The following is a 57671-nucleotide window of genomic DNA, read 5'->3' on the forward strand; positions in this document are numbered from 1 at the left end:
TCGTCCGGCACCTGGCCGCGCAGTGGCTCAAGAATCGCCAGTTCCTCTGGGGTCGGCGGTTGGCTTGCAGCCAGCGGGCTGTTGGAGAAGAAGCTCTGCTGGCGGATGTACATATTGCGCATCATCTGCCGGTTGGCCCATTCGAAGTCCCACAGCATCGCCAGCGCCTGGCGCACGCGGCGGTCCTTGAACATCGGTTTTTGCACGTTGAACACGTAGCCCTGGGCCGGTTGCGGCATCTCCTTGGCCAAGTGCGCACGTTGCAGGCGGCCATCGTCGAGGGCCGGGCCGTTGTAGCCGATGGAGTAGCCCGTAGCGGAGAACTCGCGGTTGAAGTCATAGGCGCCGCCACGCAGCACCTGGCGGGCCACCTCGGTGTCGCCGAAGTACTCCAGGCTCAAGTGGTCGAAGTTGTACAGGCCCCGGCTGACGGGCAAGTCCTTGCCCCACCAGTCGGGGTCGCGGGTGAAAGTGATGGTGCTGCCGGAGTCGATTTTGCTGATTTTGTACGGGCCGCTGCCCAGCGGCGCTTCGTAGCCGCCACCGTTGGCGAAGTCGCGGGTTTTCCACCAATGCTCGGGGAATACCGGCAGGGTGGCGATATCCAGAGGCAGGGTGCGGTTTTCATTGCTGGAAAAGTCGAAGCGCACCTGGCGCTCGCCTTCGACTTCGACGTGTTTGACGTCGGCGAACAGGGTGCGAAAGCGCAGGCTGCCTTGGGTCATCAGCAGGTCGAAGCTGTAGCGTACATCTTCGGCGGTGATCGGCGTGCCATCGGCAAAGCGTGCCTTGGGGTTGAGGTAGAAGCGCAGCGACAGGCCGTCGTCGGCGCGTTCCATTTTTTCAGCGACCAGGCCGTAAACGGTGTAGGGCTCATCCAGGGAGCGCTGGGCCAGCGGGGCGTAGAGCCAGCCGTCGACCTGGGAGACGCCGATGCCTTTGTCTATGTACGGCAATACATGGTCGAAGCGCCCGATTTCGATGGCTGAGCGTCGCAGGCTGCCGCCTTTGGGCGCGTTGGGGTTGGCGTAGTCGAAATGGGTGAAGCCGGTGGGGTACTTGGCCGGTTCGCCGTAGACCGTGAGGTAGGTTTGCGGGGCCGCGATCACGGCGGTGCTGGCCAGTAGCAGGGCCAGGGTGGAGCTGAAGAGTTTTGTGGAAAAAACCAATCGCATTATCAGCCTTGAGCGCCGGGTGAACAGTAATAGGGATTTGTACGTTAACGGCTTATGGGTTGCCAGTCACTTGATGCACAACGGCCCACCAAAAGGCGGGCCGTTGTTTATAGCATCAGCGCGTACGGGATCAGTCCTGGCGGCTGGTGACTTCCAGCAGGTGGTAGCCGAACTGGGTTTTTACCGGGCCTTGCACGGTGTTGACGGGGGCGCTGAAGACAACGGTGTCGAATTCCTTGACCATCTGGCCTGGGCCGAACGAACCCAGGTTGCCACCGTCGCGGCTGGATGGGCAGCTGGAGTTGGCTTTGGCGATTTCTGCGAAATCGGCGCCGCCTTCGATCTGGGCCTTGAGTTCGTTGCACTTGTCTTCGGTGGAAACGAGGATGTGGCGGGCGGTGGCTTTGGCCATGGGGGTAACTCCTTGAAGTAAAAAGGGTGAGCCTACCGGATTCAGGTGGTTTTTTGTTGGCAAAGTTCCATCTTGTGGTGGGTTGGGTTGATTGAGTACATATCCGTTGCTGCGGTAACGGCCACTTAGGGTTCCGCCCTTACGGCGGGTCACTTTTGGCACGCCCTGCAAAAGTGACCCGCTGTAAGAGCGGAACCATAGGCCGCCGTTACCTAAATAACGGATATGTACACGATCAAACCACAACAGCAGGCACCAAAAACGCAGCTTCCAACAACTGCCGCGTATAAGCATGCTGCGGATCCGCAAAGATCCCCGCCGCGTCCCCCTGTTCCACCACCTGCCCATGCTTGACCACCATCAACTGGTGACTCAAGGCCTTCACCACCGCCAAATCATGGCTGATAAACAGGTACGTCAGGTTGTACTTGGCCTGCAGCCCCCGCAATAATTCCACCACTTGCCGCTGCACCGTGCGGTCCAGCGCGGACGTCGGTTCATCGAGCAGTATCAAGCGGGGCTTGAGCACCAAGGCACGGGCGATGGCGATGCGTTGACGCTGCCCACCGGAAAACTCATGGGGGTAACGATGTCGCGACTCCGGGTCCAGGCCCACTTCCTTGAGCGCTGCAACAATCGCCAGTTCCTGCTCGGCCGGCGTGCCCATTTTGTGGATACGCAAGCCTTCGCCAACGATCTCGCTCACACACATTCGCGGGCTCAAGCTGCCGAACGGGTCTTGAAACACCACCTGCATCTCCCGCCGTAGCGGGCGCACCTGTTGCTGAGTCAAGCGGTCAAGCTGCTGGCCTTCAAAGCGAATCCCGCCTTTGCTGGCAATCAAGCGCAAAATCGCCAGGCCCAGGGTGGACTTGCCCGAGCCGCTTTCACCGACGATGCCCAGCGTCTGGCCCTGGGGCAGGCTGAAGTTGATGCCGTCCACCGCCTTGACGTAATCGACGGTGTTGCGCAAAAAGCCCTTTTTGATCGGGAACCAGACCTTCAGGTCGTCGACTTCCAGGAGTGGCGGCCCGACCTCGTTACTGGCTGGCCCACCGCTGGGCTCCGCCGCCAGCAGTTCCTGGGTGTAAGGGTGCTGGGGCGACTGAAACAGCGTCTCGCAATCAGCCTGTTCAACGATGCAACCCTGCTGCATCACACACACACGATGGGCGATGCGCCGCACCAGGTTCAAGTCATGGCTGATCAGCAGCAATGCCATGCCCAGCCGGGCCTGCAGCTCTTTGAGCAGTTCCAGGATCTTCAATTGCACGGTGACGTCGAGGGCCGTGGTCGGTTCGTCGGCGATCAGCAGTTCGGGCTCGTTGGCCAACGCCATGGCGATCATCACCCGCTGGCGCTGGCCGCCGGACAGTTCGTGGGGCAGGGCTTTGAGGCGCTTGTGCGGCTCGGGGATGCCCACCAGCTCAAGCAGTTCCAGGGTGCGCCGGGTCGCGACTTTACCGGTCAGGCCTTTGTGCAGGCCGAGCACTTCGTTGATCTGCTTCTCGATCGAATGCAGCGGGTTCAACGAGGTCATTGGCTCCTGGAAGATCATCGCAATGCGGTTGCCGCGAATATGCCGGATGGTTTTCTCTTTGAGGGTCAGCAGATCATGCCCGGAATAGCTGATGGTGCCGGCCGGGTGACGCGCCAGCGGGTAGGGCAATAGGCGCAGGATCGAATGGGCGGTCACCGATTTGCCTGAGCCGCTTTCGCCGACCAGTGCCAGGGTTTCGCCGCGCTTGATATCGAAGCTGACATTGTTGACCACGCGATGGTGATGCTCGCCGGTGACGAACTCGACGCAGAGGTCGCGGACTTCGATCAGATTGTCCTGATTCATCTCATTTCCTCGGGTCGAAGGCATCGCGAGCGGACTCGCCGATAAACACCAGCAAACTCAACATGATCGCCAACACGGCAAACGCACTCATGCCCAGCCACGGCGCTTGCAGGTTGGATTTGCCCTGGGCCACCAGTTCGCCCAGGGACGGCGAACCGGCCGGCAGGCCGAAACCGAGAAAATCCAGGGCGGTGAGGGTGCCAATGGCACCGGTGAGGATGAACGGCATGAACGTCATGGTCGAGACCATGGCATTGGGCAGGATATGCCGGAACATGATCGCGCCGTTCTGCATGCCCAGCGCTCGGGCGGCACGTACATATTCCAGGTTGCGCCCGCGCAGGAACTCGGCGCGCACCACGTCCACCAGGCTCATCCACGAAAACAGCAACATGATGCCCAGCAGCCACCAGAAGTTGGGCTGCACAAAGCTGGCGAGGATGATCAGCAGGTACAGCACCGGCAAACCCGACCAGATCTCCAGGAAACGCTGGCCGGCCAGGTCGACCCAGCCGCCATAGAAACCCTGCAAGGCGCCAGCGATGACGCCGATGATCGAGCTGAGCACGGTCAGCGTCAGGGCAAACAGCACCGACACACGAAAGCCGTAGATCACTCGCGCCAGCACATCGCGGCCCTGGTCGTCGGTGCCCAGCAGGTTCACCGAAGACGGCGGCGCTGGCGCGGGGACTTTCAGGTCGTAGTTGATGCTCTGGTAGCTGAACGGGATGGGCGCCCACAGCGTCCAGGCGTCCTTGGCCTTGAGCAGTTCCTGGATATACGGGCTTTTGTAGTTGGCCTCCAGCGGGAATTCGCCGCCAAACGTGGTCTCCGGGTAGCGTTTAAGCGCCGGGAAATACCAGCCACCGTCGTAATGGACTGCCAGCGGTTTATCGTTGGCGATCAACTCGGCGCCCAGGCTGAGCACGAACAGAATCAGGAACAGCCACAGCGACCACCAGCCACGTTTGTTGGCTTTGAAACGCTCGAACCGGCGGCGATTGAGGGGGGACAGGTTCATCTCAATGCTCCCGGCTGGCAAAGTCGATACGCGGATCGACCAGGGTGTAGGTGAGGTCGCCGATCAGCTTCACGATCAGCCCCAGCAAGGTGAAGATAAACAGCGTGCCGAACACCACCGGATAATCGCGGTTGATCGCCGCTTCAAAGCTCATCAGGCCCAGGCCATCGAGGGAAAAGATCACCTCGACCAACAGCGAACCGGTGAAGAAAATCCCGATAAATGCCGAGGGGAAACCGGCAATCACCAGCAGCATGGCATTACGAAACACATGGCCGTAGAGCACGCGGTGGTTGGTCAGGCCTTTGGCTTTGGCGGTGACCACGTACTGTTTGTTGATTTCGTCGAGGAAGCTGTTTTTGGTCAGCAGGGTCATGGTCGCGAAGTTGCCGATGACCAGCGCGGTGACGGGCAGGGCCAGGTGCCAGAAATAGTCGAGAATCTTGCCGCCTAAGCTTAGTTCTTCGAAGTTGTTGGAGGTCAGCCCGCGCAAGGGGAACCAGTCCAGGTAACTGCCGCCGGCAAACACCACGATCAGCAAAATCGCGAACAAAAACGCCGGGATGGCATAGCCGACGATGATTGCCGAGCTGGTCCACACGTCAAAGTGGCTGCCGTGCCGGGTAGCCTTGGCGATGCCGAGCGGGATCGACACCAGGTACATGATCAGCGTGCTCCATAACCCGAGGGAGATGGACACCGGCATCTTTTCCTTGATCAGGTCGATGACCTTGGCGTCGCGAAAGAAGCTGTCGCCAAAATCCAGCCGTGCGTAGTTCTTGACCATGATCCACAAGCGTTCCGGCGCCGACTTGTCGAAGCCGTACATCTTTTCGATTTCCTTGATCAGCGCCGGGTCCAGGCCCTGGGCGCCGCGGTAGCTGGAACCGGCCACCGAGACCTCGGCGCCGCCACCGGCAATGCGGCTGGTGGCGCCGTCGAACCCTTCGAGCTTGGCGATCATCTGCTCCACCGGGCCACCGGGGGCGGCCTGGATGATGATGAAGTTGATCAGCAGGATCCCGAACAGTGTGGGGATGATCAGCAACAGGCGGCGAACAATATAGGCCAGCATTTAATCGCCTCCGCTCGCCGGGTCGGCGTTCTGGACAGTGTCGACGGCAGGTTTGACTTCAGGTTTGGCCCACCAGGTGGCCGTGCCGACGTCGTAACGTGGCGGGACTTTGGGGTGGCCCAAGTGATCCCAGTACGCCACGCGGTAAGTCTTGATGTGCCAGTTGGGAATCACGTAGTAGCCAAACTGCAAGACCCGATCCAGCGCCTTGGCATGGTCGACCAGGCTTTGGCGCGAGTCGGCGTTGATCAGTTCTTCGACGAGTTGGTCGACCACCGGGTCCTTGAGGCCCATGTAGTTGCGGCTGCCGGATTTGTCGGCGGCGGCGGACGACCAGAATTCGCGCTGCTCGTTACCCGGCGAGGTGGACTGCGGGAAGCTGCCTACCAGCATGTCGAAGTCCCGCGAGCGCAGGCGGTTGATGTATTGCGAAACGTCAACGCGGCGGATTACCAGGTTGATCCCAAGGTCTGCCAGGTTGCGCTTGAAGGGCAGCAGCACCCGTTCGAAATCGGTCTGGGTCAACAGAAACTCGATGTTTACCGGCTTGCCGGTGGCGTCGACCATCTTGTCGTCGACGATCTTCCAGCCAGCCTCCTGCAACAGCTGGTAAGCCTCACGCTGCTGGGTACGGATCATGCCGCTGCCGTCGGTTTTGGCCGGCTCGAAGGCTTGGGTGAAGACTTCGGCGGGGAGCTTGTCGCGAAACGGCGCCAGGATGGCGGTTTCCGCCGGGCCGGGCAGGCCGGTGGCGGCCATCTCCGAGTTTTCGAAGTAGCTGCGGGTGCGGGTGTAGGCGCCATTGAACAGCTGTTTGTTGCTCCACTCGAAATCCAGCAGCAGGCTGATGGCCTTGCGCACCCGCACATCCTGGAACATCGGTTTGCGCGTATTGAACACAAACCCCTGCATGCCGGTGGGGTTGCCGTTGGGAATTTCTTCCTTGATCAACCGGCCCTGGGCCACGGCCGGAATGTTGTAGGCGTTGGCCCAGTTCTTGGCGCTGAATTCCAGCCAATAGTCGAACTGCCCGGCTTTCAAGGCTTCCAGCGCCACGGTGCTGTCACGGTAGTAGTCGGTGATGCGGTTATCGAAGTTGTAGAAGCCCTGGGTCACCGGCAGGTCTTTGGCCCAGTAATCCTTGACCCGCTCATAGCGCACCATGCGTCCCGGTTTGACCTCGGCGACCTTGTACGGCCCGCTGCCCAGCGGTATTTCCAGGTTGCCCTTGGCAAAGTCGCGCGTTGCCCACCAATGCTTGGGCAATACCGGCAGTTGGCCGAGGATCAGCGGTAATTCACGGTTATTGGTGCGTTTGAACTTGAACAGCACACGCAGCGGGTCTTCGGCGACCACTTCGTCGACGTCGGCGTAATAGTTGCGGTAGAGCGGCGAACCGTCCTTGATCAGCGCCTGGAAGGTGAATACCACGTCTTCGGCCCGGATCGGGTGGCCATCATGGAAGCGCGCTTCGGGGCGCAGGTAGAAGCGCACCCAACTGTTATCCGGAGCCTTTTCGATCTTGCCGGCCACCAGGCCGTACTCGGTGACGGGCTCGTCCAGACTTTGCATGGCCAAGGTGTCGTAGATCAGCGGCAGGTTGTCTGCGGGCACGCCCTTGCTGATGTAAGGGTTGAGGCTGTCGAAGCCGCCTATGCTCGATTCACGGAAGGTGCCGCCCTTGGGCGCGTCGGGGTTTACATAGTCGAAATGCTTGAAGTCGGCGGGGTACTTGGGTGGCTCGCTGTACAGGGTCAGCGCATGTTGCGGCGCGGCATTGGCTGCGCCGCACGCTAACAAGGCGCCAAACAGGGCGGTGCGCAAGGTCATCATTGGGCTTTCTCCGAAGCTTTCAGCCACCACGCGCTCAAACCCAGGCTATAGGGCGGCGTGGTGACAAAGGCGAACCGGTTGCGGTACGCCAAGCGATGATAGTTGAGGTACCAGTTGGGAATACTGTAGTGCTGCCACAGCAGCACCCGGTCGAGGGCGCGGCCGGCGGCCAATTGTTCTTCGCGGGTCTGCGCCGCCAGCAGTTGGTCGAGCAGGTGGTCGACCACCGGGTTGGCGATGCCGGCGTAGTTTTTGCTGCCCTTGATGGCCGCCTGGCTGGAGTGGAAGTACTGCCACTGCTCAAGGCCCGGGCTCAAGGTCTGGTTGAGGGTGATCAGGATCATGTCGTAGTCGAACTGATCCAGGCGCTGCTTGTATTGCGCCCGGTCAACCGTGCGCAGGCGCGCGTCGATGCCGATACTTTTGAGGTTTTCGACGTAGGGCTGCAGGATGCGTTCAAGGTTCGGGTTGACCAGCAGAATCTCGAAGCGCAGCGGTTGGCCCTTGCTGTCGAGCAGCCGCTGGTCTGAGAGTTTCCAGCCCGCTTCGCCGAGCAAGGCCAGGGCGCGGCGCAACGTCTCGCGCGGGATGCCGCGGCCGTCGGTCTGCGGCAGGCTGAAGGCTTGAGTGAACAGGTTGGGCGGCAACTGGTCGCGGTAGGGCGAGAGCATCAGCCATTCATGCCCCACTGGCACGCCGGTCGCAGAAAACTCACTGTTGGGGTAGTAACTGAGCGTGCGTTTATAGGCGCTGCTGAACAGGGTGCGGTTGGTCCATTCAAAATCGAACATCAACCCCAGGGCTTCACGCACTTTGGTCTGGCTGAAGATCGGCCGCCGCGTGTTCATGAACAAGCCCTGGCTCTGGGTCGGGATCTGGTGGGCGATCTGCGCCTTGATCACGTCGCCGCGGTTGACCGCGGGGAAGTTGTAGCCGGTGGCCCAGTTCTTGGCCTGGTGTTCGATATAGAGGTCGAATTCACCGGCCTTGAAGGCTTCGAAGGCCACGTCGCTGTCGCGGTAGAACTCCACTTCGACCTTGTCGTAGTTGTAGAACCCCTGGTTGACCGGCAGGTCTTTGCCCCAGTAATCCTTGACCCGCTCGAACACCAGCTGGCGGCCCGGGGTGACCTTGGTGATGCGATACGGCCCGCTGCCCAAAGGCGGCTCGAAGGTGGTGGCCTTGAAGTCGCGGTTCTTCCAGTAATGCTGGGGCAGAACCGGCAGTTCGCCCAGGCGCAGGATCAGCAGTGGGTTGCCGGCGCGTTTGAACACAAAACGGATGCGATGGCGGTTGAGAATGTCGACCCGCGCCACTTCCTGCAGGTTGGTGCGGTACTGCGGGTGGCCTTCGGTGAGCAGGGTGCGATAGGAAAATGCCACGTCATAAGCGGTGATCGGCTTGCCATCATGGAAGCGCGCTTCCGGGCGCAGGTTAAACACCACCCAACTGCGGTCCTCGCTGTACTCCACCGATTGGGCAATCAGCCCGTAGCTGGAGGTGGGCTCGTCACCGGACGGCGCGTACTGGCCGGTGCCGACCATCAGCGGCTCGTTCAGCTCGTTGACGCCGTATTGCAGGAAATTGGGCGTGGAAACCGGGCTGGTGCCCTTGAAGGTGTAGGGGTTGAGGGTGTCGAAGGTGCCAAATGCCATGACCCGCAATGTCCCGCCTTTGGGCGCTGCAGGGTTTACCCAGTCGAAGTGGGTGAATTTGGCCGGGTACTTGAGTGTGCCGAACTGCGTGTAACCGTGGCTCTCGGTAATCGTCGCGTTCGCAGCAAAGCTCAAGGCCAGACTTATTAGTAGAAGGAGGGGACGCTTCAAGTCAGAGATCCGATCCAGGCGGCTTGGGCTTTATGATCGGTACAGTAACAGCTTGTTCCGGTTGGAAAAAGGTCGCTGAAAACACTGGGGTCAGGGTTGGGAAGGTATCGGATTGGGTGAAGATCAAATGTGGGAGTTGGCTTGCCTGCGATAGTATCAACTCGGTGTGCCTGACACACCGAGGTGTTTGCATCGCAGGCAAGCCAGCTCCCACACAAGCCAGTCCCCACGGGACTTTATCTAGGCCCGGAAACCACCAGCATCTGGCCTGGCTTGAGTGCCTGGCCAGTACGCGGGTTCCAACGCTTGAGATGTTGCATCTCGACGTTGAAGCGCTTGGCGACGATGTACAGCGAGTCACCTTTCTTGACCTTGTACTGCACCGGTTTCTTGCTGCTGGCCACCAGTTTGCGGGTGTCCTGCATCACCAGGGTCTGGCCGACCTTTAGGGCCTGGCCATTGAGTTTGTTCCAGCGCTGCAGGTCATGTACATCGACCTTGTTCGCCTTGGCGATCAGCGTGAGGTTGTCGCCACTGCGGACCTTGTAGTTGCGGGTACGCCCGGCCACCCGTGTGCTCTCAACTTCGTCGAACACCTGCTTTTTCGGGCGCATCGCCAGCAATTCTTCGGGCTTCATCGTCGAAAGGGTGCTGGTGAGCAACTGCGCCTTGGAGCTTGGCACGAGCAAATGCTGCGGGCCGTCCAGGGTGGTGCGTTGTTTCAGGGCCGGGTTGAGCTGGAACAGTTCGTCTTCGTCGATCTCGGCCAGCGCGGCAACCCGGGACAGGTCCATGCTTTGCTTGACTTCAACCACTTCGAAGTACGGCGTGTTGGCAATCGGGCTCAGGTTGACGCCATAGGCCTCGGGGGCCAGCACCACTTGGGACAGCGCCAGGAACTTGGGCACGTAGTCCTTGGTTTCCTGAGGCAGGGGCAGGTTCCAGTAGTCGGTGGGCAGGCCGAGCTTTTCGTTGCGCTCGATGGCCCGGCTGACCGTGCCTTCGCCGGCATTGTAGGCCGCCAGGGCCAACAGCCAGTCGCCGTTGAACATGTCATGCAGGCGCGTCAGATAGTCCAGGGCGGCGGTGGTGGAGGCGGTGATATCGCGGCGGCCGTCGTAGGCGCGGGTCTGGCGCAGGTTGAAGTAGCGCCCGGTGGAGGGGATGAACTGCCACAGGCCGACCGCATCGCTGCGCGAATAGGCCATCGGGTTGTAGGCACTTTCGATCACTGGCAGCAGCGCCAGCTCCAGGGGCATGTTGCGTTCTTCAAGGCGTTCGACGATGTAATGAATGTAGAGGCTGCCGCGTTCTCCGGCGTTCTCTAAAAAGGACGGGTTGCTGGCGAACCACAAGCGTTGTTGCTCGATGCGCGGGTTCACACCCAGGCCGTCCTGCAATTGAAAGCCCCGGCGCATGCGTTCCCAGACATCCTGGGGCACTTCGGGGCTAGGCTTCTCTGAGAGCCAAATAGGTTTTTGCTTGATCTTGGCAGCAAGATTGGGTTTGGGTTGCACGGTGGATTGTGCAGCGAAATTGGTCGATTGGCAGCCCGCCAGAGTCGCGGAAACGGCCACCGCCACGGCTTGAGCCAGGCGGGTCAATGCGTCTGAAGAAATGGATTTACGAATAGATGACGACATTGGCTGGAAGTAAGTTCCGGGCAAAAATGTCGGGCGATTCTAGAAAGCGCTTTGGTTCCGGTCAACCATTCAGAAATTCCGTATCAGATTGCATCCGCTTAGAACTTATCTTTCCAAGCCCTCAAGCTAGCAAACACCTCGGCCCCAGTGCGGTTGTCGCGACCGTTCCGTTCGTCCGCTTTTTGTTTAACGGATGTTTCGGCGGTACGCAGGAAAGGGTTAGTACGTTTTTCCAGGGCCAGGTTGGAGGGAAGTGTCATTTCACCACGGGCGCGCAATTGCTTGACGGTCTCGACGCGTTCGGCGATATCGGCATTGTCCGGTTCCACGGCGTGGGCAAATTTGAGGTTACTTTGCGTGTACTCATGGGTGCAGTACACCAGCGTGTCGGCGGGCAGGGCGGCCAGGCGCGCTAGCGAGGCGTGCATTTGTTCCGGGGTGCCTTCGAACAGGCGCCCGCAGCCGGCGGCAAACAGGGTATCGCCACAAAACAGCACGCCCTGGTGGTAATAGGCGATATGGCCGAGGGTGTGGCCGGGCACGCTATAAACGTCGAAGTCCCAGCCGAGCGCGTTGATGCGCGCGTTATCGTGCAGGGCCACGTCCCGCGCCGGGATCTTTTCGTTCGCCGGGCCGTAAACCTTGGCGCCGGTTTCATGTTTGAGCTGTTCGACGCCGCCGACATGATCATGGTGGTGGTGGGTGATCAGGATGTCGCTGAGCCTGTACCCAGGGTTTTGCTTGAGCCAGGCCAGCACCGGCGCGGCATCGCCGGGGTCGACCACGGCGCAGCGTAGGGTATCAGGGTCTTGTAACAACCAGATGTAGTTATCGGTGAAGGCGGGCAGGGCACTGATCTGTATCATTCTTCGATTCGCCAAGCTGAACACTTTGGTGCATCTTAGAACGTCTAGGCGAATTGGAGAATGCAATGACTGATAAAGCGTTCGCCCAGGCCGATCCTGAATGGCTGGCCCTGATCAGCGCAGCCCGTGATTGGCTGTCCGGGCCGATCGGGCAATTTTTGCTGGACGAAGAGCGGCGCATGCTCGAAGACGAGCTGGGCCGGTTCTTTGGTGGCTACCTGGTGCACTACGGCCCGTCGGCCCAGACGCCGCCCGCTGCGCCGCAGGTGCAACGCAATGTGCGCCTGGGCGCGCCGTTGCCTGGGGTCGAGATTGTGTGCGAGGAACAGGCCTGGCCGCTGAGCGAACATGCCGCCGATGTAGTGGTGCTGCAGCACGGCCTGGATTTCTGCCTGTCGCCCCACGGTTTGCTGCGCGAGGCCGCCAGCAGCGTGCGCCCAGGTGGCCATTTGCTGATCATCGGCATCAACCCCTGGAGCAGTTGGGGCCTGCGCCATGTGTTCGCCCATGACGGCTTGCGCCAGGCGCGTTGCATCGCGCCGTCGCGGGTGGGCGACTGGTTGAACCTGCTGGGCTTCGCGCTGGAGAAACGCCGCTTCGGGTGCTATCGTCCGCCGCTTGCGTCTGCCAAGTGGCAAGGGCGGCTGGCCGGCTGGGAGCGCCGGGCGGGTGCCTGGCAACTGTCGGGCGGTGGCTTCTATTTATTGGTCGCGCGCAAGATCGTGGTCGGGCTGCGGCCGGTGCGTCAGGTGGCGCGTCAGCCCATGGGCAAGCTGGTGCCGATGCCGATGGCCAAGGTCAACCGCAAGCAGAGCGAACCGTAACCCCTCTTTTTGATTGAAGACCGAGCAACTGATGACCGATACCGTAGAACTCTTCACCGATGGCGCCTGCAAGGGCAACCCTGGCCCCGGCGGCTGGGGCGCGTTGCTGGTGTGCAAAGGTGTGGAGAAGGAACTGTGGGGCGGCGAAGCCAACACCACCAACAACCGCATGGAGCTGATGGGCGCCATTCGCGGCCTGGAAGAACTCAAGCGTCGCTGTGACGTGCTGTTGGTGACCGACTCGCAATACGTGATGAAGGGCATCAACGAGTGGATGGTCAACTGGAAGAAGCGCGGCTGGAAAACCGCGGCCAAAGAGCCGGTAAAGAATGCCGACCTGTGGCAACTCCTCGATGAGCAATGCAACCGCCATGACATCACCTGGAAATGGGTACGCGGGCACATCGGCCACCCGGGCAACGAGCGCGCCGATCAATTGGCCAACCGTGGCGTGGATGAAGTTCGGGGCTACAAACAGAGCTGAGCCGGCTGACGTGTTAACATCGCGCCCCTTGATTCACATCACACTGCACACCACCGTTGAGAGCTGAACCCTGATGGCCATCCGATCTGTTGTACTCGATACCGAAACCACCGGCATGCCGGTGACCGATGGTCACCGGATCATTGAAATCGGCTGTGTCGAATTGATGGGTCGCCGCCTCACCGGGCGTCACTTTCACGTCTACCTGCAACCGGATCGTGACAGTGACGAGGGCGCAATTGGCGTCCACGGTATTACGGATGAATTCCTCAAGGGCAAGCCGCGCTTTGCTGAAGTGGCGGACGAGTTTTTCGAGTTCATCAACGGCGCTCAACTGATCATCCATAACGCGGCGTTCGACGTCGGGTTCATCAATAACGAGTTTGCCCTGATGGGGCAGACCGAGCGTGCGGATATCTCCCAGCACTGCTCGATTCTCGATACCTTGATGATGGCCCGTGAGCGTCACCCCGGCCAGCGCAACAGCCTGGATGCGTTGTGCAAACGTTATGGGGTTGATAACTCTGGCCGTGAATTGCACGGCGCCTTGCTCGACTCCGAGATTCTCGCCGACGTTTACCTGACCATGACCGGCGGGCAGACCAGCCTGTCCCTGGCCGGTAATGCTTCCGATGGCAGCGGCTCGGCGGAAGGTTCGGGCAACCGTCCTTCGGAAATCCGCCGTTTGGCGGCGGATCGCAAGCCGACCACCATCATCCGTGCCAGCGAGCAGGATCTGGCTGAGCATGCGGCGCGCCTGGAAGCGATTGCCAAGTCGGCGGGCGCGCCGGCGTTGTGGTCGCAACTGACTCAGCAATAATCACGGCTGAACACGATTAAAAAATGTGGGAGCTGGCTTGCCTGCGTTGGCATCAACTCGGTGTGCCTGAAGTACCGAGGTGCCTGCATCGCAGGCAAGCCAGCTCCCACAGTAGATTTGCGTCGTCTGTAAAATCTTCATTCGCCACATCCCCTCCCAGCTTCTACCCTGAGTGCATAGCCCTCAGGACTCAAAGCACTCATGTACAAAGACCTGAAGTTCCCTGTTCTTATCGTGCACCGTGACATCAAGGCCGACACCGTTGCCGGTGATAGGGTCAGAGGCATCGCCAGGGAGTTGGAACAAGAGGGCTTCAGTATTTTTTCTGCGGTGGATTACGCCGAAGGCCGATTGGTGGCTTCTACCCATCATGGCCTGGCGTGCATGTTGATTGCCGCCGAGGGCGCTGGCGAAAATACCCACCTGCTGCAAAACATGGTCGAGCTGATTCGCCTGGCGCGGGTGAGGGCGCCCAACCTGCCGATCTTTGCCCTGGGCGAGCAGGTCACCCTGGAAAACGCGCCGGCCGATGCCATGAGCGAGCTCAACCAACTGCGCGGCATTCTGTACCTGTTCGAAGACACCGTGCCGTTTCTGGCCCGCCAAGTGGCTCGCGCTGCACGCGCCTACCTTGATGGCTTGTTGCCGCCGTTCTTCAAAGCGCTGGTGCAGCATACGGCCGACTCCAACTATTCCTGGCACACCCCCGGCCATGGCGGCGGTGTGGCTTATCGCAAAAGCCCGGTGGGGCAGGCGTTTCATCAATTCTTTGGCGAAAACACCCTGCGTTCGGACTTGTCCGTGTCGGTGCCGGAGCTGGGTTCATTGCTCGATCACACCGGGCCCTTGGCCGAAGCCGAAGCCCGCGCGGCGCGTAACTTTGGCGCCGATCACACGTTCTTTGTGATCAACGGCACCTCGACGGCCAACAAGATCGTCTGGCATTCCATGGTCGGGCGCGATGACTTGGTGTTGGTGGATCGAAACTGCCACAAGTCGGTGCTGCATTCGATCATCATGACCGGCGCGATCCCGCTGTACCTGTGCCCGGAGCGCAACGAGCTGGGGATTATCGGCCCGATCCCCTTAAGCGAATTCAGCCCCGAGTCGATCCGCGCCAAAATTGAAGCCAGCCCCTTGACCCGTGGTCGGCCGGCGAAAGTGAAACTGGCGGTGGTCACCAACTCCACCTATGACGGCCTGTGCTACAACGCCGAACTGATCAAACAGCAACTGGGCAACAGTGTCGAGGTGTTGCATTTCGACGAGGCCTGGTACGCCTACGCGGCCTTTCATGAGTTTTTCGCCGGCCGCTATGGCATGGGTACTTCGCGCACTGCCGACAGCCCGCTGGTATTCACTACCCACTCGACCCACAAATTGCTCGCGGCCTTCAGCCAGGCGTCGATGATCCACGTGCAGGACGGTGGCGCGCGCCAGCTGGACCGCGACCGCTTCAACGAAGCCTTCATGATGCACATCTCCACTTCGCCGCAATACAGCATCATCGCCTCGCTGGATGTGGCTTCGGCGATGATGGAAGGCCCGGCCGGGCGCTCGCTGTTGCAGGAGATGTTCGACGAAGCCCTGAGCTTTCGCCGTGCCCTGGCCAACCTGCGCCAGCATATTGCTGCCGAAGACTGGTGGTTCTCCATCTGGCAACCACCGTCGGTGGCCGGCATCGACCGGGTCGCCACCGCGGATTGGCTGTTGCACCCGCAGGATGACTGGCATGGCTTTGGCGATGTGGCCGAAGACTATGTGTTGCTGGACCCGATCAAAGTCACCTTGGTGATGCCCGGCCTCAACGCCGGTGGCGCCTTGAGCGACTGCGGAATTCCCGCCGCAGTGGTCAGCAAATTCCTCTGGGAACGGGGGCTGGTGGTGGAAAAGACCGGTTTGTATTCCTTCCTGGTGTTGTTCTCCATGGGCATTACCAAAGGCAAATGGAGTACCTTGCTCACCGAATTGCTGGAGTTCAAGCGCAACTACGACGCCAATGCCAGCCTGGCCAGTTGTTTACCCTCGGTGTTCAAAGAAGGCCCGGCACGTTATCAAGGCCTGGGTTTGCGTGACCTGTGCGACCAATTGCATAGTTGTTACCGCAGCAACGCCACCGCCAAGCACCTCAAGCGGATGTACACCGTGTTGCCGGAAATTGCGATGAAACCGGCCGATGCCTACGACCAACTGGTCAGGGGTGAAGTCGAAGCCGTTTCCATTGACGCCTTGCCAGGACGCATCGCAGCCGTGATGCTGGTGCCTTATCCGCCGGGCATCCCGTTGATCATGCCGGGCGAGCGCTTTACCGAGTCGACACGCTCGATCATCGACTATCTGGCATTTGCCCGTACGTTCGATAGCAGTTTCCCCGGTTTTGTCGCCGATGTTCATGGGTTGCAACACGAAGATGACGGCAGTGGCCGTTGTTACACCGTCGATTGCATCAAGGGTTAAGGATGTTTATGCAAGCTGTAATGAACCCGAAGTATCCGGGGCTCAGCGTTCGGGTCGCCGACGAAGGCTTTGACGCCTACGTGTGGGGCAATGATTTCAGCTTTGAGGTCAGCGCCTATGGCGTACCGGAGATGGGCAAGCGCGTCGACCAATGGGCGCTGGAGCGCATTCTGCCGTACCGCAAGTGTTACGGCATCGACCCGGAAGAGTTCGCCAGTTTCCGCGATGCTCCCGACAGTGCGATTTTTATGGCGTACCTGGATGATCGCGCGGTGGGGCACATTGTGGTCAGCACCAACTGGAATGGTTTTGCCCATGTCGACGAGCTGGCGGTGGCCATGCCTGCACGGCGCCATGGTGTAGCCAAGGCATTGCTGGATGTGGCGCAGTTCTGGAGCCGCAAGAAGAACTTGCCGGGCATGATGCTCGAAACCCAGAACAATAACCTCGGCGCTTGCCGTTTGTATGAGCGCTGCGGGTATGTGATGGGTGGGATCGATCAATTGCGCTATCGCGGGATTGACCCGCAAACCCGCGAAGTGGCAATTTTCTGGTATCGGTTGTTCACGTCTGAGCGGCAGACGGCCTGAATGCCCTTGCCCCTGGCGTTCAGGCCGCGTTGAGGTGCGGCAGGCTAAGTCATGAATCGATCCACGAATGTTCGGCACCAATGGTAACCTGCAACTGGTCACGGAGTGAGCGGTAGTGCTTCTTGGCTTGCTCCAGACTCTGTTTTAGCCCATCCGGCTCACTCAGGCCTTTATTGGCGTAGTACTGGTGAATGTCGTCTTCCAGGCTGAACGGTATACCGGGCACCGCGCCATGTTTGACCTGCTGCATTTTTTCTTTGCTCATTCCATCGAATCCCGCATCGTAAATGTCCGGTCGCTTGGACCTCAGTACATCGTCAAGCAGGTTCGGGCCGACGGTCTCAAAGATCTTGCCTTCGTACTCCAGAAAATCTGAAGTGTAGGTGAACCCGCCGTTGACCTCTCTGGAAAGTGTCGGGCGGTTGGCCGCAAAATACGCTTTGTTTTCAGTGAAGCGCCGGTTCATCTCGGCGATCATTTCGGTGACCACCGGGTTATCCGGTTGCGTGGCGAAGTTACTGGTGTTGTAGAAGGGTTTGTAGTCAGTGATTTTGTGAGCGACTGGTTTGCTGAGCAGCATATCCGAGTCACCCGCGTTCAAACCGGCGGATCCCACCGCGCCTTTGATGGTGTCGTCGGTGTCGAGATAAATGCCACCATATTTATTCATCAACGGATAGCGAGCTACATCGGAAGTGGCGGCAAGGTTTTTTCCTTGGCCTCTGCGGAAGTAGGCATACAGTTCGGTGTTCTTCAAGGGTTGGAAAAAGTCTTCTTCATGCAAATTCATGACGGTGACGCCGGGCGCATCCTTTTCCAGCTTGAGTTTGATGGTCTGCAGCAACTCTGGCGTGTCGGCGTCGACGTGCACAATGGATTTGAAACCGGGCATTTTTTCGGCGTTGGTCGCGATATTCTTGATCAGCTTGTCGGGTATTTCGCCGCCGGCCCAGAAGTAGTGAATGTTGGTTGGGATGGGCCTGATATTGCTGGACTTCTGCAAGATGGCCGGTGGGGTTGCATCGATAAACCTGAAGTTGTGCTCGGGGATCTTCTGGGCATTTTTATATTCCTCCAAGGGGCCCATCTGCCACTTGTTCTTTGCGCTTCTCCAGAAGTACTCGGTGGTGACGCCGTTGGCGTTACCCGAACCGGCCATCCAGGCACCCACCTTGGTATCAAAGGTGGTGACATAGTTCATGCCTCGGTAATTGATGGTGAAGGGGTATGAGGAACCCGTGGTTATTTTTACGTCGTCTACCGGTACGACGTAGGTGTTTTCATCGAGTTTCCAGGGTGACGGGGAGTTACCACCCAATAAGCGATTGGCAGTGGCGCGAGGCTCCCAGCCGGCGCTGCCCAGGTCCCGGACCACAATGTTGTCTCGGGCGGCACTGGGGTGTTGGATAACCCGCTGGCCATCCTTGATGGTGGACTGATAAAGCTTGCCGTTGACTTTTATATATTCTTTGTTGTTCGGGCCGACGTAGATATTCGCCTGCAAGCCTTTAACCTGCAGCAGGTCCGGGGAAACGATGGCCTCATATTCAAGCAGCGAGGTTCTATCAAAGACTTTGACGCTCTCACCGGCCGCCGCCGCCGCAGGCTGGAAATCTTTCAACGGTGAACCGTAGGGACGCCCCTTGGCTGCATCGAAGGCATACCATTTACCGCCCTGGAACAACGCATCACCTTCCAGCATTTCACCAGCAACCCTGGAGGAGCCTATGGCAACCAAGCCATGCTGTGTGCTGGCGGCTTTGAGCACGTCGTAGCTGCCGCTGGCGCCCTTGAGGGTATTGAATACGCTCTTTCCCTTGGACCAGGTCCAGCGGCTGATACCTTTGAGCAAATCGCCCGCACCACCCAACGGGTTGAGCGCGTCGATTGCGACGGTACCCAGAAACCGGGCGGTTCTTGCTGCACCCTTGAGGCCGGCCACGCCTTTGGCGAGGGCTTTACTCGCATGTGCTGCCTTGCCGGCGCCCAGAGTCACCAGACCGATCACGTCCATGCCAAGGTCAAGCAAACCCTCACCGATATTGCCCTGCGTGAAGTTAACAATCGCAGACCTGAACGGAATCATATTCAGGAAAAACTCCCCGATGGCCTTGTTGGCGGCACTGGTTTTGTCGTAAGACGTTGTTCCTCGGGCATGTTGCAGTAGCTCATCGCCCTGCAAGTCCATGCGTTTGGTGAGTATTTTGGCGATGTAGCGGGTGCGGTCTGAATCGAAGACCTGTGGTGTTACTGTGGTCGCCGGCTTTTCCTTGGCCTGCTCGGCATGCTCGTCTTCGAACGGGTTGAATCGTACGGTTCTATGCAGTGTGTTGGCGTCTCGATTATCGAGCCGGGTGTAGGGTGGCGAGTAAATGTGAGCCAGGTAATTGTGTTTGGAAATGGTCCCGGCGCGTGTATCGATGCGGTAAATATTGACCTGTCCCCCACGGGTGATTTTCACATCCAGCGTATGGCCTTTTTGGATCAGGCTTTTGGTCGAGAAATCGAGGCCGATGAGGTAGCTGTCGGTATGAAAAAACTCGAGTTTTCCATCATCGAAGTTTTCTTTATCTTCGGGTGTCACCGTCGAAATCAGGTATTGGGTCATCCCCGAGTGGCCTTTTTCCAACTCTGCTATGGCCGATGTGTAGCGTTGGGTAAAGGTGTCTGCGACGGAAAGTTCGCCGCTATCGGAAAGCGCGCAAAATTGCTTGATGGGGATACGCTTGTCATTGGTGACCCAATGTTCGCTGTCATCATTATTGACTTTGTCGCCGTGCATGACGACATCGAGCATTGAATATGTTCCGGGGAAGCGACCGGGGCGTCCTTCGATCAGTCGGGCTTTCGTGAGGTTTTTCGCCTTGAAGACCTCATCGGATATGCCTGGAAATTTCTCCCTGAGCAGATCCATTCCCAGGTCTTCACGCATCGGGATGGGGGTTGCGAGTGCCCGGCTGATGTCTTGCAAGGTTTGCTGCTGGGCGCTAAAGGTACTTTGCACAGTGTGCATCTGCGTGTCGTCGGGCGTCGTGCCTGCATTCAAGTAGCCTTTGACTTCACCCCAATTGTGCAACGCTTCGCGATGGATATGCTGCGAGAGCGGTGTGCCGATGTCGATGCCCTCTGCGGCGGCGAGCACTTCGCTGTAGGTCATTGTGAGTGTGCGCCCCGGCGATTCAGCTTCCAGCTTGGCGGCGGCGATCGTCAACTGTGTCCAGGGAATGCTGCCGTAGGTCACGCTCGCCGGAATGTCCTTGACCAGGTATTCAGGGGCGCAGTGGGCCAACAACATGCGGGCCGCCAGTTGAGCCGATGCCGCAGAGGCTCGGCCTGTTGCCACCAGATGACGGCTCAAACCCTCGATGACGACCGTGGCCGGTCGGTACCAATGCTGGCGTTGCCCAAGATCAAAGCCGGCAACGCGGTTACGCGCCGGAGTGCCCACGGATTGGGGATTCAGCCCCAGATGAATCGCAGCCAACAAATAGTCATTGACGCTGGTGTTCGTTGCAATGCCGCCCAACCGGGTTTGAATGGCCTGGCCCAGCGCTTGCGCCTTGGCCGATCCCAGCAGCGTTTCTACTGCGCTGCTGGTGAATTTGAAATCATTGCTGGACAACTCGCACGCGGACAACAGATAGCCCAGCACGCCTTTTGGATCAGTCAGTGGCAGTTCCGGCAGCGTTGAGTCAGGAGCGTTCAGCAGGTCGATGATGGCTTGTTTGTCTTGCGCCGAGAGCGGGATCGGCCAGGACAGCGCGCCGCTGAAGTTGCCCAGGGGCGGGGTCTGAACGTGCTTTGTCGCTAGCTGATAAAGGGCCTGCAACGCGTTCAGGGTTTTGGGCAGGGGCAAGTCGCTGCCGCTGAGGTATGTGCCCAATTTGACGATGCTGGTCGGCGCCAGATTGTGCTTTTGATAGTAGCTGGAGCCTTCACAGACCGGTATTGAGGCGCTGTTCCAGTGCGACGTCAGCCGGCCTTCGAGCAGGTTTTGTTGCTCACTGGAAAGGGGGGGCGGGAAGGCGGCGTGCAGTTCTTCCAGGCTTGTGCGCAGCTTTGCCGCCAGGGTTTCCCAGTTACACCGATCGGCAAAAGCTTTTTTAAGCGCTGCCGGGTTGTCCAGGGTGCCAGGGGTTGCATCGTTGGCTGAGGCTTCAATCGAATTCGGTTGAGCGCTAGTTAACGCACCGGCGTCCTGCGGTGGGTTGAGACTGGCAGGGTTTTGAAGGGCTCGATCAGTAAGGACAGAATGGAGGGTAGTCATAGAAAACGCTTCCTTGTTTAGAGTATGTCGTCCAGTGGAAAGCACTCGGCTGTGCTTTCTGCTTCTGTGAGTGCGACGCTTCTAGAACAAGGTTCCAGCGGGAGTTTTTAGAATTTATGTCGGTGAAAGCGCACTAGATGGTGCGCAGGGCGGGGTCAGGTGGATGCAGTAACGGTCAGCAAGGTTTCGGCCTTGTCGGCGACGATTTCCAACAGTGCATTCAACGCCGGAGCAGGTTCAGATTCCTTCAACGTCAATGCGTAAAGGACCACAGGCATCGGCGGCGATAACGGGCACGCATCCAGCCCAGCTTCCCGCGCGCCGAAGGCGGTAAACGGATCGACAATCGCCAGACCCGCTCCGGCCTCCACCATGCTGCGCATCATCTGGTAGGTCTGCACCCGTGTCTGCACCAACGGCAGTGGGCGCAGGGCTTGCAGTTTTGCGTCCAGCAGACGACTTAGCGGGTCGTGACCTTCCAGCCCGATCATTGACTGCCCGGCCAGGTCCTGCAGTGCAATGTACTTTTGCTTGGGTTTGAGCCAGCCATGGGGCGCGAGCAGTTGCAGCTTGCCTTGGGCCAGTACGGTGCTTTGGATTTGTGGGTGCTGCGGATCATGCAGGCTCAGGCCCACGTCGGCTTCGCGCAGCAGCAGGCTCCTGACGATCTCCCGGGTCGGTTGGCTCGACAGGGTGCACGGTGTGTCCTGAAAGCGCCGGCGCAGCATAGCCAGGCTTTGCGGCAACAATTGGTTAGCCAAGGGCTGCGTGCACAAGGCGCGCAAGGGCGGGGCGTGATGATGTTTGAGGCGCCCGGCCAGGCGTTGCAACGGCTCCAGCGCTTCATAGAGGTGGGCGATTTCAGCCTGCAGCTCAAGGGTTTCGCGCGTCGCTTGCAAGCGCCCGCGCACACTGGCGAACAGCATGAAGCCCAATTGCTGCTCAGCGTCCTTGAGGGTTGCGTCCACATCGCCCACGGGGAGTTGCAACCATTCGGCGGCGGTGCCGAGATGTCCGGTCTGCAAGATGGCCTGAATCACTTCGATATGACGTAAACGCATCGCCGGAGTCTATGTTCAGTGCGATGGGGTTTCAATGCCTGGGTAAAAAAGAGCACAGGCATGGGTGAGTGTTGGCTACCGTTAGTGGGTATGTCACTGTCACGGGCAGGGTATACAACGAGTGTATCAATCGAGGGAAAGGGGGAGCCTCAACATGCCATCAAGTCGCTTAAGCGGAAAAATACTCACCCAGCGCGGCTTCACGCGCTGGGCGGTGCTGGTGGTGCTGGTCATTATTGGCTTGTTGGCCTTGGCGCTGGGGCCGCGCTTGTTTGGGGATGTAACGCTGACGGAAATCGCCACTGCCAAGGCGCAGGTGGCTGAGCTGGGCAAGGCTGTCGAGCAGTTCCATCAGGATACCGGCCGCTATCCTACGGATGAGGAGGGCCTGGAGGTGCTGACCGTGCAACCTGCGGCATCAGCCAATGGGAAAGGACCCTACGTCAAGGATGAGTTATTGACCGACCCTTGGGGCATTGCCTATCAGTACCACTACCCGGCGACCCAGCCCAACACCCCCTTCGACCTGTTTTCATTCGGCAAGGACCGAACCCTGGGCGGCGTCGGCGATAACAAGGATATTACCTACGGCGACCACTGAATCACCTGGCATTCCCCATCGACCTGATTAGAATGACGCATCTGATCATCAACGACCAATGCCGCTCACCCGGCACTTAAAACAACAACAGGTCTGGTCTCACATGCCTCTACCCTCGACGTTTTTCGGGGTAAGGGCCAAACAGCTGCTGGTCTTGGTGACCATTGGCTGCGTGGCTGCTTATCTCCTCAATAATCAAGACGAACGCACCCCGGAAAACCACGCCCTTGAGGCGTTTATCCGTTCCCAGGAACAGGTGAGCGAGCAGGTGGGGGCTGTGCTGGAGATTGCGCTGGTCAGGCAGGTGGTGGCGTATCCCGCTTACGGCACGCCGGGCTACAAGCGTTCGCTGTATGCCGTTGAAGGGGAGCGGGGGCGGTTGCTGGTAACGCTCAAGCAGCTGGACGGTGAGCAGGACGTGGAGGTAACGCAGATGCGCCGGCCGTGATCCCCCGGCCCAGTCAACGCCAGTAATGGCCAGGACTGAGCAGGTCGATAAGGCGGGATCTTATGACGCGAGGGTGGTTTGCGATTCGCGGACGATGATAGTCCCCGACTGGATCAATTTGAATTCATCGCCTTCCAATTTTTCTACACGGTCGCCAATGGCCAGCTTGTAGGTGGTGGTAGGCGTCGAGCCAGCCTGGCTGTCCTGCGCCGGGTTGGATTCCTGGAACTCATGCACCGAATACACGCGTCCTTCCGCGTCTCTGGCATGGAACTGTCCGACAAGTACTGCAGCCATCTGTTTAGAACCTCTGGAGATAAACACTCGATTTGCGGTTCTGTAGACCGTCATGGAGCGGGGTAGTTTACCTATGGGAAAAAAATACTATTCGTTGATGTTTTCAGACGCTTCCTACGCTGGTGAGTGCGTGGCAAACAGCTTCGGGATTATCAAAACCCGCTGGTTAACGCGTCACGAAGGCTCTATAACTAAAGGCTCCTTTAGTCAGATGTCGGGAAAACCTCAATGAGCAAGGTCTATACGATTGCCGTCCTGGTTGGCAGCCTTAGAAAAGAGTCGATCAACCGTAAGGTCGCGTTGGCATTGGCCGAACTGGCCCCTGCCAACCTCAAGTTGAACATTGTGGAAATTGGCGATTTGCCGCTCTACAACGAAGACATCGACGGTACTGCGCCGCCCGCAGCCTACAGTACTTTCCGTCAGCAAGTACGCTCATCCGACGCGGTGTTGTTTGTGACACCGGAATACAACCGCTCCGTGCCGGCCCCGTTGAAGAATGCCATTGACGTTGGGTCTCGTCCTTATGGGCAAAGTGTCTATGGGGGTAAGCCTGGGGCGATCATCAGTGTGTCGCCGGGGGCCATTGGTGGGTTTGGGGCGAACCATCATTTGCGTCAGTCGCTGGTGTTTCTGGATGTACCTTGCATGCAGCAGCCCGAAGCGTACCTGGGCGGGGCGGGGAGCGTGTTTGATGAGGCGGGTAAGGTGTCGGAGAAGACCCGGCCGTTTTTGCAGGCTTTTATTGATGGGTATGGTAAGTGGGTTGGGAAGCAGTTGGGCTGATATCGATGGGTGAGTGGGGTGTTTGGCGGTGTACATATCCGTTGCTGCGGTAACGGCGGCTATTGGTTCCGCCCTTACGGCGGGTCACTTTTGGCAAACGCCCGGAATGCCGGCCCAGCCAAAAGTAACCAAAAGGTCTTCGCCCCACCACTCTGTGCCTCGCCTAGGCTCGGCATGCCAGAACGAAGGCTTGAATCCGTGGGCCGCCGCGATGGGCCATCCTTGGCAGAGCACGGCGGCCTGAAAGCCGACCTGAGTGGTTAGATCAAAAGCGAAAGCGGATGTGCATCCACTGGAGGTCTGCTTTTCTGTGGGAGCTGGCTTGCCTGCGATGCAGACGCCTCGGAGTGTCGGGTACACCCGGTTGATGCCATCGCAGGCAAGCCAGCTCCCACCCTTGACCGAGTATGGCTCTGCAGGCCCTAACCCCCAGCCGACCCCAATCGATCAGCAAGCTTCAGCGCCATCCCCGCACTTTCAAGGCGCGACACCTGATCCACCTCCGCCCCCAAAATAGTCTTTTCCACATAAAGCGAGTGCACATCGGTCACCCCGATAAACCCCAGCCACGCCTCCATATAGGGCTTCTGAAAGTCCATCCCCTGCGCGCCAGGTGCCGAAAAATCCATCCCCCGTGCATACACATTCACCGCGATCTTGTCATGCAACAACCCCCGCACTCCATGCTCCGGGCTGAACTCAAACAGCACGTCCTTCTGTGATACCACGTCGATAAAGTGCTTGAGCTTGTAGGGAATCGCGAAATTCCACAGCGGCACCGAAAACACCAGCACATCAGCTTGATGCAGGTGAGCCGCCAGCGCTGTGAGTGTCGTCCAGGCAGCGCTTTGTTCTGCGCTTAACGGCGTACCCGCGATGCCCGCGTATTTGGCGTCCATCACCGGTCCGGCAAACTCCGGCAATTCCAGCGCCCATAAATCCAGGGTCACCACCTGGGTGTCCGGGGCGTTCTGCTGATAGCGAGCGATAAACTGACGAGCGATCTCCAGGGACGCGGAGCGTTGTTTGCGCGGCGAGCATTCGATGTGCAGGAGTGTGGTCATGGTGGCCTCGGGAAAGTTGACCAGGGCATTGCAACATAGCGAGCATTGAAATATAAATCGTATTTAAATCATCTATTGATCACCAATCAGAATATGTTCGATGCCTTGTTGCTCAAAACCTTCGTCGCAGTGGTCGATGAGGGCGGTTTCAGCCGCGCCGCAGAGCGCCTGCACCTGACCCAGTCGGCCGTCAGTGGGCATTTGCGCCGCCTGGAGGAGCAGGTGGGCAAACCTTTGCTCACCCGCACCACCCGGTCCCAGCAATTGACGCCCGATGGTGAACGGCTGATGGCCTATGCCCGTGGCATCCTCGCGTTGAACCGGGACGCCTGGGCCGAGCTGACGCGCTCGGCGTTTGAAGGCAACCTGCGCGTAGGCGTATCGGAGGAGTTCGCGGATGCGCGCCTGTTACGTGAACTGCAAAACGTCGCGGCGCAATACCCTGGTATGTACATCAGCGTGCAAGTGGGCATTCCCGGTTCGTTGTTGAGTTTGATGAAGCAGGGTGAGCTGGAGGTGGTGGTGGGTTCGTTGTGCGAATCCAGTGAGCCAGGTTTGGCACTATGGCGTGAGCCGTTAGTGTGGGCCTGGTCCGGGCAGCCGCTCGTAGCCTTGCCGAACCCGTTGCCCCTGGCCTTGTTTCCCGAGCCTTGCCCGTATCGCGAGGCGGCGCTGACGCGTCTTGCCCAAGCGGGCATCGCCCAGCGCAGCGCCATGCAGTGCAGCAGTTACGCGGCGCTGCATGCCGCCGCAGCGGCCGGGTTTGCGATTGCACCGATGGCGCAGAGCCAGGTCGGGCCGGGCTTGGCGATACTCGGCGCCGAACACGGCTTGCCCGCGTTGCCCGATGCCGAGTTCCGCCTGTTCAGCGCCCCGGAGGCGGACCCGCGCCTGGTCGAGGTCATCACCCAGGTGGTGGTCCGCTACGGCGCTGTTCGCCGGCACTGAGGCTCAGCGCAACCAGTTGGTGCGCGCCAGTTCGATCACTTCATCGCCACGCCCGCTCATCACCGCCTTGAGCATATACAGGCTGAACCCCTTGGCCTGTTCAAGCTTGATGGTCGGCGGCATCACCAGTTCCTGGGTAGCGGTAACCACGTCCACCAGCACCGGGCCGTCATGGGCCAGGGCGCGGCGCAAGGCCGGTTCCAGGTCTTCGGACTGCTCCACGCGAATGCCGAGGATGCCCATGGCGTTGGACATGGCGGCAAAGTCCGGGTTTTTCAGCTCGGTGCCGGTGTCCAGGTAACCGGCGGCTTTCATCTCCATGGCGACAAACCCGAGTGACGAGTTATCAAACACAATGACCTTCACCGGCAATTTCAACTGCGCCAGCGAGATGAAGTCGCCCATCAACATGGCAAAGCCACCGTCGCCGGACATCGAGATCACCTGCCGTCCAGGAAACGCTGCCTGTGCACCAATGGCCTGTGGCATGGCATTGGCCATCGAGCCGTGGTTGAACGAGCCGATCAGGCGGCGTTTGCCGTTCATCTTCAAATACCGCGCAGCCCAGACGGTGGGCGAGCCGACGTCGGCGGTGAAGATCGCATCGTCGTCGGCCAGCTCGCTGAGCAAGCGCGCCACGTACTGCGGGTGAATCGGCCGGTCGGCCTTCGATGGCTGCGCCAGGTCATCCAGGCCTTGGCGGGCTTTTTCATAGTGCTTGAGCGAGGTGTCGAGGAAGCTGCGGTCGGCCTTGCGCGTCAGGCGTGGCAACAGCGCATCGATGGTCTCGCTCACATCGGCGGCGATGCCCAGGTCCAGGGTGGCGCGACGGCCCAGCGCCTGCGGGTTGCGGTCGACCTGGATGATCCTGGCGTCGGTCGGGTAGAACTGGCGATAGGGGAAGTCGGTGCCGAGCATGATCAGCGTGTCGCAGTTGAGCATTGCGTGGTAACCGGAGCTGAAGCCGATCAGGCCGGTCATGCCCACATCAAACGGGTTGTCCCACTCCACATGCTCCTTGCCGCGCAAGGCGTGCACCACTGGCGCGCCCAAAGCATCGGCCAGGGCTACCACCTGGTCGTGAGCGCCGGCGCAGCCGCTGCCGCACAGCAGGGTGACTTTCTCGCTGCTGTGCAGGATCTCGCTGAGGCGCTGCAGGTCTTGTTCCGCCGGCAAAGTGCGCGGTGCGTGCAGGGCCGGCCAGGGCTTGAGTTTGTCTTCGACTTCCAGCAGCGAGATATCGCCTGGGATCACCACCACCGCCACGCCGCGGTTGAGGATCGCTGAACGCATGGCGCGGTGCAGCACCTGGGGCATCTGCGCAGGGTTGGTGACCAGCTCGATAAAGTGGCTGCACTCTTTGAACAGTTCCTGCGGGTGGGTTTCCTGAAAGTAGTTCAAGCCGATCTCGGAGGAGGGGATTTGCGCCGCGATAGCCAGCACCGGCACATGGTTGCGATGGCAGTCGAACAGGCCATTGATCAAGTGCAGGTTGCCTGGCCCGCAGCTGCCGGCGCATACCGTCAGCTCGCCGGTGGCGGCTGCTTCGGCGCCGGCGGCGAAGGCGGCCACTTCTTCGTGGCGCACGTGCATCCACTCGATGCTGTCCATGGTGCGCAGGGCGTCGGTGAGGCCATTGAGGCTGTCGCCGGTCAGGCCCCAGATGCGCTTGATGCCCGCCTGTTCAAGGGTGGTCGCCAACTGCTGGGCCAGGTTGATTTTCGCCATGAAGAACTCCAATCGTCAGTGAGGTTAAAGGCTGCTGATCAGTAGAGGACAGTTCGAACACCGCGGATGTTCACCCTAAAATGTGAAGATTGCGTCACGGGGCCGACTAAACGCCGCCCATAAAAAAACCCTGGCAAGCCAGGGTTTTTCACAGCAGCAGGCTCAGCGGCGACGGAACAGCGGCAACGGTTCATCCGTGGCAGCCTGGTACGTGACCGAGAAGTCCTTGAGGCTTTCCAGCGCTTCATACGGGTCTTTGTCGGCGCGCAGGGCGAAGGCATCGAACCCGCAACGGCGCAGGTAGAACAGCTGGTCGCGCAGCACATCCCCAATCGCACGCAGTTCGCCCTTGTAACCATAACGGTCACGCAGCAGGCGCGCGTTGGAATAGTTGCGCCCGTCGGTGAAGGCCGGGAAGTTCAGGGCGATGACCTGGAAGTGCTGCACGTCGTCGCCGATCTCTTCGGCTTCCTCGTCGGCGTCCAGCCACACACCCAGGCCGCCGTCGCGGGCCTTGAGGGCGTGCCCGTGTTCACGCCACAGGGCCAGCGGCACGATCAGGTCGTCACAGTTGGAGATGCCGTCGAAGCTCGCGTCCTTGGGCAGCAGGTGCCAGGTTTCGTCGAGGACTTCGTTGTTCTTAATGATTCGCTGCATAGACGCGCTCCTTGAACAGGTCGATGCCAATGCGCTGGTAGGTGTCGATGAAACGCTCATCTTCGGTACGCTGTTCGATGTACACGTCGATCAGCTTGCCGATCACCTCAGGCATGGCTTCCTGGGCGAAGGACGGGCCGAGGATCTTGCCCAGGCTCGCATCGCGGCTGGCGCTGCCACCCAGGGACACTTGGTAGAATTCTTCGCCTTTCTTGTCCACGCCCAGGATGCCGATGTGGCCGACGTGGTGGTGACCACAGGCGTTCATGCAACCGGAGATGTTCAGGTCCAGCTCGCCGATGTCGAACAGGTAGTCCAGGTCGTCGAAACGGCGCTGGATCGATTCGGCAATCGGGATCGACTTGGCGTTGGCCAGGGAGCAGAAGTCGCCACCCGGGCAGCAGATGATGTCGGTCAGCAGGCCGATGTTCGGCGTGGCAAAACCGCCTTCGCGCAGTTCGCCCCACAGGGTGAACAGTTGGCTCTGCTCGACGTCCGCGAGAATGATGTTCTGCTCGTGGGAGGTGCGCAGTTGGCCATAGCTGTAGCGCTCGGCCAGATCGGCGACGGCGTCCAGCTGTTTGTCGGTGATATCGCCCGGGGCAACACCGGTTGGCTTGAGCGACAGGGTCACGGCCACATAGCCCGGCTTTTTGTGCGCCAGGGTGTTGCGCGTGCGCCAGCGGGCGAAACCTGGGTGTTGCTGGTCGAGGGCAGCCAGTTCGGCGTCCTGATTGCTCAGGGCTTTGTACTCAGGGTCGACGAAGTGCTTGGCTACACGGTGTACTTCGGCTTCGGTCAGGGTGGTCTGGCCGCCGCGCAGGTGTTCCATCTCGGCGTCGACCTTCTGGGCAAATACCTCAGGGGTCAGCGCTTTGACCAGGATCTTGATCCGGGCCTTGTACTTGTTGTCACGACGGCCATAGCGGTTGTAGACCCGCAGGATGGCGTCGAGGTAACTCAACAGGTCCTGCCACGGCAGGAACTCATTGATGAACGCACCGACTACTGGTGTACGGCCCAGGCCGCCACCGACCAGCACACGGAAACCCAACTCGCCGGCGGCGTTGTGCACGGGCTCAAGGCCAATATCATGCACTTCGATCGCTGCGCGGTCCGAGGTCGAGCCATTGATGGCGATCTTGAACTTGCGCGGCAGGTAGGCGAATTCCGGGTGGAAGGTGGTCCACTGGCGCACGATTTCGCACCACGGGCGTGGGTCGATCAGCTCGTCAGCGGCAACGCCGGCAAATTGGTCGGTGGTCACGTTGCGCAGGCAGTTACCACTGGTCTGAATGGCGTGCATCTGCACGGTGGCCAGCTCAGCCAGGATGTCCGGCACGTCTTCCAGTGCCGGCCAGTTGAACTGTACGTTCTGGCGGGTACTGATGTGGGCGTAGCCTTTGTCGAAGTCGCGGGCAATCTTGGCCATCATGCGCGTCTGGCGCGAAGTCAGTTGGCCATAAGGCACGGCAACCCGCAGCATCGGCGCAAAGCGCTGAACATAAAGGCCATTTTGCAGGCGCAGAGGGCGGAACTCTTCTTCGCTCAGTTCACCTGCTAGGTAGCGTCGGGTCTGATCACGGAACTGCTTGACGCGGTCCTCGATGATGCGCTGATCGTATTCGTCGTATACGTACATATAGGTCCTGTTCTCGGCAAATCTGCGCGCACGGCCGCGCACTCCCAACGGAGCCGGCGCACGATACCAGTTTGCGTTTATGCGCAAAAGTGATGTTTGAGTATATGTAAATAACCAAATTGACTAATGAGAACCGTTATCGCGATACCCACATTTGTCATGCGGGCAATCATGATCTTTACTGTCGTCGAGTCTTAGTGCAATCACCTATAAAACCGACAAGAGGCGATGCGATGAGCAATTCAACCAAAGCACGTAAACCTGACAGTACCGTTGATGCCTGGGCCATTCTGTTTCTGATAATTTTAGTGGTTGGAACCGCCGTATTCTGGGTTAGCCACCAATAAAGAAGGTTGATTGAACCTCGATTGACTGTCTCATTGCCATTATGATGGCGATCAACATTCGAGGCACAAACAACCATGCTGAAGGTTCTGATTGCGTGTGTGGGGTTGCTGGGCGTGGCCTATGGGGCGATGGCCCAGGCAACCTCAGTGGTGTTTCTCAACCCGGGCACGTCCGCTGAAAGCTTCTGGGTCAGCTATGCGCAATTTATGCAGGCCGCTGCCAAGGACCTCGGCCTGGATTTGCGCGTGCGTTATTCCGAGCGCAGCGCCGCTAACACCTTGGCCCAGGCCCGCGAAGCACTGCAAGGCAGCGAGCGGCCCGATTACCTGGTGTTGGTCAACGAGCAATACGTCGCCCCGCAGATATTGCGCTTGGCCCAGGGCAGTGGGGTCAAGTTGCTGATCGTGAATAACGCACTGACCGCCGATCAGGTGCAATTGCTCGATGCGCATAAAGATGCCCGCTGGATCGGCAGCCTGGTGGCCGACGACGAGCAAGCCGGTTACCTGATGCTCACCGATTTGTTGCGCAACCACGGCCCGGTGACGCCGGGCACTTCGTTGGACCTGCTGGCGTTTTCCGGCGCCAAGAACACGCCAGCCGCACAGTTGCGTGAACAAGGGTTGCACCGCGCCTTGGCCGAACACCCCGAAGTGCGCCTGCGCCAGTTGGTCTACGGCGAGTGGAGCCGCCAGCGCGCCTTTGAACAAGCCACGCAACTGTTCAAACGCTACCCACAGACGGCGCTGGTGTGGTCGGCCAATGATGAGATGGCATTGGGCGCCATGCAGGCGCTGCAAGACAGCGGTCGTGTGCCGGGCAAGGACGCGCTGTTCAGCGCGATCAATAGCTCGCCCGACATCCTCAAGGCACGCCTGGATGGGCGCCTGAGTACTTTGGTCGCAGGGCATTTCACCCTGGGTGGCTGGGCGATGGTGCTGATCAATGATGACGCCAAAGGGCTTGATATTGGCGCCTACGGCGGGCGTGACCGTAAAGAGGCGTTATTCCAGCTGATTGATGCCAACCAATCAAAACGTTTGTCAGGGCCAATGCCAGCGGTGGATTTCCGCGCACTGTCAGCCGTGGGTAAGCCCGCGTCCTACCGTTACCCGTTCAGCCTGCAACTGCTGTTGCATTAAACCCCGGCCAGGTGCAGTACCAGCTTGACGATGCCAAATAACGTCAGCGCAAACACCGCCGTAAACACAATACCCAGTACGACAAAATGACTGGGTTTGCCATGGGTGAAATCTCGAGCGCGGTTTTTGCCGCTTTGTACACCGAAGGCCGCCGCCATGATGCTGTGCAGCATCTGCCAGAAGGTCGGCGGCTTGTTGTTGGCTGGATCGTTCATAAATCCCTCGTCCGCAAGGCTGTCCTACAGAGCATAGACAATCGGGCAGCCCGCGACTGGCTTGTATCATCCCTCTGGACTCTGCCTTTTGATCGTTCCCACGGGAGGGAACGATCAGAACAACCTTACACTTCCAGGATCAAGAACAGTTTCTGATCCAGCGGCGCCTCAATCAGGGCCTTGTCCAGGTTGATCACGGCGCGGTTGTTTGCCCTGGCTTGATCAATCAGTTCCTTGCGGGTAAAGCGCCGCTCCGCCGGGGTCTTCAAGTGGCCGAAGTCAGGTTTTGATGCCGGCGACTCGACGGATCGGTAATGGAAATGCGCGAACCACAGGTCCGCATCTTCCGACCGTTGCCCGGGCTTGATTTTGCGCTTGTCGCGTATGACATATTCGGTGAGGTAGTCGCCGGCCTTCAGCGGCACGCGTTTTTTCACCAGGTTGATGTCGACAAAACCATGAGTGTGCAGATAGTCGACCTTAGCGGCTTTGGGGCGTTGCAGCAGGTAACCTTCGGCGCACAGCTGCCGAGCCTGGGCTGTTGCGGCTCTGGCCTCTTCGCGGTAGCTATTCCTCAAGTCAATGGCGGGTTCGTCGGTCGCGCTTTTGAGTTCCTCGGCAAGTGCTTCGAATTTGGCCGCGTGCTGGCTCAACATTACATCCCAATCATGGGGATCGACTTCCTCACGTTGACTGGGCTCCAACAGTTTGCGCTGCTGGAAGCGAATGCTGGCATCAATGCCTGCGCGCTGAGCCTTGATGGCTTGGGCATCTGCCCTGATTCTTCTCAATGGGCGAGCCGCGGGCGTGGGCGCTTTGGTCGGCACGCTTGCGGGCTCGACGATTTTCCACACGCCTTCGCTGGCGTGTTCGTGGTACGTAGCGACGATGGCGCCGGTAAGCGTGTCGACAATGTCGACGTAATTGCCCGGTTCATCAGCCTGGCCGGTACGCACGTCGCCGACCAGGCTTTTCTTGTCGGCGGTTTTGATGACCCGTCGGTTGGCCGGTTTTTGTCGCTTGGCTTTGTCGCGGGCGGGCCTGGGGGCCAGCCGTTCTTCAACCAGGATCAAGTTGGCCAATTGCGCTTCGAGGCTGGTGCGGTCCTCGCTCAGTTGCTGCACAAATGGCGCGCGGTACTGCTCTCGCAGCAGCGCACAGCCCATGTCCGTCAGCGAGAGAACGGCGTTTTCCAGGCTTTCATAGCGCTGCAGCACATCCTTGAGTACGTTGATTTGCTCAGTCTCGGAGTAACCGGCAGTCGTGCGCATTTCCGTGTGTGCGTTGACAGTAGCGTAGATCTGGCGGTCGGCGAGGAGTTCCAGGAACGGACGCTCTTGGGGTTTATCGGCGTCAAGCGCGCGATTGAGCAGCACCTCGACCAGCGATAACAGGATGTGCTGCTTGATGACGAGCGAGGAAATGTTTTGGAATTCTGGATGCTCTTTCAACAAGCTTTCACGCAGTGCCGGGCTGGCTTGTTGCATGATGGCTTCGCATTTTTCTGCGCTCTCGAGCAGTTCATTGAGCGCCTCCAGTCGCTGCGTTGCGGCGCTGATATATTCGTCATAGCCATCAGTGATGTAGTTGGGCAGTTCCCTGTCGATACGTTTGAGCAACGCTGAAAAGCTTTCGCCGCGCGGGGTCTCCAGCGTGTCGGCGATTTTTTGATGCTGGTGCGCATAAGTCGCCAACCAGTGCTTGTAAATATTCGACGTCGCGTTATCGCGTGCCTCTTTGTATGTCGGCTCTGTTCTGTCCAGCTCCATCATTTCCGTCGCCATGGCTTCGCTCTGTTGCAGCCCGGTTAGAAGCCCCTGCGCATTTGTGCGGTAATTGTCGACGGCGATATCCCATTGAACTCTGGCGCGCGCCGTGGAGCGTTGGCGTTGCGCATGGCGCTCGGCGATCCGGGGTTGCAATGCCGGCAACAGTCCGGGGTTGTTGAGCATTTCCCAGTCCTTTCTGAGGGCGAGTTTCTGTTCAGCCAATTGAGTGCGCGCCATGGTCACGGCTTGAAGAAGCTGCTGCAGATGGTTCGCCATCGGCGTTAATTCACGGCTATGAACTTCCAGCATTGGGTTCAGTTGTGCCAGCCGTTGTTTCTTGCGATCGATTAACGCAGCCACTCTTTGTCTGGGCATGCCGCCCTCCAGCCTGGCATGCCGGTCCAGCCGCCAATGCCCTTGGCCATCGCTGACCAGCTTGAAGCCGGGATGCTGGGGATGGTCCGGATGCACCAGATAGACCTCGTTAAAGCCCGGCACCACGTTCACCTGGAACAGCAGGCCGCCGACGCTGGCGTGCCAGGTCCCGTCAATGCGGTACAGCCCTTTAAGCGCACCGCTGAGCTGCACAGGCGGCAACGTTTCAGGCCATGGCACCCGTACTTCCAGTAACGCGTTGAGCAGCTTGGCGCCGGCCCGGGGGCTGGCAATCGAGCGGCTGAAGTCCAGAGCCGTGTGGCCGGTGGCGGGTGGCTCGCCGGGCAGCGCCACGGCGCCATGGCGCACCTGTGGCGCCGCTTGCGCCGGTGGCCGTCCCGCCGCGCGGCGCCAGGCTTCCAGTTGCAGGGCGTGCTCCTGCGCGGAGGGTTGGGACAAGGGCTGTTGGGACCGATTGGCGGGCGCGGCCGCATGCAGCAGCACCATCGCGGTGTTGAGCAACAGATCGATCAGTGCCAGCTCGCGGGTGGTGGGGTCATCGCTGTCCAGGCCGGCCAAATCCTGCTCCAGGCTGCTGACCAGCACCAGGAACCAGCCAGCCAGCATGGCCGGGCCCTGCACCAGCGGTAACAGCAGGGTATTGAACAGCAGCCACGCGCCTTCCATCACCACGGCCCAGCGGCTTTCATGGTTGGACACCGACTCGCGGTCCGCCAGGTCGACCAAGGCCCGTGCCGTGCTGCCGAACAGATGATTGAGCAGTTGACCGTTGACTTGCGATTGCAGCCATTCGCCTGCCCCTTCATCCACGGCCAGGGTCGCAGGTGCCGGATTTTCAGGGAGGCTGAATTCGTCCCCAGGCAGGAAGCGAATGATGTGCGGTTCCTTGATGCCGCCATGGTCATAGATCGGGCGGGCCTTATCGCTCAGCCACGCCAGCACCGTGTCTTGCAACGCCCCGGGGGCGGCCAGTGCGTCGAGCAGGGCCTGGCGGGTCGGGTATTCATGCAGGGCCTCGGCATACAGCGGCTGGTACAGCAGGTGCGGGCCGACACTCGTATCACGCGGTTCGATAATGAACGCGTTGTTGACTTCATCCGGCGCGGCCCCGGGTTTGCGGCACAGGGCCAATGGGCGCAAAACAATCTCCTGCTCGTCGACGACCCTGTCCGAGGGCATCTCGCCCATCAACGCCTTCACATAGCGATAACCGGTGACGGTGACGCCATGCTGCCCGCGGATCTTGTATTCCAGCGCCTGCATCGGCAGCTTGACCTTGAGTTCACGGGTAAACAGGGTTTCCCGGCGCCGTGCGTCAACCGTGTCGGACAACAAGGTGTCTTTGATTTTTTGCGGGTACATGGTGCCGATATCGACGCGCTGGATCAGCCCGGTACTGCCCAACAGATAGTCTGCGTTGAGCCAGCTTGGAAGGGGCGTTGCATTTTTGGAAAACAGCGTGAGTGTGCCTTTAGGCTTGCCGGCGAGGTTCTTCAGCGCCAGTTCCGTCAGCGACATGCGCACATGCTCGATAATGCCAGCACCGCCTGGGTAGCCGGCAGCCACGGCAAAGTCCAGCACTACCTCATCGGGGTCGCAGTCGCCATGATCGGTTTGCATCTGCTTGCGCAACGCATCGCGACTGAAGCTGTAGATGTTTTCTATGCCCTCATTGAACGCCTGACCCTGGTTTTGCCGCATCACCTGTGCCATGTCTTGCAGGTGGCGATGGTAGGCAAAGCGGTCAGCGTCGTTGGCTTGAGCGAGCCACGGTGGCAGGTGCTCATCGACCTTTTGCAAGGTCGCCGTTGCGGCTGTCGGCACCTGGGTAAACAGCAGCGCCGGATCGGTGAGTTTTTCCAGGCGTCGCCCAAGGGTTACTTCGTCCTGGCCCTGAAACTTCAACGTCGCCAGGTCTTCCAGTTGCTGATTGAGGATCAGGCCGGCCTGTTGCTCGAACACGTTGCCATCGGGTTCATTGCGTCGCCAGGTGAGGCTGTCGAACTGGAACCGCGTCTGCATGCTGGTTGCCCAGGCCTGGCCGAATTCATCCAGGCCGTCAAACACCTGAATATCCCCGGCCACGCTGTACAGCAGCACCTGCTTGTCGCGCACCAGCAGCAGGTCGGGTGTCAGCAGGCGAACTTCCTGGTCGGCATTGACGAGTGTGTTCTCAACAAAATAAACATAAGTGGCGGGCGAAGATTTGGGGAGACGCTCGGTCTGTGTCGGCCAGGTGGCGACGACCCTGAGCATGTCCTGCTGGGTCGGGTTCAAGCTCGATCCGCTCGTGGCACTCGCGGTCATCCGGCCGTTGAGAAACTCGCCCAGCCACTGCCAGCGGCTGCTGCCATGGCTGTCGGTTTCGCTCCAATAGTCGGCCAGCGCCGCCTGGAAATACAGGTGAATCGATTCGGGCAGGTCATCAATGATGCTTGCGATTGCCTGCATGTCGATCAGCGTCGGGGCATCAGGCTTGAGGATCGTGGGGATCTGTTGCGTCAGATAGTACGCCAGCTCGCGTTTGGGCCGCAGGTCGAGCAACTGCGGGTTGAGCACATGGGCGATGGCGATTTCCATCAGCGGTCTGTAGGTGTACACACCGTCCGGGTGTGGAATAGCCAGCTTAAGCGTGGACAGGTCCAGTTTGAGTGTCGGATAGCGTTCCAGGATGCGGCTGCGCAGCGCATTGAACACCACGGAATACAAGGCCGGGCGCGTAGCGAAATGCGCATGGATGGCCTGGGCGGGTAGCTGGCTCAGGGCCGTGGAGGAACTCGGGGTGGGCATGATGAAATCCTTTTGCCTGTTTGATGGGGAAGCAACAGGAAATCGGATTTGGTCGCGGTGAAGGCGTTACAGGAGTACCACCGACGCGCTGTACCACCCTAGGCGAGCGGCACATCCTGGCATACACCAGTCATCTACCGCTCGGACGCCAATAGCCACCAGCTGGACTATGAAGCGCTCGGGCGGTTCGAGTCGAAAAGCTTATGGCCCGCAAACAGAAATTGATGGAGGTATGCCGCACGGCGCATCAGCGTCTGGCAGGCAGTCAGCCGGGGGGCTGGTGCAATGTCCGCTTTCACCTCAACCGGTCGGTCATCACGTCCCTGAGATGACCATTACCTGGGTCGAATGGTATGCCCGCTGATTGACCTCAGTTGTCATACCCCAGGTTCGGCGCCAGCCAGCGCTCCGTCACGCTGAGGTCCTGGCCTTTGCGCGCGGTGTAGCTGGCGACCTGGTCTTTGTCGATCTTGCCCACGGCAAAGTACTGCGCCTGCGGGTGGGCGAAGTACCAGCCGCTGACGGCCGCCGCCGGGAACATGGCGTAGTGCTCGGTAAGGAATACACCACTGCGCCCGGCGTGCATTTCCTGGGCCTCGGGGTCCAACAGTTGGAACAGTTGGGCTTTCTCGGTGTGGTCCGGGCATGCCGGGTAGCCGGGGGCAGGGCGGATACCGGTGTATTGCTCCTTGATCAGTGCCTCGTTATCCAGCTGTTCGTCCCGGGCGTAACCCCAGTGCTCTTTACGCACTTGCTGGTGCAGCCATTCGGCGCAGGCCTCGGCCAGGCGATCGGCCAGGGCTTTGACCATGATCGAGTTGTAGTCGTCGCCAGCGTCCTGATAGGCCTTGGCGACTTCTTCGGCGCCGATGCCTGCGGTGGTGATAAAACCACCGATGTAGTCGGTCACGCCGCTGTCTTTAGGCGCGACGAAGTCGGCCAGGGAGAAGTTCGGCTTGCCGTCGGTCTTGATGATCTGCTGGCGCAGGTGGTGCAGCCTGGCAATCGGCTGGCCATCGTCGCCATACACCTCCAAGTCATCGTCCTGCACCTGGTTGGTCGGCCAGAAACCGAATACGGCGCGGGCGCTGATGAGCTTTTCGTCGATCAGCTTGTTGAGCATTTCCTGGGCATCGGCATACAGCGCAGTAGCGGCTTCACCGACCACTTCGTCTTCGAGGATGCGCGGGAACTTGCCGGCCAGGTCCCAGGAGATAAAGAACGGCGTCCAGTCGATGTATTCGGCCAGCACCCTGAGATCGATATTGTCCAGCACCCTGGCGCCGGTAAACGTCGGTTTGACCGGCGTGTAGCTGCTCCAGTCGAACTGCGGCTTCTTGGCGATGGCGGCCGGGTAGCTCAGGCGCTCGGTGCGCGCACTGCGGTTGGCGGTGCGCTCACGTACGTCGATGTATTCCAGGCGGGTCTTTTCGACAAAACCGGCCTTCAGCTCCTTGGACAGCAACTGCGTGGCCACACCCACGGCACGCGAGGCGTCGGTGACGTAGATCACCGCGTCGTTGCTGTACTTGGGCTCGATTTTCACTGCCGTATGCGCCTTGGAAGTGGTGGCGCCGCCGATCATCAAGGGCAGGTGGAAGTCCTGGCGCTGCATCTCACGGGCCACGTGCACCATTTCATCCAGCGACGGCGTGATCAGGCCGGACAGGCCGATGATGTCGCACTTCTGTTCCTTGGCCACCTGCAGGATCTTCTCCGCCGGCACCATCACGCCCAGGTCAACAATGTCATAGCCGTTGCAACCGAGCACCACGCCGACAATGTTCTTGCCGATGTCATGCACGTCGCCCTTGACCGTGGCCATCAGGATCTTGCCCTTGGCCTCCGGCTTGTCGCCTTTTTCCAGCTCGATAAACGGAATCAAGTGCGCCACGGCCTGCTTCATCACCCGGGCTGATTTAACCACTTGAGGCAGGAACATCTTGCCGGCGCCAAACAGGTCGCCGACGATGTTCATGCCGGACATCAGCGGGCCTTCGATCACTTCGATCGGGCGTGCGAACGACTGGCGCGATTCTTCGGTGTCTTCGACGATATGCGTGGTGATGCCCTTGACCAGCGCGTGTTCCAGACGCTTGTTGACGTCCCAGCCGCGCCATTCCTCAGTCTCGGCTTCCTTGACGCTGCCGTCGCCCTTGTACTTGTCGGCAATCGCCAGCAGGGCGTCGGTGCCTTCCGGCGTGCGGTTAAGCACCACGTCTTCCACCGCGTCACGCAGCTCCGCCGGGATCTGGTCGTAGATCTCCAACTGGCCGGCGTTGACGATGCCCATGGTCAGGCCGTTGCGAATCGCATACAGCAGGAACACCGAGTGGATCGCCTCACGCACCGGGTTGTTGCCCCGGAACGAGAACGACACGTTGGACACGCCGCCGGAGGTCAGTGCATAAGGCAGCTCGTCACGGATGTAGGCACAAGCGTTGATGAAATCGACGGCGTAGTTGTTGTGCTCCTCGATACCGGTAGCGACCGCGAAGATGTTCGGGTCGAAAATGATGTCTTCCGGCGGAAAGCCGACTTCATTCACCAGAATGTCGTAGGAACGTTTGCAGATCTCTTTTTTGCGCGCTTCGGTGTCGGCCTGGCCGGCTTCGTCGAAGGCCATCACCACCACCGCTGCGCCATACCGCTTGCACAGCTTGGCGTGGTGGATGAACTGCTCGACGCCTTCTTTCATGCTGATCGAGTTGACGATGCCCTTGCCCTGGATGCACTTGAGGCCGGCTTCGATCACGTCCCACTTGGAGGAGTCGATCATGATTGGCACACGGGAGATGTCCGGCTCGCCGGCAATCAGATTGAGGAAGGTCACCATGGCCTTCTTCGAATCGAGCATGCCCTCGTCCATGTTGATGTCGATCACCTGCGCTCCGGCTTCCACCTGCTGCAGGGCGACTTCCAGGGCTTCGGTGTAGTTGTCTTCACGGATCAGACGGGCGAACTTGGCGGAACCGGTGATGTTGGTGCGCTCGCCGACGTTGACGAACAACGAGCTGCGATCAATGGTGAACGGCTCCAGGCCCGACAAGCGGCAGGCCTTGGGAATGTCCGGAATTTGGCGCGGCGCATACCCGGCCACCGCCTTGGCGATGGCCTCAATGTGGCCCGGCGTGGTGCCGCAGCAGCCGCCGACGATGTTGAGGAAACCGCTCTGGGCGAACTCTTCGATGACCTTGGCGGTTTGTGACGGCAGTTCGTCGTACTCGCCAAACTCGTTGGGCAGGCCGGCGTTCGGGTGCGCCGACACATGGGTGTTGGCCTTGTTCGACAGCTCTTCCAGGTACGGGCGCAGTTCGCTGGCGCCCAGGGCGCAGTTGAGGCCGACCGAAATCGGCTTGGCGTGCGCCACCGAGTTCCAGAACGCTTCGGTGGTCTGGCCCGACAGGGTACGGCCGGAGGCGTCGGTGATGGTGCCGGAAATCATGATCGGCAGTTCGACATTCAATTCCTCGAACACGCCTTGCACGGCGAAGATCGCGGCCTTGGCGTTGAGCGTGTCGAAGATGGTCTCGATCAGGATCAGGTCGGCGCCGCCTTCGATCAGGCCTTTGGTGGCCTCGGTGTAGTTTTCCACCAGTTCATCGAAGGTCACGTTGCGGTAGCCGGGGTTGTTCACATCCGGCGACAGCGAGCAGGTGCGGCTGGTCGGGCCAAGCACGCCGGCGACAAAACGCGGCTTGGCCGGGTTCTCCAGGGTCTTGGCATCGGCGATCTTGCGCGCCAGGCGTGCGCCTTCCACGTTCAGTTCATAGGCCAGTTCTTCCATGCCGTAGTCGGCCATGGAAATACGCGTGGCGTTGAAGGTGTTGGTTTCCAGAATGTCGGCGCCGGCATCCAGGTAAGCCTTTTCGATACCGCCAATTACGTCCGGGCGGGTAAGTACCAGCAGGTCGTTGTTGCCTTTGACGTCACTCGGCCAGTCGGCGAAGCGTTTGCCGCGATAATCCTGCTCTTCGAGCTTGTAGCTCTGGATCATCGTGCCCATACCGCCGTCGAGGATCAGGATTCGGTCCTTGAGGGCTTGATGAAGGGCTTGCAGACGAACGCTACGGTCGGACATGGGGCTACTCTGGTCAGGCATTTCGGAGGGCGTGAATCATAACAAACCTGTGCCGATTTAGAGCATGTCCTGGTTTTGCATGAATATCGTTCATGTTGGTGCAGGTCTTGGCCCGGTAGAATTGCCGGCACTTATAGCGCACGCATTGAATCGGGACCGGATACATGTCACTTCGTCTACTCACCAGCGCCGTCCTGGCACTGGTCGCCTGCGTTGCACAGGCCAACGGACCCGCCCCGGCGATTTCCTATACCCGCGACATTCAGCCGATCTTCACCGAAAAGTGCGTGGCCTGCCATGCCTGCTACGACTCCGCGTGCCAATTGAACCTGGGCAGCGCCGAGGGTGCGTCCCGTGGCGCGAGCAAAACCCCTGTGTATGACGGCGAGCGCAGCCAGGCCACGCCGACCACGCGTTTGTTCTACGACGCATTCGGCAAACAGGCCTGGCAACAAAAAGGCTTCTATTCGGTACTCGACGCCCAAGGCAGCCAGGCCGCATTGATGGCGCGCATGCTGGAGCTGGGGCATAACGCGCCGCTGCAACCCAATGCCAAGTTGCCCGATGAGATTGTGTTGGGCCTCAACCGCCAAAACATGTGCGCCATGCCCGGCGAGTTCAATGCCTACGCCGGCAGCCATCCCAAGGAAGGCATGCCGCTGGCGGTCACCGGTTTGACCGACCAGCAATACCAAACCTTGCAGCGCTGGCTCGCCTCCGGTGCGCCGATTGACGAGCAAGGCCTGGCGCCAAGTGCCAGGGAAGCCCTGCAAGTACAGCAGTGGGAAAACCTGTTCAACCAGCCTGGCGCCCGTGAAAGCCTGGTGGCGCGCTGGCTGTACGAGCATTTGTACCTGGCGCATATTTATTTCGAAAACGGTGAGCCGGGGCATTTCTTCCAATGGGTGCGTTCGCGCACGCCAAGTGGCCAGCCCATCGACCTGATCGCCACCCGTCGACCCAACGATGACCCGGGCACCCAGGTGTATTACCGCCTGTGGCCGGTGCAGGGCGTGATCGTGCATAAAACCCACATCACTTACCCGTTCAGCGCGGCGAAAATGGCGCGGATCAAAGACCTGTTCTATTCCGGCGACTGGCAGGTGAGTGCCTTGCCGGGCTATGGCCCCGGTCGTCGTGCCAACCCGTTCGAAACCTTTGAAGCCATCCCGGCCAAGGCGCGCTACCAGTTCATGCTCGATAACGCCGAGTATTTTGTACGCACCTTCATTCGCGGGCCGGTCTGTCGTGGTCAGATCGCCACGGACGTGATTCGCGATAACTTCTGGACCCTGTTCCAGGACCCGGACCACGACCTGTACATCACCGATGCACGCTATCGCGGCCAGGCTACTCCGCTGCTGGCGATGCCGGGGCAGAACGATGACGTGGGCAGTGTGCTGAGCCTGTGGCTGGCCTATCGCGACAAGCGCAACCAATACGAAGCCTTGCGCCGTGACAGCTACGCGGACGTGCCGCCGCCGAGCTGGTCGACCTTGTGGGCGGGTAATGACAACGCCTTGCTGACGATTTTCCGGCATTTCGACAGTGCTTCGGTGACCAAAGGCTTGATTGGCGAAGTACCGCAGACGATGTGGTTGTTCGACTATCCGCTGCTGGAGCGCACCTATTACCAGTTGGCGGTGAATTTCGATGTGTTCGGCAATGTGTCGCACCAGGCCCAGACCCGGCTGTATTTCGACCTGATCCGCAACGGCGCCGAGCAGAACTTCCTGCGCCTGATGCCGGCCGATACCCGCGATGACTTTATGGATGATTGGTACCAGAACAGCGGCAAGCTCAAGCTGTGGCTGGACTACGAGGCGATTGACGACGACAAGCCAAGCGGCTTGCATCTGGATGAAAAAGACCCGAAACGTGACTTTGCCAACCAGTTATTGACGCGTTACGGCGATTTGAATGCCAGCCCGGATCCGATCAACCGCTGCACGGGTGCTTATTGCTCGCGCGATGGTATCGACCCGGCGTTGCAGGACGCGGAGCAGGCATTGAGCCGGCTGACATCACGCCCGGCGGCGGGGCTCAAGGTGATTGATCAGTTGCCTGAGGCGACCATGCTGCGTATCGAGACCGCCAGCGGCAAGCGCGTGGTTTACAGCCTGCTGCGTAACCGCGCGCACAGTAATGTGGCGTTCCTGCTGGGCGAGGCTTATCGCTATCAGCCGGGGTTGGATACGGTGACGATCTATCCGGGTGTGCTTAGCAGTTATCCGAACTTCATCTTCAACGTCCCGGCGCAGGAAGTGCCGGCGTTTGTGGCGGCTATGGAAAACGCCAAGGATGCCAAGCGGTTCGAGAAAATTGTTGATCGGTGGGGTGTGCGGCGCAGTCATCCGCTGTTCTGGCAATACTTTCACGACCTGTCGCAGTACATCCGCGAGACTGCGCCGTTGGAAGACGGGGTGCTGGATATGAATCGGTATGAGAATCTCTGATGAGTTGGTTGGGCCTTTTCCGACAAAATTACTCGGACTTTGTACCTGCGTAATATTTTGGCGTAAACTGCCGGCAAGCCTGTGAGGAGTTTCCATGACTGCCATAACCATTACCGACGCCGCCCACGATTACCTGGCTGACCTGCTGTCCAAGCAGAACACCCCAGGCATCGGCATCCGCGTCTTTATCACCCAGCCCGGCACCCAGTACGCCGAGACTTGCATCGCCTACTGCAAGCCCGGGGAAGAGAAACCTGAAGACACCGCCCTGGGGCTCAAAAGCTTCACTGCGTACATCGACAACTTCAGCGAAGCCTTCCTCGATGACGCCGTGGTCGACTACGCCACCGATCGCATGGGCGGCCAGTTGACCATCAAGGCGCCCAACGCCAAGGTACCGAACGTCAACGCCGACAGCCCGGTCAACGAGCGCATCAACTACTACCTGCAAACCGAGATCAACCCTGGGCTGGCCAGCCACGGCGGTCAGGTCAGCTTGATCGATGTGGTCGAAGACGGTATTGCCGTGCTCAAGTTCGGCGGCGGCTGCCAAGGCTGCGGCCAGGCGGACGTGACCTTGCGTGAAGGCATCGAGCGCACCTTGCTCGAACGTATCCCGGAGCTCAAGGGTGTGCGTGACGTGACCGACCACACGCAGAAAGAAAACGCCTACTACTGAGTAAGGTGTTCACTGCGAATAAAAAAACGGCGCCCCGTGAGCGCCGTTTTTTATGCTTAAAATTCAGTGCGTTACGCAGTCTATTTAACAAAGTAGATCAACTGTGGGAGCTGGCTTGCCTGCGATGACGGCCTATCAGCCAACAAATCCGGTGGCTGATACACCGCTATCGCAGGCAAGCCAGCTCCCACACTTCAGGGGCGATATAGGTGCGCATGGCCCGCCCGATACAGCGACGATTCGCTGAAACCATCACTGGCCAGCACCCGACCCACCACAATCAACGCCGTACGCCGAAACCCTTTGGCCGCTACTTTCTCGGCAATATCCGCCAACGTGCCCAGCACCCAATCCTGATCCGGCCACGTCGCGCGGTGTACCACGGCAATCGGGCAGTCCGCGCCGTAGTGCGGTAGCAGTTCGGCGACGATTTTCTCCAGGTGGTTGACCCCCAGGTGAATTGCCATCGTTGTGCCATGCTGCGCCAAGCTGTCGAATGCCTCACCCGCCGGCATGCTGGTTTTATCGGCATAACGGGTCAGGATCACACTCTGGGCGATGTCCGGCAGGGTCAGCTCTGTTTCCAGCAACGCGGCGCAAGCCGACACTGCAGTCACCCCAGGGATGATCTGGAACGGTATGCCCAACTCACGCAAATAACGGATTTGCTCGCCAATCGCGCCATACAGGCTCGGGTCGCCGGAGTGAACGCGGGCCACATCCTGGCCGTTGGCGTGGGCTGCCTTGATCAGCTCAATGATCTGTTCCAGGTGCAATTCGGCGCTGTTGACTACCTGTTCAGCCTGATGACCTTGCAATACCGCTGCCGGCACCAGGGAGCCGGCATAGATGATCACCGGGCAGCTGCGGATCAGCCGCTGGCCCTTGACGGTGATCAATTCCGGGTCGCCGGGGCCTGCGCCGATAAAGTAGACAGTCATGGGAGTTCCTGTTGAAAAACGGGCGAGCATGAAAGTTGCTCATGATCGAGGAGGGCAATTATCGGGATTTTAGTCGGCGCACGCCAATGCAAAGGTGGCCTGGGCGGTTTTTTTGCGCGTGATCAACAGGCGGGCAGGGCGCTGGGAGAGCTGTTCAGCCAGGGCCAGGGCGGCGCTTTCGGCGATGCCATAGCAACCTGTATGCGCAAAAGCGACGGCTGACTTGTGGCTCAAGCGCTGTTCATAACCGGCCAATTGTGCAGCACTGAAACACTGCAAGGGCAGCTCCAGCAGTCGGGCCAGGGCCAACAGGCCGGGTTCAGCCTGTTTGCGATCAATGCTCGCCAACGCGGTGATGCGTTGGCGTTCAATGCCGCCGTCGGCGAGGGCTGCGTCAAACAGGCCGAGCAGGGTGTGAACATCACAGCCGCGCTGGCAGCCCAGGCCGACCACCAGTGTCATGCCGAGTATTGACTGTCGCGGTTGCGGCGAAACAGCCATGCGCTGATCCAGCCCAAGGCCAGCCAGAAGGCCACGTTAGTCAGGTGCGAGGCGATTTTGAACTGTGCTTCCAGGGCTTCGGGTGCCAGCATCGAATGCACTTGCGGTTGCGGCGCGCCGATCACGTGGGGCACGGCCAGGATCGCCACGCCCAACACCTTGAGCAGCCAGCTACGACCAAACACCAGCAGTGCGATACCGGCGGCGGTGGAGGCCGCGGTGCCGATCCACCAGATCTGCCGTTGCGCCAGGTCGGCGGCAGCCGTGCCCGGCAACTCCGGCGGCAGCCCCAGGGTGGGCGCCAGTACAAACGTCGCGTAACCGGCCAAGCCCCAGAGCAACCCTTGAGCCGTGCGGGTCGGCGCGCGCAAGGTGTAGAGACCGGCCAGCATCAGCGCGAAACCGACCGCTACCACCAGGTTGCCGCCAGTGGTCGACAACACACGCTGCCAGCCATTTTCCGGCTCCCAGGCTTCGGCGTCGTGGGTGTGGGCTGCGGCGCCAGCGGCGTGTTCGTGCGCCACTTCGACGGCCGGGGCATTTTCAAAGGTTTCCGCCTGCAGAATCAGCGGGGCGACCCAAAAGCTTTGCAGCAGGGTCAGCAACAGGGCGGCCAGCAGGCCAGTGAAACCTGCGGTTTGGGCAATACGCTTGATCATGTCGGCAGGCCTCAGTGGCACGGGAACGCGGCGCTGTGGCGGGTATCGTGGGCGGCGTTGTGCACCGCTGCGATATGCGAGAAACCGGCGAAGTACACCAGGCACGCGCCGAGGATCGACGCGCCGATGGCGGCGCCCAGGCGCTGGCTCAAGGTAGTGGTGCTGCTGGCGGTGTGCGAAGTGCTGCTGATGATCGACATGGCGCGTCCCTTCAGGGGTTCAGGGTGACGCAGGCGCATGAAAACCCCGCGAGGCAGGCACGCAGGGTTCCGAACAGCGCCCGCCCACCGCGGGTTTGTTATCTGGTTTTTTCGGGCCGGTCTCCGGGCTTGCGAGGGGCGCTCTTGGGAAAAGAGGTGGGCCGTATCAAGCATCTCCTTCCCATGCACAGGCACAGTGGATTTGATGCTTCGCTCGCTTACCGTTGCGGGGGCAGCACCGGACTCGTCATCACGCGATGACTCACCGGTTTCCCGTTTCACCCTGTGAAGGGCACCCGAAACAAGATGTGTAGGAGAGCATGGGCGGGCGACGGTAGTCAAATGGCGCGAGCCCCTGTAGCCTTGCACCTTCGAGGTTCTTCGGCCCACGCCGAAGCTAAGAAGGGAACGCGGTCCAAGCCGCGGCTGCCCCCGCAACTGTGAAGGGTTCAGCTGCCTGCCACGCCACTGCCATAACGGCGGGAAGGCGCAGCCAGCGCGGGTCGCAAGACCCGCAAACCCCAAGCCAGGAGACCTGCCTCGCAACCGATTTTCTACTTAACCGGGCGGGGTGATCCGGTGACGAAATCCGCTGCTGCGCGCCGTCGCAGGGTCTATCGTCCCGTCTGCCCGCCCCCAAGGGCATCCGATGAAAACACTGGCCAAACTCCCCGTCACCATCGTTACCGGCTTCCTCGGTTCGGGTAAAACCACCTTGCTGCGCCATATGCTCGACAACGCCCAAGGCCGTCGCATCGCCGTGATCGTCAACGAGTTCGGCGAACTGGGCATCGACGGTGAAATCCTCAAGCAGTGCTCCATCGGTTGCACCGAAGAAGAAGCCAACGGCCGCGTTTACGAATTGGCCAACGGCTGCCTGTGCTGCACCGTGCAGGAAGAGTTCTTCCCGGTGATGCGCGAGCTGGTGGCACGTCGCGGCGACCTCGACCATATCCTTATCGAAACCTCGGGCCTGGCCCTGCCAAAACCGCTGGTGCAAGCCTTCCAGTGGCCGGAGATTCGCAGCGCCTGCACGGTTGACGCGGTAATCACCGTGGTCGACAGCCCGGCCGTGGCTGCCGGCACCTTCGCCGCCTTCCCGGACCAGGTTGACGCCCAGCGCAAACTCGACCCGAACCTGGACCACGAATCGCCGCTGCACGAGCTGTTTGCCGACCAGTTGGCCAGCGCCGACCTGGTGATCCTCAACAAATCCGACCTGATCAGCGCCGAAGACCTGGCCCGCGTGCGCCTGGAAGTCGCCGAAGAACTGCCGCCGGCCGTAAAAATCATCGAAGCCAGCAGCGGTCGCCTGCCATTGGACGTGCTGATCGGCCTGGGCGCGGGTTCCGAAGAACACATCGACGGCCGCCACAGCCATCACGATCATCACCATGAAGGTGAAGACGATCACGACCACGATGCGTTCGACTCCATCTCCATCGACCTGCCGCAAGCCGACGAAGCGCTGCTGCTCGACGCCCTGACCCAGTTGGTGGTGCAACACGGCATCCTGCGCGTCAAAGGCTTCGCGGCGATCCCGAACAAGCCGATGCGCCTGCTGATCCAGGGTGTGGGCACGCGTTTTGACAAACATTTCGACCGTGCCTGGGGCGCCGACGAAGCGCGCATCACGCGCCTGGTGCTGATCGGCCAGGAGCTGGATGCGGCGGGCCTCGAAGCGCAGCTGCGCGCAGCGCTCAGCGTTTAACCCATGCACCTGCTCAGGACTCAGCCGGGTGGTTTTGTTTCGGACGACAATATTGCCGACCTTGGGCAAACCCCTGCCGAGCTGGTGATCCTGTGCAGCGGTGATTCCAGCCTTGCACTGTTGGCCGAGGCCGGCCAGCAGTTACCCGATGACTACCCCAGCTTTCGCCTGGCCAACCCCATGCAGGTGCAAAACCACGCCTCGGTCGACCTCTACGTCGACGAGGTGCTGCGCCACGCCAAGGTCATCCTGATTTCGCTGCACGGTGGCATCGGTTATTGGCGCTACGGCATCGAGCGCCTGGTGGAGTTGGCCGAGCGCGGCGTGCAGTTGATTCTGGTGCCGGGCGATGATCGCCCCGACCCGGAACTCAGCGGCTTAAGCACCGTTGGCATGGCTGAGCGCGACCGCCTCTGGCACTTCTTGCGCCAGGGCGGTTTGGGCAATGCGCTGGATTTCTACCGTTGCCTGGCCAGCAGCCACCTGGGCCGCGACTACGCCTGGGACGAGCCGCAAACCCTGGCGCGCACGGCGATTTATCACCCGCATAAACCCCACCCACGGCTGAACGACTGGCAGGCCGATTGGCACGCCGACTGGCCGGTGGCGGCGGTGTTGTTCTACCGCTCGCACTTGCAGGCGGCCAATACCGGTTTTATCGATGTGTTCTGCCAACGCTTGCAGGCGGCGGGTCTTAACCCGCTGCCGATGGCGGTGGCCAGTTTGAAAGAACCCGGCTGCCTGACAGTGGTCGAGGACTTGCTGGATGCAGTGCAGGCGGCGGTGATTTTGAACACCACCGGCTTTGCCCAATCCAGCCCGGAAGCCCCGCACCTGCGGCCGTTTCGCCGCAATATCCCGGTGATCCAGGCGATCTGCGCCCAGGACAATCAACCTGGCTGGGAGGCCAGTGAACAGGGCCTTGGCCCGCGTGACCTGGCCATGCACATTGCCTTGCCGGAGCTGGACGGGCGCATTATCAGCCGGCCCATCAGCTTTAAAGATTTAGCCTGGCGCAGCGAGCGCAGCCAATCCGACGTGGTGTGCTACCGCGCAGCGCCGGAACGCATGGATTTTGTCGCTGAACTGGCGCGGCGCTGGGTCGAACTGGCGCGAGTACCCAATGCCGACAAACGCATTGCGCTGATCCTGGCCAATTACCCGACCCGCGACGGCCGCATCGGCAATGGCGTGGGGCTGGATACGCCGGCAGCGGCGCTGAATATCCTGCGTGCGCTGCAAGCCGAAGGTTACCCGGTGCCGAGTGAGTTGCCCGCCAGCGGCACTGCCTTGATCCATGAATTGCTCGGCGGCGTCACCAACGACCTCGACAGCCTCGACCTGCGCCCGTGCCATCAAAGCCTGAGCCTGGACGCCTACGAGGCGATGTTCCAGCGCTTGCCCGAAGCCAATCGCCAGGCCGTGTTGGAGCGCTGGGGCGCGCCGCACAACGACCCGATGTGCCGCGACGGGCGCATGATGATCGCCGGCCTGCGCCTGGGCCTGACCTTCGTCGGCATTCAGCCGGCACGCGGTTATCAGGTGGACCACAGCGCGGTGTACCACGACCCCGACCTGGTGCCGCCCCACGGCTACCTGGCGTTCTACTTCTGGTTGCGCCACACCTACGGCGCCCATGGCGTGATCCATGTGGGCAAGCATGGCAACCTTGAATGGCTGCCGGGCAAGGGTGTCGGGCTGTCGCAACATTGCTGGCCGGATGCGCTGCTCGGGCCATTGCCGAATATCTACCCGTTTATCGTCAATGACCCAGGCGAAGGCGCCCAGGCCAAGCGCCGCACCCAGGCGGTGATCATCGACCACCTGATGCCGCCGCTGACCCGCGCCGAAACCTATGGCCCGCTGCGTAACCTGGAGCTGTTGGCAGACGAATATTACGAAGCGCAGTTGCTTGACCCACGCCGTGCCCTCGAGCTGCAAAAAGACATTCTCAAGCTGGTGCGCGAAACCCGAATCGACCAGGAACTTGAGCTGGACAACGACGCTGACGCGGCGGTCTGGCTGCCGCGCCTGGACACCTACCTGTGCGACTTGAAGGAGTCGCAGATCCGCGACGGCCTGCATATTTTTGGCGAGTCGCCCGAAGGCCGCCTGCGCATCGACACCTTGCTGGCCTTGCTGCGCATTCCCCGTGGCGATGGGCGTGGCCCGCAATCGAGCCTGCTGCGGGTGTTGGCCAAAGCCTTCGACCTGGGTTTCGACCCGCTGGACTGTGCCCTGTCCGAGCCCTGGACCGGGCGCCGCCCCGAAGTGCTGCAGAAGATCGACGCGCAGCTGTGGCGTACCGCCGGTGACACCCGCGAACGTCTGGAACTGTATGCCGCGCGACTGATCGAGCAGGCACTGGAAGGGCCGCTCGAACAGCTCGAAGAACCCGGTTGGGAGGACGTGAAGTCGGTCATCGAAGGCCTGCGCATTGTTGTCGCGCCGCGCCTGGACGCCTGCGGCCCCGCCGAAATGCGCGGCCTGCTGGATGCCCTGAGTGGCCGTTTCGTACCTGCCGGCCCCAGCGGTGCGCCAAGTCGCGGGCGCCTCGACGTGCTGCCTACCGGGCGTAATTTCTTCAGCGTGGATGTGCGCAACCTGCCCACTACCACGGCCTGGCGCATCGGCTTTCAATCCGCCAACCTGATCCTTGAGCGGCACTTGCAAGACCACGGCGACCATCTGCGCCAGCTCGGTCTCTCTGTATGGGGCACCGCCACCATGCGCACTGGCGGCGACGATATCGCCCAGGCCATGGCGCTGATGGGCGTGCGCCCGGTATGGGCCACCGGCAGCCAGCGTGTGGATGACTTTGAAATCCTGCCGATCAGCTTGTTGGATCGCCCACGGGTGGATGTGACGCTACGCGTGTCCGGGTTCTTCCGCGATGCGTTCGCCAACCTGATCCGCCTGTTCGATGCGGCGGTGCAGGCGGTGGCGGCGCTGGATGAGCCAGACGACATGAACCCGCTGGCGGCCAAGGTGCGCAGTGAGCGTGAAGCGTTGCTCGAGTCGGGCCTGGATGAAGCGGCCGCGGCAAAGCAGGCGGGCTGGCGCATCTTTGGCGCCAAACCCGGTGCCTATGGCGCGGGTGTGCAGGGCGCGATTGACGGTCGCCTGTGGCAAAGCCGCGAAGACCTGGCCGAGGTCTACCTGAATTGGGGCGGCTACGCCTATGGGGGCGCCGACGAAGGCACCGCCGCCCGCGACCAATTCGCCCAGCGCCTGAGCCAGGTACAGGCGGTGTTGCACAACCAGGACAACCGCGAACACGACCTGCTCGATTCCAACGATTACTACCAATTCCAGGGCGGCATGCTCGCCGCCGTGGAAACCCTGAGTGGCGACAAAGCCTCCAGCTACCATGGCGACCACAGCCAGCCGGACCTGCCTAAGATCCGCACCTTGAAGGAAGAGCTCAACCGGGTGATCCGCTCCCGTGCCGCCAACCCCAAGTGGATCGACGGGGTGAAACGCCACGGTTATAAAGGCGCATTCGAGATGGCGGCCACGGTGGACAATTTGTTCGCATTCGACGCCACCACTGCACTGATCGACGATCACCAATACGCCTTGCTTGCCGACGCTTACCTGCTCGACGCCGACACCCGCGCCTTTGTGCAGCAGCACAACCCGGCGGCATTGCGCGACATGACCGAACGCATGCTCGAAGCCCAGCAACGCGGCATGTGGCAGGAGCCGGGCGCGTACCGCGAGGCGTTGGAAAACCTGTTGCTGGACATAGAAGAAGACAGCTGACCGATCGTTCCCACGCTCCGCGTGGGAATGCAGCCAGTGACGCTCCGCGTCACAAAAGCGGACGCAGAGCGTCCAGTGAGGCGTTCCCACGCGGGAGCGTGGGAACGATCCAATTTAAAGAGAGCAGGCATGACTGATATCCCCCATTTCCCGCTGTCCGCCGTGGTCGGCGCCGATGAGCTGAAACTGGCGCTGTGCCTGACCGCCATCGACCCGAAAATCGGCGGTGTGCTGATCGAAGGCCCGCGTGGCATGGCCAAGTCGACACTGGCGCGTGGCCTGGCGGATCTGTTGGTCAGCGGCCAGTTCGTCACCTTGCCGCTGGGCGCCACCGAAGAGCGCCTGGTCGGCACTCTGGACCTGGACGCCGCGCTAGGCGAGGGCCGGGCGCAGTTTTCCCCCGGCGTATTGGCCAAGGCCGATGGTGGTGTGTTGTATGTCGATGAAGTCAACTTGCTGCCCGATCACCTGGTCGACCTGCTGTTGGACGTGGCCGCCAGCGGCACCAACCTGATTGAGCGCGATGGCATCTCACATCGCCATTCGGCGCGTTTTGTGCTGATCGGCACCATGAACCCGGAGGAGGGCGAGTTGCGCCCGCAACTGCTCGACCGTTTCGGCTTTAATGTGGCGCTGAGCGGGCAGACTTTGCCGAGCGAGCGCGGGCAGATCATCCGGCGCCGCCTGGATTTCGACAGCAACCCGGCTGCGTTCTGCCGCCAATGGGCCGAACCGCAGGCGGCGCTGCGTGAACGTTGCACCCAGGCGCGCACGCGGCTCGACAGTATTGAACTGGACGACCAGGCCCTGGCGCAGATCACCGAGCGGTGCTTTGCCGCTGGCGTCGATGGCTTGCGCGCCGACCTGGTCTGGTTGCGTGGCGCGCGCGCCCATGCTGCCTGGCGCGGCGCGAGTGCCATCGCCGAGGAAGATATAGAAGCGGTGGCCGAGTTCGCCTTGCGTCATCGCCGCCAACCGCAAACGCCGTCGACAAGCCCGCCCGATCCAGGCCAGGCTGCAAAACCGTCTGACCCATCACCCGGCCAGGGCCAGTGGGGCGATATGCCCGCGCCCGCATTGCCCACGGGCGCCCGCCGGGAAGTACCCACCTGGCCAAAAAAGCCCTAGGCATTCGCCCTCGACCTGACGCGGGGGCGGATGCCCGGCCCAAGGCAGGGCGGCTGGAACATGGCAGGCACGGCAAGGCACGCAGCGCCCAGCGTGGCGCGATCAATTGGCCGGGCACCTTGCTCGGTGGCCGGCCGCAGCGCCGTGAGGATCTGCTTTATCACCTGCGCAGCCGCGCGGCCCATGAGTTGTGGCTGGTGATTGTCGATGCCTCGGCGTCCACCCGCCGCCATGGCGCGCTGAGCGATGCCAAAGGCCTGCTCGCCCAGCTGTTTGACGACGCCTACCGGCAGCGCGCGCGCATGGCGTTATTGACCGCCAGCGGGCACTCGCCTAAATGGCAGGTGCAGGGGCTCAAGGCCGCCAAAGGCTTGAGTGGCTGGCTGGCGCAGCTGGGCGCCGGTGGCGGCACACCGTTGCTGGCGGCGCTGTCCGAAGCTGGCCAATGGCTGCACGCGCGCCGCCAGCGTTACCCGGCCGAGCAGCAGCGGCTGCTGGTGATTACCGATGGGCGGCTCAAGGCTATCGCTGGGTTGCCCGTGCTCGATTGTCCTGGGCTACTGGTGGATATCGAACGCGGCCCGATCAGGCTGGGCCGCGCAAAACAGCTGGCGCTTGAGCTGCATCTGGACTATCGGCCTATCGATAGTTTGTAGGCTTGATAAAACTGAACGCTGCCTGATTCCCGCTTGTCCCCGCTTCCCATGTCACCCCCTGCCTGCCAAATCCCTTAATTTTCCAAGCCTGCCGGACGCCACTCCAGGCCCTCGGCTGTGCCCGCGATTTTTCCCGGCGCCAGCACACCCGCTTCAAACGGCAGCTGAATACGGACGTTCTACTCAACCGTGACTTATCAGGCAGGTTACCCCATGCAGTTCAGTGAATTATTGGCATCGATTTCCACCCATGCGATCCGTCTTCAATTGGAAGAAGGCGACCTGATTATTCTCGGCGATGACGAAGCCCTGGATGACGATCTGTGGGATCAACTGATCGCGCACAAACCCCAATTGCTTGCCTTCGTGGCTGAACACGGCGGTGACTGGCTAAGCCCGGCTTACCGCATTACCCCGGACATGCTGGCACTGGTCACGCTCGACCAGCCGGCCATTGACCGTATCGTCGCCACCATCCCCGGTGGCGCGGCGAATGTGCAGGATATCTACCCGCTGGCGCCGCTGCAGGAAGGCATGCTGTACCACCACCTTTCGGCGCAGCAGGGTGACCCCTACGTGCTGCACGCGCAGTTTGTGTTCGACAGCCGCGCGCGCCTTGACGCGTTTGCCGAGGCGCTGCAATGGGTGATCGACCGCCACGATATCCTGCGCACGTCTATGGCCTGGGAGCGTCTGGACGAACCGCTGCAAGTGGTGTGGCGCAAGGCGACCCTGGCCTGCGAAGAAGCCCATTTTGTCGACGGCGACCGCCTGGCGCAGTTGCTCGCGCGCTATGACGCCCGCGCCTATCGCATGGACCTGGGCCAGGCACCGTTACTGCGCCTGGTGTTTGCCAATGACCCGGCCAACCAGCGCGTGGTGGCGATGCTGTTGTTCCATCACACCATCCTCGACCACACCGCCCTGGATGTGGTGCGCCATGAGATCCAACTGTATCTGGCCGGAGAGCACGCCCAGGCGGCCGAGCCGGTGGCGTTTCGCAGCTATATCGCCCAGGTGCGCCACGGCGTCAGCGAACAGGCGCATGAGGCGTTCTTTCGCGACATGCTGGCGGATATCGATGCGCCGACTTTGCCCTTCGGCCTGCAGGATGTACAAGGCGACGGGCACGGCATCGATGAAGTGCGGGTGCCCGTCGACAGCAGCCTGAGCCGCCGCCTGCGTGGCCTGGCACGGCCACTGGGCGTCAGCGTGGCGAGCATCATGCACCTGGCCCTGGCGCGCGTGCTGGGCGTGGTGTCCGGGCGCGATGCCGTGGTGTTCGGCACGGTGATGCTTGGCCGCATGGGCGCCGGCGATGGCGGTGAACGCGCGCTGGGTATGTTTATCAACACCTTGCCGTTGCGCGTGGATGTAGGCGAGCAGGGCGTGCGCGCCGGGGTCAAGGCCACCCACGAACGCCTCACCACCTTGCTCAATCACGAGCATGCGTCCCTGGCGCTGGCCCAGCGTTGCAGCGGTGTGGCGGCGCCGACGCCGCTGTTCAGTGCGATGCTCAACTACCGTCACAGTGCCGCCACCGATATGGCGGCGGTGATCGAGGTGGCCGAGGGCATTCAGGTTCTGGGCGCCGAAGAGCGCACCAACTACCCGCTGACGGTCAATGTCGACGACCTGGGTGAAGACTTTGCGCTGACGGTGATGGTCGATGCGTCCATCGGCGCGCAACGGGTCGCCGGTTACCTGCACACGGCCCTGCACAGCCTGGCCGAGGCCCTGGAGCAGCGACCGGATATGCCGCTCTGCGGCCTGAATATCCTGCCTGACACCGAACGTCACCATCTGCTGCACCGCCTCAATCAAAGCCCCGCGCACTACAGCGACACTGCCCTGATCCACGCGCAAGTCGAAGCCCACGCCGCCGCTCAACCCAATGCCATCGCCCTGCGTTTTGACACCCAGCGCATCACCTACCGCCAACTCAACGAACGTGCCAACCAGGTCGCCCACCGCCTGCTGGCTTTGGGCATTCGCCCTGATGATCGCGTGGCGATCTGCGTCGAGCGTGGCCCGGAGATGATTATTGGTCTGCTGGGTATCCTCAAGGCTGGCGCCGGTTATGTGCCCATCGACCCGGCTTACCCGCTGGAGCGCATCGCCTATACCCTGGCCGATAGCGCGCCAGTGGCCGTGTTGGTACAAGCCGACACGCAGCATCTGGTCGGTGATTTGACCCGCATCGACCTCAACAGCCTGCGTGCAGAATCCATCGTCAACCCGCGCGTTGCGCTCAGCCCGGCCAACCTGGCCTATGTGATCTACACCTCCGGCTCCACCGGGCTGCCCAAAGGCGTGATGATCGAACACCGCCACGTGGTACGGCTGTTCACCGCCACCGAGCATTGGTTTGGCTTCAACGCCAATGATGTGTGGGCGCTGTTCCATTCCTTCGCGTTCGACTTCTCGGTCTGGGAGATCTGGGGCGCGCTGATGCACGGCGGCCAGTTGCTGATCGTGCCGCAACTGGTCAGCCGCTCGCCAGATGAGTGCTACGCGCTGATCTGTGACGCGGGTGTGAGCATCCTCAACCAGACGCCCAGCGCATTTCGCCAGTTGATCGCGGCCCAGAGCGCCCAGGCGCATTCACTGCGCCAGGTTATTTTCGGCGGCGAAGCCCTGGAACCGGGCATGCTCAAACCGTGGTACGCCCGCGCCATCAACGCCGGCACCCAATTGGTCAACATGTATGGCATCACCGAAACCACCGTGCACGTGACCTACCGCGCCCTGGAAGCGGCGGATGCGCAGTTGGTTGGCGTAAGCCCGATTGGTGTGCGCATTCCCGACCTGCAGCTGTATGTGCTGGATGCGCGTCGCGAGCCGTTGCCGATGGGTGTGGTCGGCGAGTTGTATGTCGGCGGCGCCGGTGTGGCGCGCGGTTACCTCAACCGTGACGAGCTGAATGCCGAACGCTTCCTGGCCGACCCGGCCACCGGCCTGCGCATGTACAAGACCGGTGACCTCGGCCGCCTGCTGGCCGATGGCAGCGTCGAATACCTGGGCCGTAACGATGACCAGGTGAAGATCCGCGGCTTCCGCATTGAACTGGGCGAAATCGAAGCCACTCTGGCCAGCGCCAACGGCGTGCGTGACGCGGTGGTTATCGCCCGTGAAGACGAGCCCGGTGACAAACGCCTGGTGGCCTACGTGATCGCCGAGCGCGAACTCGGTGCCGCTGAACTGCGCGACCATCTGCTGCTGAGCCTGGCTGAATACATGGTGCCCAGCGCCTTCGTGCTGCTGGACCAATTCCCGCTGACCACCAACGGCAAGCTCGACCGCAAAGCCTTGCCCGCGCCGGATGCCGACGCCCTCGCGCGGCGAGACTACGCCGCCCCGCAAGGCGCTGTGGAAAGCACCATCGCCGGCATCTGGCAGTCGCTGTTGAAACTCGACAACGTCGGGCGCGACGACAACTTCTTCGAGCTGGGCGGCCACTCGCTGCTGGCGGTCAAGCTGATCGAACGCATGCGCCAGGTGGAGTTGAGCTGCGACGTGCGCGTGTTGTTCGGCCAACCCACCTTGCGCGCACTTGCCGCGGCGGTGGGCGGGCAGCAGGAAGTCCAAGTGCCGGCCAATCGGATCAAGGCGACCAGCGCACACATCAGCCCCGACATGCTGCCGCTGGTGGCGCTGGACCAGGCGGCCATCGACCACATCCTCCAGCACGTGCCCGGCGGCATCGCCAACGTGCAGGATATCTACGGCCTGGCGCCGTTGCAGGCCGGCATCCTGTATCACCACCTGGCAACGACCGAGGGCGACCCCTACGTGTTGCAGGTGCAGTTCAATTTTGCCGACCAAATGGCGGTGGACGCGTTTACCCGCGCCTTGCACTGTGT

General features: G+C 60.7%; 40 protein-coding genes and 2 riboswitches (2 of these 42 cut by a window edge). Of the genes, 17 read left to right on the forward strand and 23 right to left on the reverse strand.

The window, feature by feature from the left end:
- The 9 genes from HBO41_RS21665 to gloB form a co-directional block, all read right to left on the reverse strand.
- Window positions 1–1175, reverse strand: partial view of an extracellular solute-binding protein gene (locus HBO41_RS21665; protein WP_169987663.1) — the 5' portion only. It extends 688 nt beyond the left edge of the window; the window shows 1175 of its 1863 coding nt (coding positions 1–1175); the start codon lies at window positions 1173–1175; the stop codon falls past the left edge of the window.
- 130 nt (window positions 1176–1305) lie between these two features.
- Window positions 1306–1587, reverse strand: coding sequence for a peptidylprolyl isomerase (locus HBO41_RS21670; protein WP_010210937.1), 282 nt, complete (start codon window positions 1585–1587; stop codon window positions 1306–1308).
- A 235-nt stretch (window positions 1588–1822) separates the two neighbouring features.
- On the reverse strand, window positions 1823–3433 hold the full coding sequence (locus HBO41_RS21675) for an ABC transporter ATP-binding protein (RefSeq protein ID WP_099549134.1): 1611 nt from the start codon (window positions 3431–3433) through the stop codon (window positions 1823–1825).
- Between the two features lies 1 nt (window position 3434).
- The gene (locus HBO41_RS21680; protein WP_012723835.1) at window positions 3435–4454 is read right to left on the reverse strand and encodes an ABC transporter permease; all 1020 of its coding nucleotides are present in this window, start codon (window positions 4452–4454) and stop codon (window positions 3435–3437) included.
- A gap of 1 nt (window position 4455) precedes the next feature.
- Entirely contained in the window at window positions 4456–5529 is a 1074-nt protein-coding gene (locus HBO41_RS21685) for a microcin C ABC transporter permease YejB (protein WP_017136937.1), read from the reverse strand.
- On the reverse strand, window positions 5530–7362 hold the full coding sequence (locus HBO41_RS21690; RefSeq protein ID WP_169987666.1) for an extracellular solute-binding protein: 1833 nt from the start codon (window positions 7360–7362) through the stop codon (window positions 5530–5532).
- The gene (locus tag HBO41_RS21695) at window positions 7359–9188 is read right to left on the reverse strand and encodes an extracellular solute-binding protein (protein ID WP_017136935.1); all 1830 of its coding nucleotides are present in this window, start codon (window positions 9186–9188) and stop codon (window positions 7359–7361) included. The genes HBO41_RS21690 and HBO41_RS21695 overlap by 4 nt, the downstream gene beginning before the upstream one ends.
- 236 nt (window positions 9189–9424) lie before the next feature.
- Entirely contained in the window at window positions 9425–10831 is a 1407-nt protein-coding gene (locus HBO41_RS21700) for a transglycosylase SLT domain-containing protein (protein ID WP_056859491.1), read from the reverse strand.
- A gap of 98 nt (window positions 10832–10929) precedes the next feature.
- Window positions 10930–11697, reverse strand: a complete 768-nt coding sequence (gloB, locus tag HBO41_RS21705; RefSeq protein ID WP_099549131.1) for a hydroxyacylglutathione hydrolase — start codon at window positions 11695–11697, stop codon at window positions 10930–10932.
- Window positions 11698–11762: 65 nt separating this feature from the next.
- Between gloB and HBO41_RS21710 the strand changes: the two genes are divergently transcribed.
- The 5 genes from HBO41_RS21710 (at window position 11763) to HBO41_RS21730 (ending at window position 16872) form a co-directional block, all read left to right on the forward strand.
- Window positions 11763–12521, forward strand: a complete 759-nt coding sequence (locus HBO41_RS21710; protein ID WP_017136933.1) for a class I SAM-dependent methyltransferase — start codon at window positions 11763–11765, stop codon at window positions 12519–12521.
- Between the two features lie 31 nt (window positions 12522–12552).
- Complete coding sequence (gene rnhA, locus HBO41_RS21715) at window positions 12553–13005, forward strand: ribonuclease HI (protein WP_017136932.1); 453 nt, start codon at window positions 12553–12555, stop codon at window positions 13003–13005.
- A 79-nt stretch (window positions 13006–13084) separates the two neighbouring features.
- The gene (dnaQ, locus tag HBO41_RS21720; RefSeq protein ID WP_169987818.1) at window positions 13085–13825 is read left to right on the forward strand and encodes a DNA polymerase III subunit epsilon; all 741 of its coding nucleotides are present in this window, start codon (window positions 13085–13087) and stop codon (window positions 13823–13825) included.
- 201 nt (window positions 13826–14026) lie between these two features.
- Window positions 14027–16282 (forward strand): arginine/lysine/ornithine decarboxylase, encoded by a 2256-nt coding sequence (locus HBO41_RS21725; protein ID WP_099549130.1) that lies wholly within the window; start codon window positions 14027–14029, stop codon window positions 16280–16282.
- Between the two features lie 8 nt (window positions 16283–16290).
- Entirely contained in the window at window positions 16291–16872 is a 582-nt protein-coding gene (locus tag HBO41_RS21730; RefSeq protein ID WP_026013697.1) for a GNAT family N-acetyltransferase, read from the forward strand.
- A gap of 49 nt (window positions 16873–16921) precedes the next feature.
- Here the strand turns inward: HBO41_RS21730 and HBO41_RS21735 are convergent, their stop codons facing one another.
- Both HBO41_RS21735 and HBO41_RS21740 read right to left on the reverse strand, forming a co-directional pair.
- Entirely contained in the window at window positions 16922–21139 is a 4218-nt protein-coding gene (locus HBO41_RS21735; RefSeq protein ID WP_169987668.1) for a glycosyltransferase family 32 protein, read from the reverse strand.
- A gap of 155 nt (window positions 21140–21294) precedes the next feature.
- Entirely contained in the window at window positions 21295–22200 is a 906-nt protein-coding gene (locus HBO41_RS21740) for a LysR substrate-binding domain-containing protein (protein ID WP_099549128.1), read from the reverse strand.
- A gap of 154 nt (window positions 22201–22354) precedes the next feature.
- Between HBO41_RS21740 and gspG the strand changes: the two genes are divergently transcribed.
- Together gspG and HBO41_RS21750 are read left to right on the forward strand one after the other, a co-directional pair.
- Window positions 22355–22801: a type II secretion system major pseudopilin GspG gene (gene gspG / locus HBO41_RS21745; RefSeq protein ID WP_169987670.1), complete on the forward strand. Its 447-nt coding sequence runs from the start codon at window positions 22355–22357 to the stop codon at window positions 22799–22801.
- Between the two features lie 103 nt (window positions 22802–22904).
- Window positions 22905–23249, forward strand: a complete 345-nt coding sequence (locus tag HBO41_RS21750; protein WP_026013696.1) for a hypothetical protein — start codon at window positions 22905–22907, stop codon at window positions 23247–23249.
- A gap of 60 nt (window positions 23250–23309) precedes the next feature.
- Here the strand turns inward: HBO41_RS21750 and HBO41_RS21755 are convergent, their stop codons facing one another.
- A complete protein-coding gene (locus HBO41_RS21755; protein WP_017136925.1) occupies window positions 23310–23546 on the reverse strand; it encodes a hypothetical protein in 237 nt (78 codons plus the stop codon).
- 228 nt (window positions 23547–23774) lie between these two features.
- Here HBO41_RS21755 and HBO41_RS21760 point away from each other — a divergent pair, with 228 nt between their 5' ends.
- Window positions 23775–24332, forward strand: coding sequence for an NADPH-dependent FMN reductase (locus HBO41_RS21760; protein WP_169987672.1), 558 nt, complete (start codon window positions 23775–23777; stop codon window positions 24330–24332).
- A gap of 422 nt (window positions 24333–24754) precedes the next feature.
- On the opposite strand, the gene HBO41_RS21765 is transcribed toward HBO41_RS21760, so the two are convergent.
- Window positions 24755–25396: an FMN-dependent NADH-azoreductase gene (locus HBO41_RS21765; protein WP_169987674.1), complete on the reverse strand. Its 642-nt coding sequence runs from the start codon at window positions 25394–25396 to the stop codon at window positions 24755–24757.
- 93 nt (window positions 25397–25489) lie between these two features.
- On the opposite strand from HBO41_RS21765, the gene HBO41_RS21770 reads away from it, so the two are divergent.
- The gene (locus HBO41_RS21770) at window positions 25490–26344 is read left to right on the forward strand and encodes a LysR family transcriptional regulator (RefSeq protein WP_169987676.1); all 855 of its coding nucleotides are present in this window, start codon (window positions 25490–25492) and stop codon (window positions 26342–26344) included.
- A 3-nt stretch (window positions 26345–26347) separates the two neighbouring features.
- On the opposite strand, the gene poxB is transcribed toward HBO41_RS21770, so the two are convergent.
- From poxB to HBO41_RS21785, 3 genes are all read right to left on the reverse strand, one after another.
- The gene (gene poxB, locus HBO41_RS21775) at window positions 26348–28072 is read right to left on the reverse strand and encodes a ubiquinone-dependent pyruvate dehydrogenase (RefSeq protein ID WP_099549123.1); all 1725 of its coding nucleotides are present in this window, start codon (window positions 28070–28072) and stop codon (window positions 26348–26350) included.
- A gap of 162 nt (window positions 28073–28234) precedes the next feature.
- Window positions 28235–28729, reverse strand: coding sequence for a DUF934 domain-containing protein (locus tag HBO41_RS21780; RefSeq protein WP_017136920.1), 495 nt, complete (start codon window positions 28727–28729; stop codon window positions 28235–28237).
- A complete protein-coding gene (locus HBO41_RS21785; protein WP_099549122.1) occupies window positions 28713–30371 on the reverse strand; it encodes a nitrite/sulfite reductase in 1659 nt (552 codons plus the stop codon). Before HBO41_RS21785 ends, HBO41_RS21780 begins: the two co-directional genes overlap by 17 nt.
- Window positions 30372–30793: 422 nt before the next feature.
- Between HBO41_RS21785 and HBO41_RS21790 the strand changes: the two genes are divergently transcribed.
- Complete coding sequence (locus HBO41_RS21790; RefSeq protein WP_169987678.1) at window positions 30794–31861, forward strand: ABC transporter substrate-binding protein; 1068 nt, start codon at window positions 30794–30796, stop codon at window positions 31859–31861.
- Here the strand turns inward: HBO41_RS21790 and HBO41_RS21795 are convergent.
- From HBO41_RS21795 to metH, 3 genes are all read right to left on the reverse strand, one after another.
- A complete protein-coding gene (locus HBO41_RS21795; protein WP_017136917.1) occupies window positions 31858–32076 on the reverse strand; it encodes a DUF2970 domain-containing protein in 219 nt (72 codons plus the stop codon). The genes HBO41_RS21790 and HBO41_RS21795 overlap by 4 nt on opposite strands.
- A 125-nt stretch (window positions 32077–32201) precedes the next feature.
- Window positions 32202–37031, reverse strand: coding sequence for a dermonecrotic toxin domain-containing protein (locus tag HBO41_RS21800; RefSeq protein ID WP_169987680.1), 4830 nt, complete (start codon window positions 37029–37031; stop codon window positions 32202–32204).
- Between the two features lie 370 nt (window positions 37032–37401).
- Window positions 37402–41112, reverse strand: a complete 3711-nt coding sequence (metH, locus tag HBO41_RS21805; RefSeq protein WP_169987682.1) for a methionine synthase — start codon at window positions 41110–41112, stop codon at window positions 37402–37404.
- A gap of 164 nt (window positions 41113–41276) precedes the next feature.
- Here metH and HBO41_RS21810 point away from each other — a divergent pair, with 164 nt between their 5' ends.
- Window positions 41277–43568: a fatty acid cis/trans isomerase gene (locus HBO41_RS21810; protein ID WP_169987684.1), complete on the forward strand. Its 2292-nt coding sequence runs from the start codon at window positions 41277–41279 to the stop codon at window positions 43566–43568.
- Between the two features lie 94 nt (window positions 43569–43662).
- Window positions 43663–44247 (forward strand): Fe-S biogenesis protein NfuA, encoded by a 585-nt coding sequence (gene nfuA, locus HBO41_RS21815; RefSeq protein WP_017136914.1) that lies wholly within the window; start codon window positions 43663–43665, stop codon window positions 44245–44247.
- A 194-nt stretch (window positions 44248–44441) separates the two neighbouring features.
- On the opposite strand, the gene cobM is transcribed toward nfuA, so the two are convergent.
- The 4 genes from cobM to HBO41_RS21835 form a co-directional block, all read right to left on the reverse strand.
- A complete protein-coding gene (gene cobM / locus HBO41_RS21820; protein ID WP_099549117.1) occupies window positions 44442–45188 on the reverse strand; it encodes a precorrin-4 C(11)-methyltransferase in 747 nt (248 codons plus the stop codon).
- 69 nt (window positions 45189–45257) lie between these two features.
- The gene (locus HBO41_RS21825; RefSeq protein ID WP_169987820.1) at window positions 45258–45650 is read right to left on the reverse strand and encodes a cobalamin biosynthesis protein; all 393 of its coding nucleotides are present in this window, start codon (window positions 45648–45650) and stop codon (window positions 45258–45260) included.
- The gene (locus HBO41_RS21830) at window positions 45647–46348 is read right to left on the reverse strand and encodes a CbtA family protein (RefSeq protein ID WP_138449542.1); all 702 of its coding nucleotides are present in this window, start codon (window positions 46346–46348) and stop codon (window positions 45647–45649) included. The genes HBO41_RS21825 and HBO41_RS21830 overlap by 4 nt, the downstream gene beginning before the upstream one ends.
- A gap of 11 nt (window positions 46349–46359) precedes the next feature.
- Complete coding sequence (locus HBO41_RS21835; RefSeq protein WP_169987686.1) at window positions 46360–46548, reverse strand: CbtB-domain containing protein; 189 nt, start codon at window positions 46546–46548, stop codon at window positions 46360–46362.
- Between the two features lie 96 nt (window positions 46549–46644).
- Window positions 46645–46863, reverse strand: a riboswitch (cobalamin riboswitch).
- Window positions 46864–46905: 42 nt separating this feature from the next.
- Window positions 46906–47106: riboswitch (cobalamin riboswitch) on the forward strand.
- A 91-nt stretch (window positions 47107–47197) separates the two neighbouring features.
- Here HBO41_RS21835 and cobW point away from each other — a divergent pair.
- The 5 genes from cobW to HBO41_RS21860 form a co-directional block, all read left to right on the forward strand.
- Window positions 47198–48259, forward strand: coding sequence for a cobalamin biosynthesis protein CobW (gene cobW / locus HBO41_RS21840; RefSeq protein WP_017136909.1), 1062 nt, complete (start codon window positions 47198–47200; stop codon window positions 48257–48259).
- A 3-nt stretch (window positions 48260–48262) separates the two neighbouring features.
- Window positions 48263–52024, forward strand: coding sequence for a cobaltochelatase subunit CobN (gene cobN / locus HBO41_RS21845; RefSeq protein WP_169987688.1), 3762 nt, complete (start codon window positions 48263–48265; stop codon window positions 52022–52024).
- A gap of 129 nt (window positions 52025–52153) precedes the next feature.
- Window positions 52154–53152, forward strand: coding sequence for an ATP-binding protein (locus tag HBO41_RS21850; RefSeq protein ID WP_017136907.1), 999 nt, complete (start codon window positions 52154–52156; stop codon window positions 53150–53152).
- Between the two features lie 53 nt (window positions 53153–53205).
- Entirely contained in the window at window positions 53206–53808 is a 603-nt protein-coding gene (locus tag HBO41_RS21855; protein WP_169987822.1) for a VWA domain-containing protein, read from the forward strand.
- A gap of 213 nt (window positions 53809–54021) precedes the next feature.
- A protein-coding gene (locus HBO41_RS21860; protein WP_169987690.1) for a non-ribosomal peptide synthetase crosses the window boundary here: on the forward strand, window positions 54022–57671 show its start. 9256 nt of this gene lie beyond the right edge of the window; 3650 of the gene's 12906 nt are visible here — the first part of the coding sequence; it begins with the start codon at window positions 54022–54024; the stop codon falls past the right edge of the window.

Source organism: Pseudomonas sp. WS 5146 (assembly GCF_012985495.1).
Classification (GTDB): domain Bacteria; phylum Pseudomonadota; class Gammaproteobacteria; order Pseudomonadales; family Pseudomonadaceae; genus Aquipseudomonas; species Aquipseudomonas edaphica.

Excerpts from the sequence above, each read along its gene's own strand:
- HBO41_RS21670 (WP_010210937.1), bottom strand. The coding sequence starts at position 1,587 with ATGGCCAAAGCCACCGCCCGCCACATCCTCGTTTCCACCGAAGACAAG.
- HBO41_RS21675 (WP_099549134.1), bottom strand. The coding sequence starts at position 3,433 with ATGAATCAGGACAATCTGATCGAAGTCCGCGACCTCTGCGTCGAGTTC.
- HBO41_RS21680 (WP_012723835.1), bottom strand. The coding sequence starts at position 4,454 with ATGAACCTGTCCCCCCTCAATCGCCGCCGGTTCGAGCGTTTCAAAGCC.
- HBO41_RS21685 (WP_017136937.1), bottom strand. The coding sequence starts at position 5,529 with ATGCTGGCCTATATTGTTCGCCGCCTGTTGCTGATCATCCCCACACTG.
- HBO41_RS21690 (WP_169987666.1), bottom strand. The coding sequence starts at position 7,362 with ATGATGACCTTGCGCACCGCCCTGTTTGGCGCCTTGTTAGCGTGCGGC.
- HBO41_RS21700 (WP_056859491.1), bottom strand. The coding sequence starts at position 10,831 with ATGTCGTCATCTATTCGTAAATCCATTTCTTCAGACGCATTGACCCGC.
- gloB (WP_099549131.1), bottom strand. The coding sequence starts at position 11,697 with ATGATACAGATCAGTGCCCTGCCCGCCTTCACCGATAACTACATCTGG.
- HBO41_RS21710 (WP_017136933.1), top strand. The coding sequence starts at position 11,763 with ATGACTGATAAAGCGTTCGCCCAGGCCGATCCTGAATGGCTGGCCCTG.
- rnhA (WP_017136932.1), top strand. The coding sequence starts at position 12,553 with ATGACCGATACCGTAGAACTCTTCACCGATGGCGCCTGCAAGGGCAAC.
- HBO41_RS21725 (WP_099549130.1), top strand. The coding sequence starts at position 14,027 with ATGTACAAAGACCTGAAGTTCCCTGTTCTTATCGTGCACCGTGACATC.
- HBO41_RS21730 (WP_026013697.1), top strand. The coding sequence starts at position 16,291 with ATGCAAGCTGTAATGAACCCGAAGTATCCGGGGCTCAGCGTTCGGGTC.
- HBO41_RS21735 (WP_169987668.1), bottom strand. The coding sequence starts at position 21,139 with ATGACTACCCTCCATTCTGTCCTTACTGATCGAGCCCTTCAAAACCCT.
- HBO41_RS21740 (WP_099549128.1), bottom strand. The coding sequence starts at position 22,200 with ATGCGTTTACGTCATATCGAAGTGATTCAGGCCATCTTGCAGACCGGA.
- gspG (WP_169987670.1), top strand. The coding sequence starts at position 22,355 with ATGCCATCAAGTCGCTTAAGCGGAAAAATACTCACCCAGCGCGGCTTC.
- HBO41_RS21750 (WP_026013696.1), top strand. The coding sequence starts at position 22,905 with ATGCCTCTACCCTCGACGTTTTTCGGGGTAAGGGCCAAACAGCTGCTG.
- HBO41_RS21755 (WP_017136925.1), bottom strand. The coding sequence starts at position 23,546 with ATGGCTGCAGTACTTGTCGGACAGTTCCATGCCAGAGACGCGGAAGGA.
- HBO41_RS21760 (WP_169987672.1), top strand. The coding sequence starts at position 23,775 with ATGAGCAAGGTCTATACGATTGCCGTCCTGGTTGGCAGCCTTAGAAAA.
- HBO41_RS21765 (WP_169987674.1), bottom strand. The coding sequence starts at position 25,396 with ATGACCACACTCCTGCACATCGAATGCTCGCCGCGCAAACAACGCTCC.
- HBO41_RS21770 (WP_169987676.1), top strand. The coding sequence starts at position 25,490 with ATGTTCGATGCCTTGTTGCTCAAAACCTTCGTCGCAGTGGTCGATGAG.
- poxB (WP_099549123.1), bottom strand. The coding sequence starts at position 28,072 with ATGGCGAAAATCAACCTGGCCCAGCAGTTGGCGACCACCCTTGAACAG.
- HBO41_RS21780 (WP_017136920.1), bottom strand. The coding sequence starts at position 28,729 with ATGCAGCGAATCATTAAGAACAACGAAGTCCTCGACGAAACCTGGCAC.
- HBO41_RS21785 (WP_099549122.1), bottom strand. The coding sequence starts at position 30,371 with ATGTACGTATACGACGAATACGATCAGCGCATCATCGAGGACCGCGTC.
- HBO41_RS21790 (WP_169987678.1), top strand. The coding sequence starts at position 30,794 with ATGCTGAAGGTTCTGATTGCGTGTGTGGGGTTGCTGGGCGTGGCCTAT.
- HBO41_RS21795 (WP_017136917.1), bottom strand. The coding sequence starts at position 32,076 with ATGAACGATCCAGCCAACAACAAGCCGCCGACCTTCTGGCAGATGCTG.
- HBO41_RS21800 (WP_169987680.1), bottom strand. The coding sequence starts at position 37,031 with ATGCCCACCCCGAGTTCCTCCACGGCCCTGAGCCAGCTACCCGCCCAG.
- metH (WP_169987682.1), bottom strand. The coding sequence starts at position 41,112 with ATGTCCGACCGTAGCGTTCGTCTGCAAGCCCTTCATCAAGCCCTCAAG.
- HBO41_RS21810 (WP_169987684.1), top strand. The coding sequence starts at position 41,277 with ATGTCACTTCGTCTACTCACCAGCGCCGTCCTGGCACTGGTCGCCTGC.
- nfuA (WP_017136914.1), top strand. The coding sequence starts at position 43,663 with ATGACTGCCATAACCATTACCGACGCCGCCCACGATTACCTGGCTGAC.
- cobM (WP_099549117.1), bottom strand. The coding sequence starts at position 45,188 with ATGACTGTCTACTTTATCGGCGCAGGCCCCGGCGACCCGGAATTGATC.
- HBO41_RS21825 (WP_169987820.1), bottom strand. The coding sequence starts at position 45,650 with ATGACACTGGTGGTCGGCCTGGGCTGCCAGCGCGGCTGTGATGTTCAC.
- HBO41_RS21830 (WP_138449542.1), bottom strand. The coding sequence starts at position 46,348 with ATGATCAAGCGTATTGCCCAAACCGCAGGTTTCACTGGCCTGCTGGCC.
- HBO41_RS21835 (WP_169987686.1), bottom strand. The coding sequence starts at position 46,548 with ATGTCGATCATCAGCAGCACTTCGCACACCGCCAGCAGCACCACTACC.
- cobW (WP_017136909.1), top strand. The coding sequence starts at position 47,198 with ATGAAAACACTGGCCAAACTCCCCGTCACCATCGTTACCGGCTTCCTC.
- cobN (WP_169987688.1), top strand. The coding sequence starts at position 48,263 with ATGCACCTGCTCAGGACTCAGCCGGGTGGTTTTGTTTCGGACGACAAT.
- HBO41_RS21850 (WP_017136907.1), top strand. The coding sequence starts at position 52,154 with ATGACTGATATCCCCCATTTCCCGCTGTCCGCCGTGGTCGGCGCCGAT.